The following is a 56,732-nucleotide window of genomic DNA, read 5'->3' as shown; positions in this document are numbered from 1 at the left end:
TGAGCGCCAGATGGAGGACCAGCTGCTGGACAACATGGAGCTGGAGCGTGAGCGCGGCATCACCATCAAGGCTCGCGCAGTAACGCTGGACTACGCCGCCCGCAACGGCGAGCACTATGAATTCAACCTCATCGACACCCCGGGCCATGTGGACTTCGGCTACGAGGTGAGCCGAAGCCTTGCCGCCTGCGAGGGCGCGGTGCTGGTGGTGGACTCCACCCAAGGCGTGGAGGCCCAAACGCTGGCCAACACCTATCTGGCGCTGGAACACGACCTGGAACTGGTGCCCATCCTGAACAAAATCGACCTGCCCAGCTCCGAGCCGGACCGGGTGGCCAAAGAGGTGGAGGACGTGATCGGCCTGCCCTGCATGGACGCCCCCCGTGTGAGCGCCAAGATGGGCATCGGCATCGAGGACGTGCTGGAGAAGGTCATCACCGACATTCCCGCCCCCAAGGGGGACGAGACCGCGCCGCTGAAGGCCCTCATCTTCGACAGCGTCTACGACAGCTACAAGGGCGTCATCGTCTACATCCGGGTGTTCGAGGGCACGGTGAAGCCCGGCGACACGGTGCGGATGATGGCCACCGGCGCGGAGTTCACGCTGGTGGAGGTGGGCCGCATGGGCGCCACCAGCCTGATGCCCTGCGAAAAGCTGGAGGCCGGCGACGTGGGCTATCTCACCGCCAGCATCAAGAACGTGCGGGAGACCCGCGTGGGCGACACTGTGACCCTGGTGGCCAACCCCACCCCCGAACCGCTGCCCGGCTACCGCAAGGTGACGCCGATGGTGTTCTGCGGCATCTACACCGTGGACGGCGCCAAGTATCCCGATTTGAAGGACGCGCTGGAAAAGCTGCAGCTGAATGACGCGGCTTTAAGCTTTGAGCCGGAGACCAGCGCGGCGCTGGGCTTTGGCTTCCGCTGCGGTTTCCTGGGCCTGTTGCACCTGGACATCATCACCCAGCGGCTGGAGCGGGAATTCGATCTGGACCTCATCACCACCGCCCCCAGCGTGGAATACCGTTTCACCCTCACCGACGGCACCGTTCTCACCATTGAGAACCCGTCGGACTACCCCGACCCGGGCCGCATTGCCAAGCAGGAAGAGCCCTATGTGGACGCTCACATCTACACCCCCACCGAGTATGTGGGCAGCCTGATGGACCTGTGCCAGGACCGGCGGGGCACCATGATCGACATGAAGTATCTGGACGCCGAGCGGGTGGACCTGCACTACGAGCTGCCCCTGGGCGAGATCGTCTACGACTTCTTCGACGCCATCAAGAGCCGCAGCCGGGGCTACGCCAGCTACGACTATGAGATGAAGGGCTTCAAGGAGAGCAAGCTGGTCAAACTGGACATGCTGCTCAACGGCGACATGGTGGACGCGCTGAGCATGGTGGTCCACGCGGACAAAGCCTACGCCAAGGGTCGCCGCCTGGCCGAGCGGCTGAAGGAGAACATCCCCCGCCAGATGTTTGAAATTCCCATCCAGGCGGCCATCGGCGGCAAGGTCATCGCCCGCGAGACGGTGAAGGCCATGCGCAAGGACGTGCTGGCCAAGTGCTACGGCGGCGACATCACCCGAAAGAAAAAGCTGCTGGAAAAGCAGAAGGAAGGCAAAAAGAAGATGCGCCAGCTGGGCAGCGTGGAACTGCCCAGCGAGGCATTCACCGCCGTGCTCAAGCTGGACGAGAACTGACACACAAAAAAGGGCCGCCCCATTGGGGCGGCCCTTCTGCTTTTTGAAAATCAGTCCCGGCTGCGGGAGAAGATGCGCAGGATATAAAGGAACAGGTTGATGAAGTCCAGATACAGTTCCAGCGCCGAGAACACCGAGGCTTTTTTCGCCAGCTCCGGGTTGCCGGCGTAGGCGAAGTAGGCGGCTTTGATTTTCTGGGTGTCGTAGGCGGTGTAGCAGGCGAAGAGCACGATGCCCAGGCAGCACAGCAGGATGTTCACCCCGCCAAAGAACATGCCGATGACGCTGACGATCATCATGGCGATGAGGCCGAACATCAGGGGCTTCGCCCAGCCGGACAGGTCCTGCTTGGTGAGGTAGCCGTAGGCGGCCATGATGCCGAAGTAGAGGGCGGTGGCGCCGAAGGCCAGCACCAGATCGAACATCTGGTAAAGATAGAAATAGCAGCTGAACACCGCGCCGTTGAGCGCCGCGTAGAGGAAGAACATGCCCCGGGCGGTGCTCACGCCGATCTTGTGGATGCGGGCGCTCATCATCACCACCACCACGATCTCGGCGATGGCCAGGCCCCAGAACAGCAGCGGATTGCTGAGCAGCAGGATGCCGATGCCGCTGGTGTAGCCCGCCAGCGCCACCAGGAAGGTGACCATCAGGCCGGCGAACATCCAGCCGAAGGTCTTGGCGGTGTACTCCGCCAGCGTCTCGTAGCGGGCATTGGTGCTGAACACACCGTCCGGGCCCTGGCTGGCGTAAAAAGTATTGTTGTCGGGCTCAAAGCCCGGTCCGTATTGTTGATTCATAGGGATATCCCCCTCCTTTGGGCTTATTATATCGCAGAATGCCGCCGGAATTGTAAACAAAATCAAAATAATTTATAATGGCCTGTGAAAGCTTTGTGTAAAGGAGGCGCACGCCGTGGGTTTCGGGCTGTATCTGCACATCCCCTACTGCCTTGCCAAGTGCCGCTACTGCGATTTTTACTCCGCCGGGGCCAGCCGCGCCGTGCCGGAGGAATACATTGACGCCCTCATCGCCCGCATGGCGGCCATGTGCCCCGGGCGGCCGGATACGGTGTACTTCGGCGGCGGCACCCCCAGCCTGCTCTCTCCCGCCCAGGCGGCCCGGCTTCTGAAGGCCGCCGCCCCCCTGCCCGGCGCGGAAATAACGCTGGAGGCAAACCCCGAAACAGTAGACGCGGAAAAACTGGCGGGCTTTCGCGCCGCCGGAGTGAACCGGCTGAGCCTTGGGGTGCAGACAGCGGACGACGAAAGCCTTGCCCGCCTGGGCCGGCCCCACACCGCCGCCCAAAGCCGCGCCGCCCTGGCCGCGGCAAAGGCCGCGGGCTTTGAGAACATCACCGGCGACATCATGCTGGCCCTGCCCCATTATACGCGGGGGGAGTTCGACCGCACCCTTGCCCTGCTGGCGGAGGGCGGCGCCACCCACATCTCGGCCTATCTTTTGAAAATCGAGCCGGGCACCCCCTTTGGGAAAACTCCCCCGCCGGGTCTGCCGGACGAGGACGAGGCGGCGGATTTTTATCTGTATGCCGTGGAACAGCTGGCGACGGCGGGCTACGCCCAGTATGAGATAAGCAACTTCGCCCGCCCCGGCTTTGAGGGGCGGCACAATCTCATTTACTGGGACTGCCGGGACTATCTGGGCCTCGGCCCCGCGGCGGCCAGCTGCATGGAGGGCAAGCGCTTCTCCTTCGGCCGCAGCACGGCGGAATTCCTGGCCGGGGCGGCCCCCATGCAGGAGGGCGAGTGCACCGGGGCGGACTACATCATGCTGCGGCTGCGCCTTGCCGAGGGCCTGCGGCTCTCGCTGTTGAAAGAACGGTACGGCCTTGCCTTTGACGAAGGCCGCCTTGCCTTCATCCGCCGGTGCGTGGCGGCGGGCTACGCCGTGTTTGACGGCGACCGTCTGGCCCTTACCCCCAAGGGGATGCTGGTGCAGAACAGCATCCTCACGGAACTTTTGCCCTGAATAGCAAAAGCGGCAGGCCCCGCCGGGGGCCTGCCGCTTTGTTGTTTTATGGACTTCAGTCCTGCCACTTGTCGCAGAGGGCTTCCACCTGGCTGGCAAAGCGGGCCAGCTCCTTGTTGGTGTGGCCTTCCTTGGCCTTGATGATGTTCAGCAGGCGGTGGCCGGCGTCCAGCAGGCGGCGGAACACCGGGTTCTCCCGCTTCTTGCCGCCGCCCTCCTCCTTGGCGATGCGCTGGGTATTGCCCACCACAAGGCAGCTGCCGGTAAGAAGGTCGTACTCCGCGCCGTTGTAGGGCGCGGCGGCGGCCAGGCCCAGCTCCGCCCGCAGGCGGTTCGCGAAGATGTCGCACACCTCGTCCTCGCCGTGGGTGACAAACACGGTGCGGGGTTTCGTTTCAAAGTTCTTCACCCAGTTCATCAGGCCCTCGTTGTCCGCATGGCCCGACACGCCCGCCAGCACCTGCACCTTGCAGCGCACTTCGATGGTCTCGCCGAAGAGCTTGACCTCCTTCGCGCCTTCCACCAGCGCACGGCCCAGAGTGCCCGGCGACTGGTAGCCCACAAAGAGCACCGTGCTCTCCGGCCGCCAGAGGTTGTGTTTCAGATGGTGGCGGATGCGCCCGGCTTCGCACATGCCGCTGGCGGAAAGGATGACCTTGGGCTCGGAATCAAAGTTGATGGCTTTGGAGTCGTCGCTGCTCAAAGAGAGCTTGAGCCCCCGGAAATTGATGGGGTTCACCCCCTGCATCACCAGGGTACGGGCCTCCTCATCGTAGCACTCGGCCCAGCTGGTCTTGAACACCTGGGTGGCCTCCACGGCCATGGGGCTGTCCACATAGACAGTGAAGTTCTCGTGGCCCTTCACCAGGTTCTGTTCTTTAATTTGGCGCAGGAAATAGAGCATCTCCTGGGTGCGGCCCACGGCGAAGCTGGGGATGACCAGGTTGCCGCCCCGGTCAAAGGTATCCTGCAGAACGGCGGCCAGGGCGGGCACATAGTCCGGCCGGGGGCCGTGGCTGCGGTCGCCGTAGGTGGACTCCATCACCACATAGTCCGCCTCATGGATGGGCTGGGGGTCCCGCAGAAGGGGCTGGCGGGTGTTGCCGATGTCGCCGGAAAAGACGATTTTCCGGGTCTCCTCCCCTTCGGTGACCCACAGCTCGATGGACGCGGAGCCCAAAAGGTGACCCACGTCGGTGAAGCGGGCGCGGACGTTCGGCCCCACCTCCACCGTCTCGCCGTAGTCTACCTCGTGGAACAGGGCCAGGGCGGCCTCCGCGTCCTGCATCGTATAAAGGGGCTGGTACTCCTCGCCGCCGGAGCGCTTGGCCTTGCGGTTGCGCCACTCGGCCTCGAACTCCTGGATATGGGCGGAGTCACGCAGCATGATGCCGCACAGTTCGGCGGTGGCCCCGGTGGTAAAGACCGGGCCTTTATAGCCGTTCTTCACCATCAGGGGGATACGCCCCGAATGGTCGATGTGGGCATGGGTCAGCAGCATGCAGTCCACCTGGCCGGGGGCCAGGGGCAGGGGCTGGTTCTCGTAGATGTCGCGGCCCTGTTCCATGCCGCAGTCCACCATCAGGTTGAAGCCGCCGGTCTGCAGCAGGTAACAGCTGCCGGTGACCTCATGGGCGGCGCCCAGGAACGAAAGTTTCATACGCTTGCTCCCCCTTTCCCTTTGCGGGCGGTTGTATTTGTCTTTATTATACCCCGCCCGCTCCCCGGGGGCAAGGAAAAGCGGCAGACAAAAAACGCACCGTCCCCCTTTCGGGGAACGGTGCGTTTTGTTCAGGAAAAAATTACCGCTCCTTGGAGTCGATCTCGGCGCGGATGGCAGCCAGGAAGGCGTCCACGCTCATGGTGCCGCCCTTCTCCTCCTTGCGGGCGCGGACGGCCACGGTGCCGTCCTCCATCTCCTTGTCGCCCACCACCAGCATGTAGGGGATCTTTTTCAGCTGGGCCTCGCGGATCTTGTAGCCCATCTTCTCGCTGCGGTAGTCGGCCTCCACGCGGATGCCGGCGGCGTTCAGCTTCTTCTCCAGCTCCTTGGCGTACTCGTGCTGGCGGTCGGTGATGGGGATGATCATCGCCTGCACCGGGGCCAGCCAGGTGGGGAAGGCGCCGGCGAAGTGCTCGATGAGGATGCCGATGAAGCGCTCGATGCTGCCGAACACCACGCGGTGGATCATCACCGGGCGGTGCTTCAGGCCGTCCTCGCCGGTGTACTCCAGCTCAAAGCGCTCGGGCAGCTGCATATCCAGCTGGATGGTGCCGCACTGCCAGGTACGGCCGATGGCGTCCACCAGATGGAAGTCCAGCTTCGGGCCGTAGAAGGCGCCGTCGCCCTCGTTCACGGTGTACTCGCGGCCCAGCTCCTCGATGGCGCTGCGCAGGCCGTCGGTGGCACGGGCCCAGTCCTCCTCGCTGCCCATGTGGTCTTCCGGCATGGTGGACAGCTCGATGTGATACTCAAAGCCGAACAGGTTGTAGACCTTGTCGATCAGCTGCACAACGCCCTTGATCTCGTCCTTGATCTGGTCGGGGGTCATGAAGATGTGGGCGTCGTCCTGGGTGAAGCAGCGCACGCGCATCAGGCCGTGCAGCGCGCCGGACAGCTCGTGGCGGTGCACGAGGCCCAGTTCGCCCATGCGCAGGGGCAGGTCACGGTAGCTGCGGGGCTGGGTCTGGTACACCAGCATGCCGCCGGGGCAGTTCATCGGCTTGATGGCAAAATCGGTGTCGTCGATGACGGTGGTGTACATGTTGTTCTTGTAGTGGCCCCAGTGGCCGCTGCGCTCCCACAGGCTGCGGTTGAGCATCATGGGAGTGCTGATCTCCTGGTAGCCGGCCTCACGATGGATCTGACGCCAGAAGTCGATGAGGGTGTTCTTCAGGATCATGCCCTTGGGCAGGAAGAAGGGGAAGCCGGGGCCCTCTTCCAGCAGGGTGAACAGCTCCAGTTCCTTGCCCAGACGGCGATGGTCGCGCTTGGCGGCCTCTTCCATCAGCTTCAGATACTCCTCCAGGCCGCTGGCCTTGGGGAAAGCGATGCCGTAGAGGCGGTCCAGGCTGTCGCGGGAAGCGTCGCCGCGCCAGTAGGCGGCGGCTACCTTGGTCAGCTTCACGGCCTTGATGGCGCCGGTGCTCATCAGGTGGGGGCCGGCGCACAGGTCGGTGAAGTCACCCTGCTTGTAAACGGTGAGCTCCCAGCCCTTCTCGGCGTACTCTTCCAGCAGCTCCAGCTTGTAGGTCTGGCCCGCGAAGATCTCGCGGCCCTCCTCCACGGTGATGACCCGCTTTTCCAGAGGCAGGTCCTCTTTGACGATCTTCTTCATCTCGGCTTCGATGGCCTCAAAGTCGCCGGTGGTCAGGGGCCGGTCGGCCTTGATGTCGTAGTACCAGCCGTTCTCCAGCGCCGGGCCGATGCCGAAGTGGGCGCCGGGGAACAGATGCTGCACCGCCTGGGCCATCACATGGGCCGCGGTGTGCCAGAAAGCGTGCTTGCCGCCCTCGTCCTCAAAGGTGAGGATCTCGAGGGTGCAGTCCTCGTTCAAAGCGGTGCGCAGATCGCACACCTCGCCGTTCACTTTCGCAGCGCAGGCGCTCTTGTAAAGGCCCATGCCGATGCTCTTGGCCACGTCGGCCGCGGACACGCCCGCCTCGAACTGGCGAACGTCCCCTTTCAGTTCCACATTGATCATGTTCTCAAAACCTCCTGTAAACGAAAAAACGCCCCACCCCGTTGCAAAACATACGGGATGAAGCATCGTGCTCCACGGTTCCACCCGAATTGCGCCAAAAAGCGCCACTCGTTTGGGCTGTAACGGGCCCGGCCCGGCGGGGGTTCGCCCCCGCGCTCAGCGGTGGTAGGCATGGCAGGCCGCGCAAAGCCGCTTGCAGCACGCCCGAAAAGGGTGGCGGCTCTCTCTGATGCGCGCCTTCGCCCGCCCGTGTCCGCTTCGACACTTTGCGGGATAAGACTGTGCCCTAATGATATACTTCTTTTGGCCTGCTGTCAATATTTCTTGACAATTTGTAAACTGTTCATTAAAATAATGTAGTAGTATATTTGATGATCTGCCGCTGGGCCCCACGCCTTTTTCGGGCCGGCGCTGTGCGATTTATATGACAGGGCCCCGCAAGGGGCTTTTTGGTATGCTCATTGTCAATTATAAATAAAAGGCCTTGTTTTGCCATTTTTGAAACAGGCAAGCCCAGAACGGCGATTATCTCAGATACCTATTCTATCTTGAGGAGTTGAAACAATTGCCACCCATCATCGCTATCGTGGTGGCGGTCGTTGCAGCTGTCGTTTCCGGGTTTGTCTGTTTTTTTGCGGGTTCGGCCTACCGCCGCAAGACCGCAGAGGCAAAGCTTGGCAGTGCTGAAGAGGAAGCCAAGCGCATCGTGAACGACGCCATCAAGGCCGCCGAACAGAAACGCAAGGAGACCGTGATCGAGGCCAAGGACGAAGCTTTGCGCATGAAGACCGAGGCCGACAAGGAGATCAAAGAGCGCCGCAGCGAGCTGTCCCGCCAGGAGCGCCGCCTCGACCAGAAGGAAGAGGCTCTGGACAAGCGCGTGGCCGCCTTTGAGCAGAAAGAAGAAGAACAGCGCCAGCGCTCGGAGCTGGTGGAGGCCAAGCTGGACGAACTGGAACAGCTCAAGCTCCGCCAGCTGGAAAAGCTGGAGACCATCGCCGGCCTGACCCAGGAGGACGCGAAGCAGCTGCTTTTGAACCGTCTGGACCAGGACCTGACCCACGAGAAGGCCATGCGTGTGGCCGCCTACGAGGCAAACCTGAAGGATCAGTGCGACGCCATGGCCCGGGAGCTGATCGGTCAGGCCATCGCCCGCTGCGCGGCCGACCATTCCAGCGAGGCCACCGTGAGCGTTGTGCCCCTGCCCAACGACGACATGAAGGGCCGCATCATCGGCCGTGAGGGCCGCAACATCCGCGCCCTGGAGACCGCCACCGGCGTGGACCTCATCATCGACGACACCCCCGAGGCTATCACCCTGTCCAGCTTCGACCAGGCCCGCCGCGAGGTGGCCCGCATGACGCTGGAGCGCCTCATCACCGACGGCCGCATCCACCCCGCCCGCATCGAGGAGACGGTGGAGAAGTGCCGCCGCGAGCTGGAACTGAGCATGAAGCGGGAAGGCGAGCGCGCGGTGATGGAGATGGGCCTGCACGGCATCCATCCCGACATCGTGAAGCTGCTGGGCCGGCTGAAATTCCGCACCAGTTTCGGCCAGAACGTGCTGAACCACTCGCTGGAAGTTGCCTACCTCTCCGGCCTGCTGGCCGCCGAGATGGGCGTGAACGTGACCCAGGCCCGCCGCGCCGGCCTGCTGCATGACATCGGCAAGGCGCTGGACCACGAGATCGAAGGCAGCCACATCCAGATCGGTGTGGAGATCGCCCGCAAGTACAAGGAGAACCCGGCTGTCATTCATGCCATCGAGGCCCACCACGGCGACGTGGAACCCAAGACCCCGCTGGCCTTCATCGTGATGGCCGCCGACGCCATCAGCGCCGCCCGCCCGGGCGCCCGCCGCGAGAATCTGGAAAGCTACATCAAACGGCTGGAGAACCTGGAGGAGCTGAGCTGCAGCTTCGAGGGCGTGGAGACCGCCTTTGCCGTGCAGGCTGGCCGCGAGGTCCGCATCATGGTGAAGCCCGACGCGGTGGACGACGACCATCTGGTGCTGCTGGCCCGTGCCATCACCAAGAAGATCGAGGACGAACTGGACTACCCCGGTCAGATCAAGGTGAACGTGATCCGGGAGAGCCGCGCGGTGGAATACGCGAAATAAGCCTTTTGCAGGGCCCCGTTCGGGGGCCCTGTTTTTTTGCGCCCCATGAAAAATCGTACAATAAATTTTTAACAGTTCGCCTTGTTTTTCGTTTAAAAATATTGTATTCTAAAAAAAAGGCGTTTTGCCCGGCGGGCAAAGCGCCTTTGAACATGGAGGTCGCTCTTTATGGAACAGCGTATGCAGAAGGTCTACTCCCGCAGCGGCGCGGTGGCGCTGAAGGTGGCGCAGGGCCACTTTGCCACCAACCACAGCCACATCAACTACTACATTGACATCACCACCCTCAAGACCCGCCTGAGCGACGCCGAGGCGGTGGCCCGGGAGCTGGCTCAGAAATACGTCACCAGCACCGTCATCGACACCATCGTCTGCCTGGACGGCACACAGGTCATCGGCGCCTGCCTTGCCCGGGAACTGACCAAGAGCGGCCTTGCCTCCATCAACGCCCACCAGTCCATCTACGTCATCCGCCCGGAATATAACTCCAACAGCCAGCTGCTCTTCCGCGACAACCTCCAGCCCATGCTCAGCGGCAAGCACGTTCTCATTCTGATGGCCTCGGTGGCCACCGGCAAGACCATCAACAAGAGCGTGGAGTGCGTGCAGTACTACGGCGGCATCGTGCAAGGTGTGGCGGCGGTGTACAGCACCATGAAGTCCATCGATGGGCTGGACATCCAGTCCATCTTCTCGCCCTCCGACCTGCCCGGCTATGCCAGCTACGAGTTCAAGGACTGCCCCTATTGCAAACAGGGCATCAAGCTGGACGCGCTGGTGAACAGCTTTGGTTATTCCAAATTGTAAAAACAAAGTCGAATAATACAGAAAGGACCCGCCGGTTTTTACCCGGCGGGTCCTTTTTTGTTCTTGCTCAGCCCTGGCAGCCCAAATCGTCCCAGTCGCCAAAGTCCTCGGCGCAGGCGATGCGAGTGGCGTCCAGCTTGCCGTCCTCGGTGATGGGCTTTTCGGCCGCGCCCAGGTCCACCGGGTTGGGGTTGGGGCCCACGTCCGGCTTTTTGGCCGCGTGGTAAGGCTCTTCTTCCCCGGAGGGGGCAGTGTCCTCTCCCTCGGTCAGAGGCACCTCCACATAGTCGCCCTCGATGTGGCCGTCGTTGTTGTAATCACGCAGAAGCTTCACGGCAAAGGCCCCGGCGGCAAGGCCTAAGCCGATGGACAAAAAGCGGCGAATGAATCCCATGGTTTCCTCCCTCTATTATGCGCTCTTGCCCTCCGGGCGAAGCGCCTTCTATAAAAGCGATACGGTGTTAGTATACCACGCCGGAGCGTCCCTTTCAACCGAAAAGGGGCGAAGAGAAGAGGCCGGCCCAAACGGCCGGCCTCTCTGTGTGCACAACGCTCCGTCAGCGCAGTTCGTCCAGCACGCGCACCAGTTCCGCGCGGTGCGCGGGGTCGGAGCAGCCGTCGCGGCAAAGCACCTCCAGCATTTCCGCCTCGCTGCCGCCAAACCGCTTTTCGACCAGGTTGTTCAGCTCTACAAGCTGCATCTGGCGGCGGGTCACCAGCGGCGTCACCGTAAAGTCGGTCCCGCTGCGTTCCAGAACGCCTTTGCCGATCAGCCGCTTCAGCACGGTGTAGGTGGTGTTCTTTGCCCAGTCAAACCGCTGGCCGGCGATGGCGGCGATGCGGCTCGCCGTGGTGGGGGCCGTCTCCCACACGATCTCCATCAGATTCCATTCTGCGTCGAACAGCTTTACTGTTTCCACTGTTGATCCGTCCTTTCCGCCCTGCCACAGGCTATTTTTTCTGGCAAGAAGAGGGCAGTATCCCCTTGTTTACTTTACTATATCATACCCCCCGCCCTTTTTCAGCATAAAACTTCCCCGTGGGAATTTTTTCGTAACTTTGCACTTATTGTGCCCGTTTTTCGGGAGCCTCTATGACAATAGTAGACGATTTATGTAGTATATAGAACCATATTTTTATGCAGAGTCAACAAAAACAAAGCGCCCCGCAGGCAAAAATGCCCGCGGGGCGAAAACACTTTATTTGCACGATCGGCGACAGAGCATCAGCTGAAGGTGACGTAATCCTGCTCCAGGGGCTTTGCCGGCTCCACCTCGAGGGCGGTGAGCACCGGGCCCTTGCCGCCGAACAGCGGATGGAACTGCACCCGTACCTTGGCGGTGAGCTTGATCCAGCTGCGCTGGGCCAGCTTTTTGGCGTCGTCGTATTTGCAGGGGAAGCCCACGAACTGGATGTCCTCCACGCAGCAGGTCATGGCAAAGCGCCCGGGCACGAACTGGCCCTGACCCACCCGGGGGGTCTGGCAGACCTGGGCGGTGAAGCGCACGGTCTTGCCGGCGTACTTCTCCGGGTCCTCGGAGGCGTCCAGATACCAGATGCCGAAGTCCTCGTCGCCGATGTCGATGACGTCGGCCTCGATGTCGAAGGGCAGTTCGTCGGGCAGGTCGTCGTACTCCACGCTGCCGTCGGAATACTCATAGGCGATGTCGCACCGGCGGCTGGCCTGACGCACGGCCTTGTGGATGTATTCCCGGTCGTCGGAGGAGCTGACCGCCTCGGCCCGGTTGACCACCAGCAGCTCGCTGGCGCCGAACTTCTCCAGCATCAGCTGGCGCATGTTTTCAAAATAGGTGCGGAAGGTGGTGCCGTCGGCGGTGCAGATGGTCTGGTAGATGAGCCAGTGGGGCGGCAGCGCCTCGCTGAGGGCCGCCAACGGCCACATGCCGTTGTACTCGATGAGCACCCGGCCCGCGCCGCTCTTTTTGGCTTTCTCTTCCAGAACTTCGGGGGTAAGCTCCGCCTGGGACTCGATGGTGTCCACCGTGACGCCGCCGAAGGCAAACTCCTCGGGGCGGTACTCCACCTCGCCCTCCTCGCAGATCAGCAGCAGGGTCTTGTCGCCGCTGTCGAACTTGGGGTCGTTCATGGTCTCCTGGATGAAGGTGGTCTTGCCGCTTTCCAGCTGGCCCAGGAACAGATAGACCGGGATCTCAGTCGCTGCCATTGTGTTCTCTCCTTTACGCCAGATGGAAGATGAGCTCCAGCGCCGGCTCGTTCAGCTTTGCGCCGATGACGCACAGCCGGCCGGTCACGTCGGCGGCGCCGGTGCGCACATCCGCCTCGCCGGGCACATAGTCGAAGTGGATCCACTCGCTCTCGCCGGGCAGGATGCCCTTGGCCCGCAGGATGGTGCCGTATTTGCCGGTGTCCAGGGCGGTCAGGGCGGCCTTCACCTCGTCGGCGGTGAACTTGCGGGCAGTCTCGCGGCCGAAGCTGGAGAACACCTCGTCGGCGTGATGATGGTGATGATCGTGGCCGCAGGAGCAGTGCTCGCCGTGGTCATGGTCGTGATGATGCTCATGGCCGCACTCGCAGTGCTCATCATGCTCATGGTCATGATGATGCTCATGGCCACACTCGCAGTGCTCGTCATGCTCATGGTCGTGATGATGCTCATGGCCGCACTCGCAATGCTCGTCATGGTCGTGGTCGTGATGATGCTCATGGCCGCACTCGCAGTGCTCGTCATGCTCGTGCTCATGGTCATGCTCATGATGATGCTCGTGCTCGTGGGTCTGGGCCAGCAGCTTCGCCACAAAGTCCTGCCCTTCCTCGATGGCGGCCAGGATCTGCGCGCCGGAAAGCTGGGCCCAGTCGGTGGTGATGATGACCGCGTCGGGGTTGACGGTGCGCAGCAGCGCCACCGCATCGGCCACCTTCTGCTCGCTGGCAGAACCGGTGCGGCTGAGGATGACGGCATTGGCGTGGGAGACCTGGTCGTTGTAGAACTCGCCAAAGTTCTTCATGTACATCTTGACCTTGTTCACGTCCGCCACGGTGGCAAAGCAGTTCAGCTTCACCTCCCGCTCGTCGGCCACGGCGGCCACGGCGCGGGTCACGTCGCTGAGCTTGCCCACGCCGGAGGGCTCGATGAGGATGCGGTCGGGGGCGAACTGGTCGATGACCTTTTTCAGCGCCTCGCGGAAATCGCCCACCAGGCTGCAGCAGATGCAGCCGGAGTTCATCTCGGTGATCTCGATGCCGGCGTCCTTCAGAAAACCGCCGTCGATGCCGATCTCGCCGAACTCGTTCTCAATGAGCACCAGCTTCTGGCCGGCGTAGGCCTCGCTGATGAGCTTTTTGATAAGGGTGGTCTTTCCGGCGCCGAGAAAACCGGAAAAAATGTCGATCTTGGTCATGGTTTTACCTCTCTTTTTATCTATCCGGGAAAAGGCCCGCCACGCCGCGAAAAGGGCGCTGCGGGCGTGATTGCTCCAACTTTTATTATACCCGTTTTGTCAACACCCGCACCGGGTGGGGGCTTTGCAACAGAGCTTTAGCGTGCTACAATAGAAGCGGTCGTTTTTGATCGAAGCGCTCTGCGCTGATTGCACTATTTGAGAATCGAGGTTTTGTTTTATGCAGACCACCAACGAAAAGATCGCCCTGCTGCGCGCCGCCATGAAGGCCGCCGGTGCGAACGCCTGCCTGATCCCCTCCTCCGACCCCCACATCAGCGAGTATCTGCCCGCCCACTGGTCCGCCCGGCGCTACTTCTCCGGGTTCACCGGCAGCGTGGGCAATCTGGTAGTCACCGAGACCGCCAGCGCCCTGTGGGTGGACGGCCGCTACTTCGTGCAGGCCGCCCATCAGCTGGAGGGCAGCGAGATCGTGCTGCAGAAGATGGGCGTGGAAGGCGTGCCCACCCTGCTGGAGTACCTGACCGACGCTTTGGGCGAGGGGCAGGTGCTGGCGGTGGACGGCATGGTCACCGCCACCTCCACCATGAAGGAGCTGCAGGAGGCCCTGGCCAAGAAGGGCGCTTCCGTCAAGAGCGTGGACCTGGTGGAGGGCAACTGGCCCGACCGGCCCGCCGTGCCCGCCAGCGAGGCTTTCCTGCTGGACGAGACCTATGCCGGCCGCAGCGCCGCCGAAAAGCTGGGCGACCTGCGGGCCGAACTGGCCAAGCAGGGCGCGGGCGCCATGGTGGTCTGCCGTCTGGACAGCGTGGCCTGGCTGCTGAACCTGCGGGCCTCTGACCTGGACAACACCCCCTTCGCCCTGGCCTACTGCTTTGTCACTCCGGATGACGCCATCCTCTTCATCAACACCGCCCGCCTGCCCGCCGAAGCCGCCGAGGCGCTGGGCCGTCAGGGCGTGCGGGTGACCGACTACGATCATCTGCTGGGCGCGCTCACCGGCTATCACCACGACCAGACGGTTCTGGTGGACGAGGCGGGCACCAACTGGGCGGTGTACTCCGCTCTGGCGGGCAACCCGGTGTTCACCCTGAAGGCGGGCGAGGACCCCATCCAGGCGCTGAAGGGCGTGAAGAACCCGGTGGAAATTGAAAACCTGAAGAACGCCCATCTGCGGGACGGCGTGGCCATGGTGAAGTTCCAGATGTGGCTGGAAGAGAAGATGGCCGCGGGCGAAACTGTGACCGAGGTGGATGTGGACGAAAAGCTGATGGCTCTGCGGGGCGAGCAGGCGCTGAACATCGGCGTCAGCTTCGACACCATCGCCGCCTACGGCGCCAACGCCGCCATGATGCACTACCACGCCACCCCCGGCAACTGCACCACCCTGGCCCCCAAGGGCTTTTTGCTGGTGGACTGCGGCGGCCAGTATCTGGACGGCACCACCGACATCACCCGCACCTACGCTCTGGGCGAGCTGACCGACAATGAGCGCACCTACTACACCTATGTGCTCAAGAGCCACATCGACATGGCCAAGCTCCAGTTCCTGAACACCTGCACCGGCGGCAATCTGGACGTGATCGCCCGCGCTCCGGTGTGGGCCCACGGCATCGACTACCGCTGCGGCACCGGCCACGGCGTGGGCTTTGTGGGCGGCGTTCACGAGGGCCCCCACAACCTGCGCATCACCAACCACACGGTGTTCAAGCCCGGCATGATCGTCACCGACGAGCCCGGCATCTACGAAGAGGGCGAAGTGGGCATCCGCATCGAGAACGAGCTGCTCTGCTGCGAGCGGGTGAAGAACCAGTACGGCCAGTTCCTGGGCTTTGAGCCGGTGACCTACTGCCCCATCGACCTGACCCCCGTGCGGCCCGAGCTGCTGGATGCGGACGAAAAGGAATGGCTGAATGCCTTCCACCAGATGGTGCGGGAGAAGCTGACCCCCCACCTCTCCGCCGCCGAGGCGGCCTGGCTGGCGGAAAAGACCCAGCCTCTGGCGTAAAAAACGCACAAAAAAGTGCTGTCCCTCATGGGGCAGCACTTTTTTTGTCTTTCTTTTTTGTCAGCCTGCGCAGCAGCAGCACCGCCGCCGCAGCCGCCAGCATCCAGCGCACCATACCGGAGCCGTCCGAAAAGCGCCGGGCCAGCAGCGCCCAGCTCTCCCCCGCCGCCGCGCCCAGATGCACCAGCGCGGCGTTCCACACAAGGCTGCCCGCCGTGGTGTAGAGCAGAAAGCGCACCAGGTTCATCCGGGCCATGCCTGCGGGAATGGAGATGAGGCTGCGCAAAATGGGTACGCAGCGGCAGAAAAGCACCGTTTTCGCACCCTTTTTCTCAAACCAGCCGGCGGCCCGGGCGGCGGCTTCGGCGTCAAAGCCCAGCCGTTTGCCCCAGGGCCCCGCCAGCAGCGCGTTCATCCGCTGGCCACCCAGCGCCCGGCCCACCCCGTAGAGGGCCAGCGCCCCCGCCACCGCTCCCAGGGTGGCCCAGACCACCACCCACCACACATCCAGCGCGGTTCGGGTGGTGAGGAAGCCGCCGAAGGTAAGGATGACCTCCGAGGGGATGGGCGGAAAGAGGTTTTCCACCGCGATGAGCAGGGCCATGCCCGGATAGCCGAAGTCCTCCATCACGTTCACGATAAACTGCTCCATGCCGCCGCCCCCTTTGGATACAGTCTATTCGGCCCGGGCGGAAAAATATGAACACAGAAAAGCGGCCGCCCCGGCAAACCCGGAGCGGCCGCTTTTTGCGTTTTTATTCCCGGCTGGTCACTTCGGCCCGGCTTAAGCTCACCAGCACCACCGCCAGCAGCACGCAGGCCGCCAGCACCGACCACTGGCCCAGAGGCCCGGCCAGCACCGCGCTCACCGCCGCGCCGGCGATGAAGGCCACGATGACCTGGTAATACCGCAGGCTGGAGCGCAAAATGCCTCGGTCGCGGGTCTGGAAGTACTGATACAGCAGCTCGGTGCCGCTGCGCAGGTTGCCGGTGCACATGGTGGTGGCGTAGGCCTTGCCGTGCACCCGGCGGAAGCTCTCCACCTGCAAGGCGCAGACGAAGCTCACCGCCCAGTTCACTGCCATATCCCACGCGCCGCCTAAGGGGGCAAAAGCCGCGGCGGCCAGCACACCGATCTCCAGCGCCAGCACCCACTGGCGCCAATGCACCCGGGCAGACGGAGCCGCCTTGCCCCGGCGGCGGATGGCCTCCGCCGCCAGCACACCCAGAAAGAAGGCGAAGATGGGCGGCAGATATTTCACCGCGCCGCCCCAGTCGCCCGCTGCCAGCTTGACGCCCAGCAGCACCATGTTGCCGGTCTCGGCGTTGGCGAACACGCCGCCCCGGCACAGGTAGGTGTAGGCGTCCAGATAGCCGCCCGCCAGCGCCAGCACAAGGCCCACCCGAAGAGCCTCGCTGGTCTGCACCCGCTGTTCGGTCATTTGTTTCTCTCCCCTCTTTTTCCCCTTAAGAGAGCGCCGCACCATTCGCGGCGAACGCCGCCCGGAATGATGCGGGATTACCTCAAAAATGGCCCCCGGTCTCCCGGGGGCCACAGCTTGCTTGCTGGGGGTATGGTTTACCTGGACAGACGCTCGCGCAGGGCGGCCAGCTGCTTGTGCAGCTCGGCGGGAACGCGCTCGCCGATCTCGTTGTAGAGGGCCTCGACGCCGTCGCAGTCCTCCAGCCACAGGTCCTTATCCACGCTCAGCAGGCCCTTGACGGTATCCAGAGTGATGTCGTCCAGGCCGGTGATGTCGATGTCCTCGGCGTTGGGCAGGTAGCCGATGGGGGTCTCCACGGCGTCCACTTCGCCCTTGCAGCGCTTCAGCATCCACATCAGCACACGCATGTTGTCGCCGAAGCCGGGCCAGATGAAGTGGCCTTCGTCATCGGTGCGGAACCAGTTGACATGGAAGATCTTGGGGGCCTTGTCGCCCAGCTTCTCGCCCATCTCGATCCAGTGGCCGAAATAGTCGCCCATGTTGTAGCCGGTGAAGGGACGCATGGCCATGGGATCACGGCGCACGACGCCCACGGCGCCGGCGGCGGCAGCGGTGGTCTCGGAGGCCATGGCGCTGCCCACATACACGCCGTGGTTCCAGTCAAAGCTCTGGAACACCAGCGGAGCGGTCTTGGCGCGGCGGCCGCCGAACACCATGGCGGTGACGGGCACGCCGTTGGGGTTGTTGAACTCCTTGCTCAGGCAGGGGCAGTTCACAGCGGGAGCGGTGAAGCGGCTGTTGGGATGGGCCAGCTTGTTGCCTTCGGCCACCCACTCCTTGCCGTTGACCTTCTTGCCGGTCCACTCCTCGGCGTTCTCGGGGGGATTCTTGTCCAGGCCTTCCCACCACACAGTGTTGTTGTCCAGGTTGTGGGCAACGTTGGTGAAGATGGTGTTCTTCATGGTGGTGTGCAGGGCGTTGGGGTTGGACTTCTCGTTGGTGCCGGGAGCAACGCCGAAGAAGCCGTTCTCGGGGTTGATGGCGTAGAGGCGGCCGTCCTCACCGATGTGCATCCAGGCGATGTCGTCGCCGACGGTCCAGACCTTGTAGCCCTGCTTGGCGTAGACCTCGGGCGGGATCAGCATGGCCAGGTTGGTCTTGCCGCAGGCGGAGGGGAAGGCGGCGGTGATGTACTCCACATGGCCGGTGGGATCCTCGATGCCCAGGATCAGCATATGCTCGGCCATCCAGCCTTCCTTCAGGCCCTGATAGCTGGCGATGCGCAGCGCGAAGCACTTCTTGCCCAGCAGCACGTTGCCGCCGTAGCCGGAGTTGATGGACCAGATGGTGTTCTCTTCGGGGAACTGCACGATGTAGCGGTTCTCCTCTTCCATCTTGGCCTTGGAGTGCAGGCCGCGGACGAAGTCGTTGGAATCGCCCAGCTGATCCAGAGCCTGCTTGCCCATGCGGGTCATGATGTCCATGTTCATGACCACGTAGATGGAGTCGGTCAGCTCAATGCCCACCTTGCTGAAGGGGCTGCCGATGGGGCCCATGCAGTAGGGCAGAACGTACATGGTGCGGCCCTTCATGCAGCCGTCGTACATGGGGATCAGCTTGGCCTTCATCTCGCTGGTTTCCATCCAGTTGTTGATGGGGGCGGCGTCCTCACGCTTCTTGGTGCAGATGTAGGTGCGGCCTTCCACGCGGGCAACGTCGTTCACCGCGGTGTGATGCAGCACACAGCCGGGCAGCAGCTCCTCGTTCAGGGGGACCATCTCACCGGTCTTGAAGCTCTCTTCCCGCAGGGCGGTGAGCTGCTCCTCGCTGCCGTCGATCCACACGACCTTGTCGGGCTTCACCAGGGCGACCATTTCGTCCAGCCAGGTCAGAACATGCTTGTTCGTTGTCATACGCTTTCACCAATCCTCTCATGATGTTCGGGGGCAAACTGCGCTGCGAAAAGGCGGCGCTGAAAAAAGTTTGCCATTTGCACCCATTGTAATCATTATACTTCCGCACCCCAAAAACGGCAATGGATTTTCTGTTAAAAACCCGAAAGTGCAAAAGTTTTCCGTTTCACTTAAAACTTTGACTATTTTTTGACGATTTCCGTTGATTTCACCGAACGAGCACAGGTTTTTGGGTGTAACAGCCGCCCATGGGGCCGGGAATCCGGCGGCAGAGAGCCGCAAGATCCGCGGCGGCGGCGTGGGCGGCGGCCGCCGCCCGGCAGTCATCGTTTTCGCGGGCAAGGCGGGCCAGCGAGGCCCCGGCGGGCTTTTTGCTGCCCCGCAGAAGGGCCAGGCCCCGCTCGTTCGCCGCCAGCACATGGACGTAGGGCGGCAGGGCAGGCAGGGCGGCGGTGTAGCCCAGGGCAGCGTCCAGGGCGTAGCGGCGCAGCCGGGCGTGGGCGTAGCGCTTGGATTTCATCCCGTCGTAAAGTTCCGTCAGGGTCCCGGCGGTGCGCAGGGCGTTTTCCAGCAGATGTTCCAGGCCTTCGGCGGTGCCCCGGGTGCGGGCAAAGGCGGCGGCGTCCGTCCCCCGCAGGCGGGAGAGCATCGCCACGCTCCATGCCCGTTCGTCCAGGTCCTGCCCGGCGGCCTGGGCCTCTTTGTAAAGGGCCAGCGCGGCTTCGGGCACATAGCCCTCCAGCGCCGCCGCGCCCCCCTGCAGCCAGAGGATGCGCAGGCTGGAGGCGCTGGCGAAGCCCTCTGTGCCGGGGCGCGCCTCCCCGTGGGCCGCGCCCTTGCGGGGCAGGGCCCGGGGCGAAATGTGGCTGTTTTGAAGGGCGAGGGCCTTGCAGTACTCCACCCCCAGGTTGTTGTTGGGGCTGGCCAGCACCGCCCCCGCGCCGGGGCAGACTTCCCCGGCGGCGGCGGCCCGGGCGGCGGCAAAGGGCGCGCCCCCCGCGAGGGCACGGGCCAGCGCGGCAGAGAACGCCTCCGAGCGCAGGGCTTCGGCGGTTTTGGCCAGGGCCGCCGTGTCCGGTGTTTCCGCCCCGAACACCAGAGTGTCCAGCGCGGGCAGGGCGCTCAAAACGGTCACCCCGGCGGCGGCAAAGCCCTCGGCGGAAAGGCAGGCATAGGGGTTCGGCAGGCTCAACACCAAATCCGCCCCGCAGGCAAGGGCCGCGGCGGCCCGCACGGCAGGCGGCAGCAGCGCCGCGCCGCCCCGCTGGGTGACGTCTCCGCTCATGCAGACGGTCACCGTTTCGGCGCCCTGGCGGCGCGCCTCGGCGATCTGCCAGGCGTGGCCGGCGTGGAACGGGTCATATTCGGCGATGATCCCGGCGTTTTTCATGGGTTTGGCCCCCTTTTTGCCTTGAAAAGCGGTTTTTCCCATTATATAATAGTGGGTGGACAATGTAAATCCGGGCGGCGAAAGCCGCCAGAAACAGTTTTGGGAGGAAGTATCAATGAAAATCCTGGTTATCAACTGCGGTTCGTCCTCGCTGAAATATCAGCTGATCGACATGACCGACGAGAGCGTGCTGTGCAAGGGCCTGTGCGAGCGCATCGGCATCGAGGGCAGCAAGATCACCCATCAGGCCCACGGCGGCAAGTGGAGCGTGGAGGTCCCCTTCCCCACCCACACCGAGGCCTTCATGAAGGTCGTGGAGATGATGACCACCGGCGAGGGCGCCGTTGTTGCCGACAAGAGCGAGATCGGCGCCATCGGCCACCGCATCGTGCAGGGCGCTGAGTTCTTCACCAAGAGCGAGATCGTCACCGACGCCATCATCGACAAGATCGAGGAGATCGCCCCCCTGGCCCCCGTGCACAACCTGGCCCACGTGCAGGGCCTGCGCAGCGCCAAGAAGGTCTTCGGCGCCGACGTGCCCAACGTTGTGGTCTTCGACACCACCTTCCACCAGACCATGCCTCCCAAGGCTTATATGTACGGCGTGCCCTACGAGATGTACGAGAAGTACGCCATCCGCCGCTACGGCGCCCACGGCACCAGCCACCGCTATGTGAGCATGGCCGCCGCCCAGTTCCTGGGCAAGGACCCCTCCGAGCTGAAGATGGTCACCTGCCATCTGGGCAACGGCAGCAGCATCACCGCCGTGGACGGCGGCAAGTGCGTGGACACCAGCATGGGCCTGACCCCGCTGGCCGGCGTGCTGATGGGCACCCGCTGCGGCGACATCGACCCCAGCGTGGTGACCTACATGGAGCAGAAGCTGGGCATCCACGGCCAGGACATGGCCGACTACCTGAACAAGAAGTGCGGCCTGCTGGGCGTGTCCGGCGTGTCCAGCGACAAGCGCGACGTGGAGGCTGCCTCCGCCGCGGGCAATGAGCGTGCCAAGCTGGCCAGCGATATGCTGAACTACCAGATCAAGAAGTACGTGGGCGCCTACGCCGCCGTGATGGGCGGTCTGGACTGCGTGGTCTTCACCGGCGGCATCGGTGAGAACGACGACTACGTGCGCAGCGAAGTGTGCAAGAACATGGAGTTTTTGGGCATCAAGCTGGACGAGGAGAAGAACAAGCTGCGCGGCCAGGACATCATCGACCTGTCCGCCGCCGACAGCCGCGTGAAGGTGCTGATGGTCTGCACCAACGAAGAGCTGATGATTGCCCGCGACACTCTGGCGCTGGTGACCGCGAAGTAAATCATTTTCCCTGCGTTTCAAGGGCCGCCCCGGTTTGGGGCGGCCCTTTTTTGCTTTCTCCCCTTGACAAAGAGGCCCGGAGGTGCTATGGTTAGTTACATAAGTAATGAACCAATGAACAACGAGCGGAGGTGAACCGGGTGCATGGGAGTTTGAACGACCAGGCGCTGATCTATCTGCAGATCGCCCAGATGCTGGAGGATGACATTCTCCGGGGCGTTTACCGGGAGGAGGAACAGGTGCCCTCCACCAACGAGCTGGCCCGGGAATACAACATCAACCCGGCCACGGCAGCCAAGGGCATCAACCTGCTGGTGGCGGAGGGCGCGCTCTACAAGCGGCGGGGCATCGGCATGTTCGTTGCCCCCGGCGCGACGGCCGCGGTGAAGGAAAAGCGCCGAAAGGCCCTGGGCGAGGAGTATGTGCTGCCTCTTCTGCGGGAGGCGAAGTCCCTGGGCCTTGGCAAAGAAGAACTGCTGGCGATGGTGAAAGAGGCCATCGAACACGAAGGAGGAGAGAAGGCATGACGAGCGGAGTATTGCAGGCGAAGGGCCTGTGCAAATCCTACAAGGACAAACAGGTGCTGAAAAACCTGGACATCACCATCGAGCCGGGCAAGATCTACGGGCTCATCGGGCGCAACGGTGCGGGCAAAACGACGCTGCTGGGCATTCTCACCGCCCAGAACACCCACAACGCGGGCGAAGTGACCTATGACGGCGAGCCGGTGTGGGAGAACCCCAAAGCCCTGGCGGACCTGTGCTTTTCCCGCGAGCTGCAGCCCACCCTGTTCTACGGCCAGAACAACCTGAAAGTGCGCCACTACCTGCAGGCGGGGGCCACCTTCTACCCCCGGTGGGACGAGGAATACGCCCGGCGGCTGATAAAGGAGTTCGGGCTGGAAGAGAAAAAGCGGGTGTGCCAGCTCTCCAAGGGCCAGCTTTCCATGGTGACCATCCTCATCGCCCTGGCCAGCAATGCGCCCGTCACCATTCTGGACGAGCCGGTGGCGGGTCTGGACGTGGTGGCCCGGGAGCGTTTTTACCAGCTTTTGCTGGATGACTACGCCCGCACGAACCGCACCTTCATCATCTCCACCCACATCATTGAGGAGGCGGCGGCGGTGTTTGAGCGGGTGCTCATTCTGGACGACGGCCGCATCATTGAAAACGAGGAGACGGAGGAGCTGGTGGACCAGTTCCGTTATGTGTCCGGCGCCGCCGAGGAAGTGGACCGGGTGTGCGAAGGGATGACGGTGGTGCACCAGCGCACCATGGGCCGCCGCAAGACCGCCGCTGTGCGGGACACTGCCGGCCGCCGGGTCGCCGACCTCGCCGGCGCGGGCGACGTGGACGTTTCGCCTCTGAACCTGCAGAACGTGTTCGTGGCGCTGTGCGGCCACGAGCCGGTGGAATGAGGGAGGTGGCGGCATGACACGCTGTTTCCGGTTCCTTCTGCGCTTTTCGTTGATCAATCTTGGCATCTTCGCCGCCGTGGCGGCGGTCATCGTGGGCGGAGCCTTCGTCACCGACGTGCCCTCGGGGAACACGAACCTTTTTTCCACCTATTTCGACGGCTTCCCTGCCCTGTCGCTGTTCATTCTGTTCATGATGGCCTTTTCCATGACAAGCACCCTCACCCTGGCTCTGAATTTCGGAGCCACCCGCAAAGCCCTGTTCGGCGCGCTGCAGGGGGTGCTGGTGATCTACGCCGTGGGCGGCTGGGTCATCTCGGCCCTCTTTTCCTCCGTGCCGGTGTGGTTCGGCTGGCCCCGGGAGGGGGCGGCAGCGGTGCTGATGCTGAACTCGGGCCCCGCCTTTCTGGCGGCGGGCGCCGCTGCCACGGTATTCGGAGTGCTCAGTGGCGTGATGATGGCCCGCAGCCGCCTTCTCGGGAGCATGGTCCTCATTCTGGCCATGCTGCTCATGATCGTGGGCATTTTCTGGCTGGTCATCACCGGCGGCTCCTTCTCCGGCAGCATGTGGGGCGATTTGCCCTGGCTGCTGCCGCTGGTGCTGGGTCTGGCCGCCGTGGTCGCGGATGTGTTTTTGTATCGCTATCTCAAGGGCTATGTGGTGAGGTGACAACGCCATGTTTAAAAAGTTTTTAAAGATGAACGCCGGCGATTTCTCCCTTTATGCGGCGATCGCGGGCGGGCTGTTCCTGCTGGGCGAGGCAGTCATCCTCTGCGTGATGACCATTGCAAAGCCGGACACCGGCATCTTCCTGGCGGGCATCGTGCTGCCCATCGTGGGGGCGTTCTCCCTGTTTATCATGAGCTTCACCAATTCGACCGTGATGTTCGACACCGCCCTGCGCTTCGGCCGCACCCGGCGGCAGAGCCTGGGGCTGGTGGTCGCGCTGCTGGCCTTGGAAGGGGCCTTCGTCATGGGCCTGGCCGGCCTTTTGGCGCTGGCGGAACGCCTTCTGCTGCCCGGTCTTTGGGCGAAACTGGCCGGGTTTGAGGGCTGGAAGCTGGGTCTGAACATGCCCGTGCCCGAGGGCAGCCAGCCCGTGCAGGCCGCCCTGCTTCAAATCGAGAGCTTTGTGCTGGCCTGGTGGTGGTACCCGCTGCTGTGGGCGGCGGCGCTGGCGCTGGGGCTCTGCTTCGGGGCGCTCATTCAGCGTTTTGGCCCCAAAGGCGCCTGGGCACTTTGGGCCATCTGGATGGGCCTGTGCTTCGGGCCCCAGCTGCTGGGCCAAAACGCCTACCTCATCGGCCAGTGGAGCATCGGCCTGATCGCGGGCGTGGCGGTGCTGGTGGCCGCAGGCCTTGTGTGGGCGGTGTGGTCGCTGCTCCACGCGGTGGTGCGCTGGTAAGGGAGGCAAAAGCATGGTGCATGTGGTCTTTTCCGCCTCCGAAAAAGGCAGTCTGCAGGTAGCGCTGTCCGGCCCGGGGGGCGCGGCGGCGGTGGCCGTCATTGGCGGCACAGGCGGGCCGCTGAGCCGCCTTGCCGCAAAGCGGGAGGCCGCCCGCCAGAAGCAGCAGGCCGCCGGAGCCTTGCCCATGGAAGGTACGCCCGCCGACGTTCTCTGCCTGCCCCTGGCGTTGAGCGTGGGGGACATTTCCGAAGCCGAGCCGGGCGAAAAGCGCCAAAAAGAGCTGGCCGGTCTTTGGGCCATGAGCCCCGCTGAAAACGAGGAATTTGCCGAAAAAATGTTGGAGGAAAGCCGCCACGCGCTGGAAACCCTGCGCCGCCGTGCGGGGAGCGGCGAAACGGTGCGGGTATGGCAAAGCCCCGGGGCAGACGCCGCCTGCGGTATCCGTTTTCTGGCGGCCTGGCTGCGGCCCCTGGGTTTTGACAAGCTGAAGGTAGAGCGGGTGCGGCTGCCGGAATTTGAAGCACGGGCGGACGGCACGGCAGTGCAGTACGACGGCTGGGGCGAAGTGGAGCCCCACCACTGGGCCGCGCTGGCCGACCCGGAGCCTCTGCCCGCCCCGGTGCTGAACGCGCTGGCCGGGGAGTGGGCGATGCTGCAGGCCCGGAACGCCCCTCTGCGGGCGGTGGTGAACGGGCGGGTGGCGAGCGTGCCCGAGGATTTTTACGACGGCTTCGTGCTGGAGGCGCTGCGCGCCCAGCCGGACCAGTTCCGGGAGGCCCAGGCCATCGGGAAACTGCTGGCCACCCTGCGCCCCGGCGTCAGCGACGGCTTTGCCGCAAAGCGCATCGAGGCACTGGTGCAAAAGGGCCTTTTGGAAGAAGTGGAGGACCCGCGGCCGGGCCGCCCGGTCTACGACCGGGTGCTGCGCAAAAAAGGCATATGAAAAAAGGACGTTCGAATGTTCCGAACGTCCTTTTTTGTCAGCAGCCTTTGAGTTTGTAATACACGGCGAAGGCGGCCTTGCTCACCGGCTCCAGCAGGCCCAGCTTCACCAGCACTTTGCGCATCCGGTAGGCAAGGGCCCGGCGGTCGTCCTCGGTGTTGGCCACGTCCATGAACAGGATCTTCTCCGGCGGGAAGTTGTGATCCGCCCAGATGCAGAGCAGATACTCCGAGATGAACCCGCACATACGGGGGGCCAGCACGCCCTGCTCGGCGCCCAGCCGCTCGAACTCCTCCAGCAGCGGGAACATCCAGGCGCTGTAGGCACAGAACACCTCCCGCTTTGCGATGAGCATGTTGCCGAAGCTGGCCCGCCGGCCGTAGGCGAACTTTTCAAAGGAGGGCATATACTCCGGGCAGCGGCGGCGCATCAGTTCCTCCAGCAGGACCATGGGCCGGTTCTGCACCTCTTTCGGCCGGTCGTGGAACAAAATGCCGTTGCAGGCCAGCTTGTAGACGGGTTTTGGCAGGATGATGTCGTAGTGCTCCAGCAGCTTTTCCGCCTCGGCGGCGGTGAGGATCTGGCTCTTCACGTCGGCGGCGTACATGTCGTGCACGAAGTACCGCCGGTAGTGCACAAGGCCCATCGTTTCCGGGCCCGGCAGGTTCTTCCAGGCCCAGTAATGGCCGGTGAGCTCGCAGTACTGGGGGTTCTTTTCGGAGATGTTCTCCCCTTCGTCGTCCCGCTGAAAGCCCAGGTCCTGCGCCGCCAGCGCCGCGCCCACCTGCACCGGCAGATAGCCCTCCAGCGCGGGCGGGTCAAAAGCCTTGTGGGCCGCGATCAAAATCGCCGTTTCGCCCATGGCGTGTCCTCCTTTTTGCCCGGCGTGCGGGCGGTGTGCTTTGGGCTTATTGTACCACAGCCCGCCGGGGCTTTGCAACGCCGCGCCCCCGCCCCCGTTTTGTTGCAATAAACGTGCTTTTTTGCTATACTCTAATCTGTATAAGTATGGCCCGGGCGGCCAAACAAAAACAGCGGAGGGAATGCCCGTGAAAGTAATGTGGATCCTGGATTTTCTGTCCCCCGCCTTTGCCCGGCGGCTGGGCCTTTCGGCGCAGGCCAGCGGAAGCTGGGCCGGCAGCCTGCAGGCGGCGCTGCCCGCCGGGGCCATGGACCTGACGATATGCTGCTTTTCCCCTGCCCTCACCGCGCCCTGCCGTGAGGAGATCGACGGCACCCGCTACATCGGCCTGCCCGCTGCCGACCGGGCGGCGCTGGCCGAGACGCTGGCGGCCCAGCAGCCGGACCTCATCCAACTGTTCGGCACCGAGAACGACCACGCCCCCTGGGTACTGGAACTGTTCGACCCGGAGAAGGTGCTGGTGTACATCCAGGGCCTGGCCGGGCCTTGCGGCGAGCACATGGCCGACGGCCTGCCGCCCCGTTTTCTGCGCCGCCAGCCGCTGAAAGAGGCGCTGGCAAAGCGCACCGGCGGTCTGACCGTGCGGGGCCACTGCCAGCGTTTTCTGGACCGGGGCGTGCGGGAGCGTGCGGTGCTTGCCAAAGCGCGGCACATTCTGGGCCGCACCGACTGGGACAAGGCCTACTGCGCCCGCTATGCCCCCGGCGCCGAATACCATCATCTGCCGGAAATTATGCGCTCCGAGTTCTACGCCGGCGGCTGGCAGCGGCAAAATGCCCAGCCCCACCGCCTGTTCGTGAGCCAGGGCAACGTGCCCCTGAAGGGGCTGCACCGGGCCATCGAAGCGCTGCCCGCGCTGGCGCAGCGCTGGCCGGACGTCCAGCTCTATGTGGCGGGCTGGCCCCCGCCGGACAAAGGCCCCCTGTTGCGGCCCTTTATTCACTGGCTGGCGGAGTACCCCGGTTATCTGGACGGCCTTGCCCGCCGGCTGAAGGTCAGCGACCGCATCCACTACACCGGCGTTTTGAGCGCCGAGGGAATGCGCCAGCAGTTTTTGCTGGCGGAGACCTATCTGCTGTGCTCCAGCGTTGAAAACAGCCCCAACTCCCTGGGCGAAGCCATGCTCACCGGGGTGCCCTGCGCCGCCGCGGCGGTGGGAGGCGTGCCCAGCATGATGAGCGAAAAAGAAGGCGAGCTGTTCGACCCCGACGCCCCCGGCGCGCTGGCCGATGCGGTGGCCGCCCTCTGGGCCGACCCGGCCAAGGCGGAGGAAAAGGCCGCCGCCGCCCGCACCCGGGCGCTGGCCGTCCATGACCCGAAGGCCGTGGCCGACGCCCTGCTGGAACTTTACCGCCGCCTTTGCCCCGGCGGCTGATTCAACGAAAAGGAAGTGGACCCCATGGCCCCGTTGGTGACCGTTGTCATCACCACCTACAATCAGGAACACTACATCCGTCAGGCCATCGACAGCGTGCTGGACCAGAAAACGGATTTTGACTTTGAAATTTATATCACCGAGGACTGCGGCACCGACGGCACCCGCGCCATTCTTCAGGAGTATGCCGCCAAATACCCCGGGCGCATCCGGCTGAACCTGCGGGACAAAAACGTGGGCATCAGCCGCAACTGGTACGAGGGGCTTTGCGCCGCAAAGGGCGAGTTCGTCTGCACGCTGGAAGGGGACGACTGGTGGCGGGACGAATCAAAGCTGCAAAAGCAGGCGGATTTCCTCCGCGCCCACCCGGAGTATCTGGCGGTGAGCCACACCCTGCTGCTCACCGACGACACCGGCCGCACCTGGGGCACCCTGCCCGACGATAAGCGCATCCTGAACGCCGACGCCACCATGTCCCTTTTCCTGCGTGGGGTCACCTACTCCTGCACCGCCTGCATGGTGCGCAACATCTTCCGCACCCCCGACCCCGCCCGGGAGGCCTATGTCACCGCCAACCGCAGCATCGCGGATTTCGCGTTGTGCATGCTGTATCTGGACGGCGGGCGGGTGTTCGTGATGGACGAGGCCATGAGCGCCTACCGGGTGTCCGGCGGCGACGCGGCCCACCAGAACTACAACACCCGGGCCAGCGCCGTGAAGAAATACGCCGATTTCCTGGACGTGGTGCTGGCCAGCAAAGCCTACTTCGGCAGCCGCTATCCCTTCACCCGCTGCCTTCTGGCGGGCACCTTCTACCCCCTCATCGACCGGGTCAAATACGGCGGCCTCGGCCCCTTCCTGAAAGAGATGGGCCGCCTGCCCGCCGCCGCGAAGCTGGCCCTGCCCTTCTATTTCGCCGGCCGGTGCTGCGGCCTTGTGTGGAACAAATTTTTCGGCAAAAAGGAGGCCCGGTCATGAGCGAAGTGCTGCTGAGCGTCATCGTGCCGGTGTACAACGCCGCCGCCACGCTGGAACACTGCGCGGCCAGCGTTCTCGGCCAGGCCCCCGCGGCCACCGAGCTGATTTTGGTGGACGACGGCTCCGCCGATTCCTCCCCCGCCCTGTGCGATGAATTGGCGGCAAAGGACGCCCGCGTGCGGGTCATCCACCAGAAAAACGGTGGGGCCTCCGCCGCCCGCAACGCCGGCCTTGCCGCCGCCACCGGGCGCTACGTCCAGTTCGTGGACGCGGACGACTGGGTGAACCCCGGGCTGTACGACGCGGCCCTGCCGCCGTTGGAAGCGGGGGCGGACGTCTGCTTTTTCGGGGTGGACACCCTTTTGGGCGAGGTGAACGAGACGCTGCCCGCCGGGCGGATGGACTCGCTGGCACAGCTTGCCGGGAACTTCGCCTACTATCTGGTGGACACCGGCCTGTTCGCCGCGCTCTACAACAAGATTTTCCGCCGCGCCGCCCTTGACGGCGTGCGTTTTGACGAGGCGCTGAAGGTCAACGAGGATCTGCTCTTCTGCCTTTCAGCGCTGGAACACTGCGGCCCGGCCTACTTTATCCCCGCGGCCTATTACGTTTGCGACAACCGGGCGGAGGGCAGCCTCTCCCGCCGGCTGCGCACCGATCTGCTGGACGCGGAGGAGTACACCCGCCCGGCGGTGGCGGCTTTTCTGGCCCGTTTCGGCGCGTCGGAAGAGGAGACCCGCCAGGTGCTTTTGAAGCGCCAGGGAGGCGTTGCCGCCGCCCAATGCGCCATGCTGCTGGGGCGCAAGGGGACGCTGCCCTTCGGCCAGTGCCGCCGCCTGTTCGCCCGTCTGCTGGCGCCCGCCCACTGCCGCGACGCGGTGGCTGACTGGGTGCAGCGCTGCTACACCGGCCCCGCCCGCCTTGTCTACGGGGTGTGCGTGCGGCTGCGCCTTGCCGGGGCGCTGGCCCTTGTGCGTACTTTACGCGCCGGGAGCTGAATTTCTTCAAGGAGGCTTATTTTACAACATGCCCGCTGTCATCAGCTGCGTGATGCCCGTCCACAACGCCGAAAAATATCTTTCGGCGGCGGTGGAGAGCGTTCTGGCGCAGAACTACCCCTATTTTGAATTGATCTTGGTGGACGACGGCTCCACCGACGGCTCTTCCGCCCTTTGCGGCGAATTTTCCCTCAAGGACGACCGGGTGAAGCTGCTGAGCCAGCCCAACCGGGGCGCCGCTGCCGCCCGCAACGCCGGCCTTGCCGCCGCCACCGGGCGCTACCTCACCTTCGTGGACGCGGACGATATTCTGAAACCCGGCGCCTTTTCTGCCATTGCCCGGTCCGCCGCCTCCTCCCCCGACCTTGTCAGCTACGGCTTTGAGTGGCGGGAGGGTGAAAAGAGCACCCCGGCGGTCTACCCCGCTTTCCAGTGCGGCCTTGAGGGCTTCTGGGAGCACTTTGTGGGCTACTACCAGGCGAACCAGTTCTTCTCGCTGTGCAACAAGGCCTACAAACTGGAGGCGGTGCGCCAGGCGGGACTTTCCTTTGACGAGGGCCTGCGCACCGGAGAGGACATCGCCTTCAACTTCGCCTTCTGGCCCCACATCGGCCAGATGGTGCATCTGGGGGAGAGTTTTTACGAATACTGGGTGCATCCTTCCACCCTGACCCACGCCGCCACGCTGGACAATCTGGTCACCAGCCAGCGGGTGCTGGATCAGATGGAGGCCTTTGTCACCGCCGCCGGCCGCCCGGAGCTGGCCACGCCCCTCATCGACAGCCAGCGCCCCCACGACGCGGTGAGTTTTTACACCCTGCTTTTGGACCGCACCAAGGCCTACCCGCTGGAAAAGCGGAAGGCGGCGCTGACGGCCCTGTTTGAAAATGAGGTCTGGTACCCCGCGCTGCTCAAAGGGCTCGCGGGCATCCCCGGCCTTTACGGCACCTATCTCCGCCTTGCGGCCCGCCGCAAAAGCCCTGCCCTTGCCTGCCTGCCCCTGCGGCTGCGGGGCGCGAAATAACCCGTTTCAGGAGGCGTTTTCATGCCCACCATCAGCATCATCACCACCGTCTACGACGCGAAAGACTACCTGCCCGTCACCGTGAAGAGCATCCTCGCCCAGACCTTCACCGACTTTGAGCTCATTCTGGTGGAGGACGGAAGCCCCAACGGCTGCGGCGAGCTGTGCGACGAACTGGCAAAGACCGACGGGCGCATCCGCGTTGTCCACAAGCCCAACGGCGGCCCTGCCAGCGCCGCCAACGCGGGTCTGGACGCGGCGACGGGCCGCTACATCAGCTATGTGGACTCCGACGATCTGCTGGAGCCGGACTTTCTGGAGACCCTCTACAACATGGTGCAGGAGAGCGGCTGCCCGCTGGCGGCCTGCGGCGCGGAGTGCATCGACGAGGAGGGCAACCGCCTGGGCCGTGGCGTGACCGCGGCCGAGGACCTGCTGGGCGAAGGGGACGCGCTGAACCAGTTCTACGACGTTCTGCGGGACGGCGGCATGTACTGCATGGTCACCTGGAACAAGCTCTACGACGCCCGGCTTTTCGAGGGCGTGCGCCACGACGAGACCATGTTCTTCGGCGACGACGCCAACATCATGGACAAAATTTACGACGGCCGGCGCATCGTGGCCACCAACAAACCGCTGTACCTCTACCGGGTGCGCACCGGCAACATGACCAGCGCCGCTTTCTCGGTGAAAAAGCTGGACGATTTGCGTCTGTACGGCTCCTGGGTGGACTTCTTCGCCAAAAGAGGCGACCGGGCGGACCTGTACCGCCGGGCGGTGGCCCGCTACTGGCAGGTGTTCTATCTCTTCTACGTCCACGCCCGCAAGGCCGGGCCCCTCTCGCCGGAGCTGAAGGCGGGCTTTGCAAAGCACAAGAAAAAGCTGAACGGGCTGCTTTCCGCCATTCTGAACTGCCCCTATGTGCCCGCCGGGGAAAAGCTGCGGGCGGTGCTGTTCGTTTTAAGCCCCGAAGGCTGCTACCGGCTGGCGGCGGCCCGAGGCGCGCTGCACAAGGAGAAGGAGGCGGGCGAATGAGCGAAGCAAAGCGCCCGGCCATCAGCGTCATCGTGCCGGTCTATAAGGTAGAGGACTGCCTGCCCGCCTGCGCCGAGAGCCTGCTGAGCCAAACCTTCACCGACTTTGAGCTGATTTTTGTGGACGACGGCAGCCCCGACGGCTGCGGCGCCCTCTGCGACGGCTATGCCGCCCGGGACAGCCGGGTGAAGGTCATCCACCGGCAGAACGGCGGCCTTTCCGCCGCCCGCAATTCCGGGCTGGACATTGCCCAGGGCGAAGCCATCGCCTTTGTGGACTCCGACGATCTGGTGGCGGCGGACTATCTGGAAAAGCTGCACGCCGCTCTGGAAGAGTCCGGCGCGGACATGGCCCTCTGCGCCGTGGAAGACGTGGACGAGGCGGGCGCGCCGCTGAAGGAGCGGGTGCTCACCGTGCCGGAAGAGGCGGGAGTGTTCGGCGGCCGGGAGCTGCTGGCCAAATTCTTCGGCCCCGCCTCCACCTGCTACACCGTGGCCTGGAACAAACTCTACCGCCGGGAATTGTGGCAAGACCTGCGCTACCCCGAAGGGCGCATCCACGAGGACGACGCGGTGGCCCACCTGCTGTTCTGGCAGGCGGAAAAGGTCGTTTGCATTTCCGACGTGCTCTATTTCTACCGGCTGCGCCAGGGCAGCATCTGCCGCACCGGGCTGCGCCCCTCCGCCTTTGACGGAGTGGACGCGGCGGCGGCCCGCTGCCGCTTTTTCACCGCCCACGACCGCCCCGATCTGGCGGCGCTGGCCCTGCCGGGAGCCTGGCGGCGGTATCTGGCCCTCTGCGCCCAGTGCGAGGAGACCACCCTCACCTGGCCGCTGGCCGCCCGCTGGCAGGAGGCCCAGGCCCAGATGGCCACCCTGCTACCCCTTTTGAACGCCTGCCCCGGCCTTTCCGTCCGGGAGAAATTGAGCTGCCGCCGGTGGGCCAGACGGGCGCTGCCCCTGCCCCCCAAAAACGGCAAGATGCGGGTGGCGCTGCTGCTGCCCCCCGGCCTGCCGGTGCCCGCCGTGAAAGGCGGCGCGGTGGAGACCCTGGCGGAGCATCTGGCCCGCCAGAACGCCTGGTTCAAAGAGATGGAACTGGCGGTGCTCTGCCAGTGGGACGAGACGGCCGCCAGCGAGTCCGCCTGCTTTGCGGACACATTGTTTTATTATCAGACGCCCCCGGTGCAGACCCTCGGCCACCGGCTGAAGGTGCGTTTTTCCGCCCTTTTGGGCAAGCCCATCCACTGGAACCGCTGGTACGCGGCGTCTCTGCCCTTTTTGAAGCGGCTGGACGCCGACTGGTACCTGGGCGAGGGCGGCGACCTCACCGGCTGGCGGCAGGCCAGCCGGGCCTTGGGCCGGGGCCGCTTTGCCGCCCACCTGCACGGAGAAACGGCGGGCAGCGCCGCTCTGGACGAAATTTACAGCCGCGCTTTGTGCATCAGCGAATTTGTGCGCGGCAAATGGCTGGAAGGCAGCGGCGAAGGATCCGAAAGCGCCGCCCTTTTGCCCAACTGCGCCGACCTTGACCTCTTCTGCCCCGAAGGGCAGGAAGGCGAAGCCGCGGCTTTGCGGGAGAAGTTCGGTTTTAGCCCCACGGATTTCGTGGTGCTGTTCTGCGGGCGTACCTGCCCGGAAAAGGGCGTGCATCAGCTGCTGGCGGCGATGGCGGGCATCCCCGACGCCAGTGTGAAGCTGCTGGTGGCGGGCAGCCCCTTCTTCGGGGCGCAGGAGCGCTCAGACTACGCCGACGGGCTGCAGAAACAGGCCGAGGCGCTGGGCCAGCGGGTGAAGTTCGCCGGCTTTGTGCCGAACCCCCAGCTGCCCGCCTATTACCGCATGGCAAACACCGCCTGTTTCCCCGCCCTGTGGCAGGAGCCGGCGGGTATCACCGCCATCGAGGCCATGGCCTGCGGCTGCCCGGTCATCGCCACCGATTCCGGCGGCCTGCCGGAGTATCTGGCGGGCAGCGGAGCGGTCATCCTGCCCCGGAGCGAAAGGTTTGAAAACGAGCGGCTCGTGCCCGTGCCGGACGCGCCGCCGCTGGAAAAGACCATCGCAGAAGCCATTCTGGCCCTGAAAGCCGACCCCGCCCGGGCCGCCGCCATGGCGAAAGCCGGCCGCGAAGCCGCCGGGCGCTACGCCCCCGCAAGCTATTACCGCACCCTTCTGGCCGCGCTGAAGGGTTGGAAAAACCGTTGAGGAGTGAGACGTCATGGCCCCGAAAGTGACCATTGTGATCCCCGTCTACAAAGTTGAACAGTATCTGCCCGCCTGCATCGAGAGTGTGCGGGCCCAGACCTTCACCGACTGGGAATGCATCCTGGTGGACGACGGCAGCCCCGATGGCTGCGGCGCCATCTGCGACGAGGCCGCCCGCCAGGACGAGCGGTTCCGGGTGGTGCACCGGGAGAATGGGGGTCTGAGCCGGGCGCGGAACTCAGGCATGGAGGTGGCCCGGGGCGAGTATTATGTTTTCCTTGATTCAGATGATGCCATCCATCCCCGGTTGCTGGAACTTGTGCTGAAGGAGCAGGCCCACCGCCCGAATTCTCTGATCACCTGGACCTTCACCGAGAACCAGTCGGACTGGGCAAATCTTGTTATTCCCGACGTCATTCCCGCCACTGTCTATGGCCAAAGAGATCTTTTGCGCTATTTTGCCAACCGCACACTGTTCAACTCCGCCACCAATAAGCTGTATCCTCGTGAGACCATTCTGCAACATAATCTCTGGTTTGATCCCAGCGCAGGATACGTTGAAGACTACGTTTTTTTTACTGCGTTTTGGAAAGTCCTTTTTGCGTCCAGCTCTGACAAAAACATTTGTCAGCTCAATCTTCCGCTGTATTACTACAATCGAAGCAACACCGACAGCATTACCCACACCACCGGCGCGTCCTACACACGGGATTTTTCAAGTTATTGCACGCAGCAGCTGGAACTTTATGCGCAAGCAAGAGACATTTTCGGTTCCTTTGAGAACTACCCGCCCAAGGACGTTCTCACTGTGTCGAACGCCGCATTGAACAGCATCGCCTACGGGCTTTGCAATCTTCCCCATCCTCACCGGGAGATCGTTGCTTTATGGCGTGTTCCGGAATTGACCGATATCCTTCGGTGGCATCGTCGCTACCATGTACATAATGTCTACTTGCTTTTTCTGCAGCTCCGCTGGGCGGGTGGCGTAAAATGGTGGTTTCGGATGCACGAAATGCGCCCCGATTTGTATTCTCTGGTCTACTGCCTGGGTTACCGAAAGATTTTACGTTCCTGACTGACCGCCTTCAAGATTTCAGAAAGGAAGGATTTCCTTGCTTACAAAAGTCAGTATCATCGTGCCGGTGTATAACTGCGAAAAATTTCTGCCCGCCTGCATTGAGAGCATCGCGGCGCAGACCTGCCCGGACTTTGAATGCATTTTAGTGGACGACGGATCGTCAGACGGCTCAGGAGCCGTCTGCGACGGGATATCCCGTCGGGACCCGCGGTTCCGGACGATCCACAAACCCAACGGAGGCGTGTGCAGTGCCCGCAACGCGGGTCTTGATGCGGCCAGGGGTGAATTCGTTCTCTTCTGCGACCAGGATGACCGCATCCATCCCGAGACCATCGCCACCGCCCTCGCCCACCATGAGCGCGCGCCGGAGGATCTGGTCATGTGGCTGTACACCAGAGATCCGGGCGAATTTTCCGCGCCGCTGCCCGAGGGTGAAACGCTTTTTTCTCAAAAGCAGTTCGGTACCCTTTACTGCACCTTCATGCTTCCGCCGGTGTGGAACAAACTGTTCGAGCGCAATGTTCTGGAAGGCCCCGCTCCCCTGCGGTTTGACACCTCGGTGCACAACGGGCACGAGGATCTTCCCTTTGTGTACGATTACCTTGCCCGGCTTGCCAAACTGCGGCCCGGTTTTGCCGTGCACCTGCTTCGCGCTCCGCTCTACTATTGGAGCGATGAAAACGACATGAGCGTCTCCAAAAAGGACGTGCATTACGAGCGGTATTTCGAGGTGGAACTTGATCTGTTCACCCGGTTCTCCCGTGACTGCACAGCGCTTTACCACTGTACGCCGCAGGACATGGCTGCGTTCTATCAGCATGCCCTTCACACTCTGGCTTACGGGCTTTTGTTTGAAAGCGGCGTCAGAGGGCGCAAACTGCTTCATATGCCCGGGGTCGCCGAGCTGCTGGACGGATTGAAAGCGGGGCGCTCTTTCAGCCCCTTTTATCTGCCCTTTCGATGGCACAGCCCCGCCCTTGCCCGCTTCCTCATCCGGGCCGAGCAGGAGGGGCGGCGTTCCTACGAGAGAGCCTATTGGCTTTTCTACTACCTGCTTGGCGGAAACTGGTGCCGGTGACCTTTTTCAGGGCCGCGCGCCGTCCGCCGCACCGCCGCAAAGGAGTGTTTTATGGTTCCTTTCGTCAGCATCATCGTTCCCGTATACAACGCCGGGAAGTATCTGCACCGCTGTCTGGACAGCATCGCCGCCCAGTCTTTTCCGGATTTTGAGTGCATCCTGATCGACGACGGCTCCACCGACGACAGTGCCGCCATCTGCGATGAATACGCCGCAAAAGACGGCCGCTTCCGGGCGATCCATCAGACCAACGCCGGCGCTTCCGCCGCCCGCAACACCGGGCTGGACGCCGCCCGCGCGCCCTGGCTGCTGTTTGTGGATTCCGATGACGCCATTGCCCCCTGCACCCTTGAACTGGTCCGGGAGGTGCAGCAGAAAAACCCGCAGGATCTCGTCTTCTTTTCCGCGGCGTTTACCTTTGAGTCCCTCGCTAAAACGCCGGATTGCAGCGCCCTCCGCACCTACCCCGTCCGGGACATCGGCCGATTCTGTGCGGACGCGCCTTTCCCCACCCCATGGGGCAAGCTGCTGCGCCGGGATCTGGTGGAGCGGGCGCAGCTGCGGTTTGACACATCGCTGCGCTGTTATGAGGACCGGCCCTTCATGAACGAATACCTGCGCCTCTTCGTATCCGATGCTCCCGGCGGGCAGCTGCTGTTCATCACGCTCCCGCTGTATTATTACGAAGTCGGCAACATGGCCAGCTTGAGCAAGAACACCAACAATCAGCTCCAGCCGGCTCACTACCAGATGTTCGACCGTTTTCTCCAGGACTGCCTGCATTTGTATCACGCACAGCCCGCGCAACTGCAGCTGCCCGTGATGGAATACCTGAACACCGTTTTGTACGGCCTTTTCTGCACGCCGCCGGCGCAGCGAAAAAAAAGCGCGGCTCTTTTTTACCAGAGCCCGGAATACGCCCGGCTGATGGCCTTTTTCAAGGAAAACCGCCTGTTTGAATGCCGGTATCTTCCGCTGCGGCTCCGCTGGACCTGGCTGGCCATGGCGCTGGACCAGAACCGCCTGACCGAGCGGCGGTGGTTTTACTGGAAGTTCCACTGGCTGTGCATGCACACGCTGTATCTGCGCTGGAAGCCCCTTCAACAGTGAGCGCAAACGCCGCAAAGGGTTTTCTTGTGCCGTGCTTTATGGTATATTATAGGTTGCACCTGTTTTTCCCGCCTCTCTTTCCGGCAAGAAAAGGAGATGATTTCTCTGCCCGCAGTGAGCATCATAATCCCTGTCTTTCGGGCCGAGCGCTTCCTTGCGCGGTGCCTCCGCAGCGTGGCGGCGCAGACCTTCACCGACTGGGAATGCCTTCTGATCGACGACGGAAGCCCCGATCAGAGCGTCCGTATCTGCCGGGAATTCGCGGCGGGTGACGACCGGTTCATCCTCTTTCAGCAGGAGAATCAGGGCCCGGGCGCAGCGCGCAACGCCGGGCTGCGCATTGCGCGGGGCGAATTTGTTCTTTTTCTGGACAGCGACGACCTCTGGCCGCCGTATTTCCTGCAGACGGTGCTGGGGGTCCAGGCCGAACATCCCAACGGGCTGATCGTGTGGTCCTATACCAACGATCCGGCGCGCTTTTCTCCCGCTGCCCCCGAGATCACACCGTCCTTTTTCCCGAAAGATCAGATCGGCCAGCTGCTTGTGGACGGATACCTTTATTATGTATGGAACAAACTGTTCCGGCTGGACCTGATCCGCTCGGCGGGCCTTGCCTTCAAAACGGACCTGCACTACGGCGAGGACCTCACATTCTGCATGGAATACATCCAGCAGTGGTCGCTGCTGCCGGCCCATGAGGAGGCCGTGTTCTGCCCCACGGCTCTGTATTATTACGAGACGGGGAACGAGGCGAGCATCACGTCTTTGTACAAGCCCTGCTATTGCGAGGACGAGATCCGCCTGGTCGGCCGTCTGCTGCGCTGGTTCACCGAGGACTTTCCCCTGCAGGGGCCCCCGCGGGACGCGCTTTTCATTCAGATGCTGCAAACCGTTGCCGGCGGGCTTTCGGTGGATCTTGCGCAGCCGGACGGGTACGCTCTTGCGCGCCGCCATCTGGCCTGCCCCACCGTTCAGGAACTGCTCCGGCAGGCCGCATCCCTTGATTGCTATACGCCGTTTCTCTTTCCCATGCGCCGCGGCTGGGTCCGGTTCAGCGGGCTGCTGGGGCGCTGGAAACTGGCGGATTCCCGCTGGTATCACCGGGTCTATTGGGCCGGCTATCGTCTGAACGCTCTGCGCACAGGGCGAAAAAGCCGCGTCATTCTGTAAATACAAAAAGCGATCTTCATCTTAAGGAGGTTTTCCCTTGGAGCAAAATCAACAGCAGTGGACCACCGTCATCAAACCCCGCACCGGATGGTTCGACATCGACTTCAAGGAACTGTGGCAGTACCGTGATCTGGTGACCATGTTCGTCAAGCGCAGTTTCACTACCATGTATAAGCAGACCATTCTGGGCCCCGCCTGGATCCTCATCAACCCCCTCATCACCACCGTCATTTTCACGGTGGTGTTCGGCGGCATCGCCGGTCTGGCGGAGGAAGGCGTGCCCAGCTTCCTGTTCTACATGGCGGGCAACGCCATCTGGTCTTTCTTCTCCGCCTGCATCTCCGGCACCGCCAACACCTTCGTGTCCAACGCGGGCCTGTTCGGCAAGGTGTACTTCCCCCGCCTGACCATGCCCGTTTCTCAGGTGCTCATCTCGCTGGTGAACCTGGGCATCCAGATGCTGATGTTCTTCATCTTCTGGGTCTGGTTCTACTTCTTCGGCCAGGAATACGGCACCGTGCAGATGAACCTGTGGGTGCTGGCTCTGCCCGTTGTGCTGCTGCTGGTAACGATCCTGGGCCTGGGCGTGGGCATCATCGTCTCAAGCCTCACCACCAAATACCGCGACCTGGCCATCGTTGTTGGCTTCGGCGTGCAGCTGTGGATGTACGCCACGCCCGTGGTCTACTCCATGAACGAGCTGACGGCCAACAGCCCCCGCCTTGCAACGCTCATCCGCCTGAATCCCATGACCGAGCCGGTGCTGGTGTTCCGCTATGCCCTCCTGGGCTGCGGCCAGATCAGCCCGGGCTGGCTGATCTACAGCGCCGTTTTCAGCCTTGTGATGCTGGCTATCGGCGTGGTGCTGTTCAGCCGGGTGGAAAAGACCTTTATGGACACTGTGTGACGCGGGAGGTACAAGAACAATGACAATGCAGACGAATACCGAACGCGAACCGGTAATCCAGATCACCGGGCTGAAAAAACAGTACCGCCTGGGCCAGATCGGCGGCGGCACCCTCACCGCCGACCTGCAGAGCTGGTGGGCCCGGGTGCGGGGCAAAGAGGACCCCAACCTGCCCATCGGCACCGACACCCGCCTGTTCGGCCAGACCTTCATGGCGCTGAACGGCGTGGATCTGACGGTGTATAAGGGCGAGGCCCTGGGCATCATCGGCCGCAACGGCGCGGGCAAGTCCACCCTTTTGAAGCTGCTCAGCCGCATCACCGCCCCCACCGAGGGCGAGATCAAGTTCAAGGGCCGCATCGCCAGCATGCTGGAGGTGGGCACCGGCTTCAACGGCGAGATGACCGGCCGGGAAAACATTTACATGAACGGCTCCATTCTGGGCATGACCAAGGCCGAAGTGGACGCAAAGCTGGACCAGATCATCGAATTCTCCGAGTGCGGCGAGTTCATCGACACGCCGGTGAAGCGCTACTCCAGCGGCATGTTCGTGAAGCTGGCCTTCGCGGTGGCCGCCCATCTGGACTCCGAGATCATGGTGATGGACGAAGTTCTGGCCGTGGGCGACATGAAGTTCCAGCAGAAGTGCCTGGGCAAGATGAGCGACGTGGCCGGCCAGGAGGGCCGCACGGTGCTCTACGTCAGTCACAACATGAGCACCATCCGCCAGCTGTGCACCCGCTGCATCGTGCTGGACAAGGGCCGCGTCATCTTTGACGGCAACGTGGAGGACGCCATCGCCATCTACATGGAGACCACCGACGTGAACGTGGTCCACTACGACCTGACCAACACCGGCCGCATGACCTCCAGCGCGGGCAAGCGCCTGCGGGTGGAGACGCTGGACTTTGTGGACAAGGAGAGCAGCGTGTTTGCCGCGGGCGAGCCGCTGCGGGTGCGCATCCGCTGGCGGGCGAATCAGAAGTTCGACGCGGTGAACATGAAGCTGAACATCCATTACCGGGATTCCAGCCCCGTGGGCATCACCCACCCCGTCACGCTGGGCGCTGCCGAGCCGGGCGTGCTCTACGAGACCACCTTCACCTTCGACACTTCCATCCTCAGCGAGGGCCAGTATTTCTTCTATCTGGACGTGTTCGAGCGGGAACTGGCGGGCGCCATCTGTCTGGACAAGCCCAACCAGGAATTCGCCTTTGAGATCACTAACACCGACCGCACCCTGCCCGAGTGGGCCGCCGGCTGGGGCCACATCCATTTCCCGCCGGTGAAGGTAGTGGCCATGGAGGAAGCGGCCGAATGAAGCCGGATCTGTATATCTGCCACACCCCCTATCAGGTGCTGGTGGAAGTGTGCCGGGCCTTTCGTGCTCCCTGCCCGCCCGAGATGGTGCTGAGCGCCTGCGTGCCCAGGGCCGATGTGCTGGCCCGGCGGCTTGAGGCCACCGGCCTGTTCGCCGGTGTGCGCATCTTTGACGAAGAACGATGCGGAAACGCCTTTCAGAACGGCTTTTTGCGCACCCTGCTCTTCCAGCGGCTGGCCGGGCGGCGAAATGTGGAGAAATACTACGGTTTTTCTCTGGACGGCGCGAAGTACCGGGATATTTATATCCACAACGACTGGAGCGTGCTGGGCCGGTATCTGCAGGACAAAGGGCTGCCCTACATCCTCTGCGAGGATACCTTTGCCAGCACCTGCGCGGACGGCGGCCATCAGCTGATCGTGCAGCAGCGGGCGCTGCCCCGTTTTGCCCTGCGCCGGGCCTTCGGCTACGGCTACCTCTACTGGGGCGACTGGAAAAAGGTGAAGTCCATCGAGGCCGAGAGCCTCACGGGCGCCACTGTGCCTTTTCCCAAAGAGCGGTTGACCGAGTGCAGCCACAAAGCGGCCTTCGCCGCCCTCACCCGGGAGCAAAAGGCGCTGCTGTGCGGCCTGTTCCTCACCGCGCCCCTGCCGGCAGACTGCGCCGGGGCGGTGCTGCTCCTGACGCGGGATTTCGTCAGCGAGCATCTTACGGACGAAACCACCCAGCGGCGGATGTACAAAGCTGTGGCGGAACAATACTGCGCCGGCGGGCCGCTGTTCGTCAAGGCTCATCCCCGGGACACCTCGGACTACGCCGCGCTGTTCCCCGACGCGGTTGTGCTGGACCGGACGATGCCCAGCGAGGTGCTGAATTTCGCCCTGCCCTTCCGCTTTGCGCGGGCTGTCACGGTGGAATCCACCGTTCTGAAGGCCTTTGAGGCCGCCGATGAAAAGGTCTCCCTCACTCTGGACGAGGCGCTGGCCTTGCCCGGAGTTTAAAGTTTGTGCCCCTTTATGAAAGAACAGAGGGCCCCGATTCGTTTTGATACCGGGGCGGAAAAGAGGTTTTTTCCATGAAAATTCTCGGCGTTATCCCCGCCCGCTATCAGTCCAGCCGTCTGCCGGGCAAACCTCTGGCGGACATTCTGGGCAAGCCCATGGTGTGGTGGGTCTACCAGGCGGCGAAACAAAGTCCCCTGCTGGACGATCTGGTGGTGGCCACCGACGACGAGCGCATCCTGGCGGTGTGCAACGAGTACGGCATGAACGCGGTGATGACCCGCGCCGACCACGACACTCCCACCGCCCGCATCCAGGAGGTGAGCTGCCTCATCGAGGCCGACCTCTACCTTCAGATCATGGGCGACGAACCCCTCATCGACCCGAAGGCTTTTGAGCTCATCCTGCCGAAAGAATTACCCGCCGACCCTTACTATGTGGCGGGCGTGACCAACCGCATGGAGCATCCTGCGGACGTGATCGACTTCTCCAACCAGAAGGTAGTGTGCAACGCGAAGCGGGAGATCCTGCTCATCAGCCGCAGCCCCATCCCCTACCCCAAGGGAACGGCGGACTTTGAGTACGAGAAGATCACCGGCATCCAGCTGTTCAGCAAAAAGGCGCTGGATTTCTACGCCGCCACCCCGAAGAGCGCTCTGGAAAAGGCCGAGGAAAACGACCTGATGCGCTTCATCGAGAACGGCCACACCGTGCATGCGGTGCTCTCCCCCTACAAGACCGTATCGGTGGACACGCCCAAAGACGTGGACATCGTGTGTGATATCCTCCGCCGGCGGGAAAGCCGCTGACCGCGCCTCCGGCTTTTGCGGGCCGGGGCGCATATTTGACTTTTTGGCGCTTTGCGGCGCGCCCGGAGCCTCCTTTGGGAGGCAGAAAGGGAAAATTTTATGCCTAACATCCGTTTGCTCGACTGCACCCTGCGGGACGGGGGCTATGTGAACGACTGGAAATTCGGCTTTGAGAACATCCGCGACATCGTGTCCAGCCTTGTAAACGCCGGCACCGACATCGTTGAGGTGGGCTTTCTGCGCAATCTTGAGCCGGATATGGAGCAGAGCCGCTGGAACACGGTGGCCGAGCTGAAAAAGGTGCTGCCCGCCGACCGGAAAAACACCATGTTCTCCGGTATGGCGCTGCACAATTTCTACGACATCGACAAGCTGGAGCCCTGGGACGGCACCGGCATCGACCTCATCCGGGTGACCTTCCACGACTACGACATCGACGCCGGCCTCGAGTTCTGCCGCAAGGCTCAGGACAAGGGCTATAAGATCAGCTGCAACCCCATCAACATCATGGGCTACTCCGACGCGGGCGTTCTGTGGCTGTGCGAGCAGGTGAACAAGCTGCATCCCTTCGCTTTCTCCATCGTGGACACCTTCGGCAGCATGCAGATGCAGGACCTGGAGCGCATCGTGCGTCTGGTGGACAACAACCTGGCCAAGGACATCGCCCTGGGCCTGCACCTCCACGAGAATCTGGCCCAGAGCTTCAGCCTGGCCCAGCGTTTTCTGGACATGCACCTGGTGGGCCGCGACGTCACGGTAGACGCCAGCCTTCTGGGCATGGGCCGCACCCCGGGCAACCTGTGCATCGAGCTGATCGCCGACTATCTGAACCAGAATTTCGGCAAGAATTACGACATCGACCGCATGCTGGACGCCATCCAGCAGCACATCCTGCCCATTAAGGAAAAGAGCCCCTGGGGCTACTCTCCGGCCTATTTCCTGTCGGCCAAATACAATCTTCACCGCAACTACGCCGAGCATTTCCTGGACAAGGGCGATTTGTCCAACCGGGACATCAACCATCTGCTCAGCCGCATCGTTCCGGAGAAAAAGACCGCCTTTGACGCGGCCTACGCCGACGAATTGTACGCCGCTTACAAAGACAACCGCATCGACGACTCCGCCGACCGCGCTCGGCTGGCCGAAGCGCTGGCCGGCCGCAAGGTGCTGTGCCTTGCCCCCGGCGGCACCCTGAACACCCACCGCAAAGAGGTGGAGGAGTTCATCGGCCGTGAAAAGCCGGTGGTCATCGCGGCGAACTTTGTGCCGGAGGACCTCAAGGCGGACTACGCCTTCTTCTCCAGCGGCAAGCGCTTTGACCCGCTGGCGGCCCTGCCCTGCCCGGTGCTCTGCACCTCCAATCTGGAGGGCGAGGCGGACTACCGGCTGGACTACAACAGCCTGGCCGGCGCCTTCACCATGGGCGCCAACAGCCTCATCATGCTGCTGCGGCTGCTGGAGCAGCTGGGCGTGAAGGAAGTGGCTCTGGCGGGCGCGGACGGCTATGAGCCGGGCAGCGAGAACTACTGCGACCCCCGCATGAAGAACCACACACCCCGCGGCGCGGACTACAACCGGGCCATGACCGCGGCCATCGGCGGCTGCGGCCTCGAGGTGACCTTTGTCACCCCCAGCCACTACCGGAAAGGATAAACCATGGACGACATTCGACTGCTGGTGCTGGACGTGGACGGCACCCTCACCGACGGCGGGCTGTACCTGGACTCCACCGGTAACGAGACCAAGAAGTTCTCGGTGAAGGACGGCGCAGGCCTGGCCCTTGCCCGGGCGGCGGGCATCAAAGTGATGATCCTCACCGGCCGCGAGAGTGTGCCGGTGCGCCGCCGCGCCGAGGAGCTGCACCTGGACTGGTGCGTGCAGAACTGCAAGGACAAAGCCGCCTATCTGGCCGCTTTTCTGAAAGAGGAGCGCTACACCCGGCAGCAGGTGGCCTACGCCGGCGACGACTGGAACGACCTGGCCGCCATGGAACTGGCGGGCTTTGTGGCCTGCCCCGCCGACGCGGAGGAAATGGTGCGCCGCCGGGCAGATTATGTCAGCCCCCGCAAGGGGGGCGAGGGCGCAGTGCGGGACGCTGTGGTCCACATTTTGCGCCATCAGGGCCGGTTTGAGGCTCTGGTGGAGCAGGTATACGGCGCCAAGGGCTGAACGCCCGCCCCACAAAAAAGCCGGGAGGCAACGGAATGCAGAAAGTTCTGAAATTTTGCAAGGATCACAAACGGGTGCTCACCGGCGTTCTGCTGGCCTTTTTTCTCTTTGCGGTGTTCGCCGCCGTCTGGCTGACCCACATCCGGGGCCAGGGCGAAAAGAGCAGCAGCTGGGCCATCAACGACCAGTTCCACAGCTTCGTTACCATCGAAGAGCGCATGGAACAGCGCTTTTCCTGCGACCGGGACCTGCTGGCGGTAAGCCTTGTGCTGGCCGCTGAGGACGAGGACACGCCCCCCGAAGGGGAACTGGAGCTCATCCTTTCCGACAGCGTCACCGGCGAGGAGCTGGCCCGCTCCACCGGCGACATGCGCTACATCTACAACGGCTGGGAAGCCTACTACACCACCCTGGGGCTGGACCGCTTTGTGGAGAATCCCGGCGAAGTGGTGGAGTACACCCTGACCCTCATTCCCCACTACACCGGCGAGGGCCGGCTGTGCGTGGGCTACGAGGAGGGTGGTATGCCCGCCGGCGTGTCCCTGACGGTGGACGGCGAGGAAGTGGACGGCACCGTTGCCCTGCTGGGCACCCAGGCCCGGGTGGGCGGCTTTCTGACCAAGTTCTACTGGGTGTTTGCCGCGGGCTGCATTGCCGCGGCGGCGCTGCTCTACTGGCTCTACAGCCGGGGCGCCGCGCTGCACCGCATGGTGTTCTGCGCCGTGCTGCTGCTGGGCTTTATCTTCAACGTGCTGCTACCGCCCTACGCCGCGCCGGACGAAAAGTACCACATCAACCAGAGCTTCACTCTGGCCAGCACCATCTATAACCCCGACCTTCCGGTGGCCCAGAGCCACATCCGCGACACCCTGCGCCGCCCGTCGGACCAGGACGTGCTGCTTCAGGTGGACCAGACCACCGTTTTCACCTGGCAGCACATCGTCAAGGTGCTGGGCCGGGCCAACACCGACCCCACCGGCGACACCCAGGATTTCCCCGAGTATCAGGTGGACAGCAGCTACACCCTTTACTGGATCAGCGGCCTGGCCGTGCTGGTGGGCTTCTGGCTGCATCTGAGCTTTGCCGCCACCCTGTTTCTGGGCCGGCTGGCGAATCTACTCTTCTTTGCTTTCCTCTCTGCCTGGGCGGTCAAGCGCACGCCGGTGGCAAAACCGGTGTTCGCCGTGGCGGCAATGCTGCCCATGACGCTGCATCTGGCGGCCTCCTACAGCCGGGACTCCAACCTTCTGGCACTGTGCTTCTTCTTCGCCGCGCTGCTGCTGGATCTGGCCTTCGGCCCCCGGGAGCGCATCGGTTGGAAACAGCTGGTGCTGCCCGTCCTGCTGGCGGTCATCATCGCCCCCAGCAAGGTGGTCTACCTGCCGCTGGCGGCGCTCATCCTGCTCATTCCCCGGGTGCGTCTGGGCCGGTTCTCCCTCTGGATCAAGGGCGGTTTCCTGGCGCTGTGCGTCGCGGCCTTCCTGATGAACTCCGGCGCGGCCTATCTGCTCGCCGGCTTCACCCACTCCGGCGGCGACGCGGCCGCCGGCGCGGTGAGCAGCGTCGTTCAGGAGCAAACCGCTCCCGAGGAAACTGCCCCGGAGGCCCCGGCGCAAGAGATGTCCTCTCCCTCTGGCGCCGACAGCATGTCCACCGAGGCGGACATGATCTGCTACACCCTGCCCTACATCCTCTCCCACCCGCTGGACACCTTTGAGCTGTGCGTGCGCTCGGTGGTGGAGCAGGGCGATCATTATCTGAGCACCATCGTGGGCGGCACCCTGGGCTATTTCGGGCTGGACAAGCCTTTGGACCTGGCCTGGGGCTGGGTCATCCTGCTCTACTGCCTGCTGGGCTTGGCCTGGCTGTGCCCCGACGAGGGGGCCGTGCCCCCGTACGCCCGCTGGGGCGCGCTGCTCATTGCCCTGTGCTGCTGCGGGCTGGCAGTGCTGGGCTGCATCTCCTGGACGCCCACCTACTACGAGACCATCTACGGCTTCCAGGGCCGTTATTTCCTGCCGGTGTTGCCGCTGCTTTTGCTGGTGCAGCCGAAAGCGCTGCGCCTTGCCGGCGACTGCCGCCGGGGCATCGTTTTTGCGGCGGTGCTGGCGGACATCGGCGTGCTGTTGAACGTTTTCCTTGCCGTGGTGGCACGATAAAACCGATTCGAGGACTTTTTTATGGTTGATTTCAAAGCCGTTCCGGTCATCATTCCCAGCCTGGAGCCGGACGAGCGTCTGCCCGGGCTGCTGGCGGATATGAAAGAAGCCGGCATCGAGAACATCGTGCTGGTGGACGATGGCAGCGGGCCGGAATACACCCCTGTTTTTGAGCAGGCACAGCGGCAGTTCGGCTGCACCGTGCTGCGCCATGCGGTGAATCTGGGCAAAGGGCGGGCACTCAAGACCGCCTTCAACCACTGCCTGAACACCTGGCCGGACGCGCCGGGCGCCATCACCGCCGACTCCGACGGGCAGCACTCCGCCGCGGACATCCTCCGCTTCATGGAGGAGATGACCGCCCACCCGGACAGCCTGCTGCTGGGCTGCCGCGATTTTGACGACCCGGGCGTGCCCTTCAACAGCCGCTGGGGCAACAAGATCACCTGCTTCATGTTCAAGGCGCTGTGCGGCGTGTCGGTGAACGACACCCAGACCGGCCTGCGGGGCGTGCCCACCGCCTTCATGCGGCGGCTGATGCGCGTGCCCGGGGAGCGGTTCGAGTTCGAGAGCAACATGCTCATCGAAACAAGGGACCGGGTGGCCATCCGGGAACTGCCCATCCAGACCATCTACGACTCCAAAGAGAACCACACCTCCCACTTCCATCCCCTGCGGGATTCGGCGCGTATCTACGCCATTTTCGGGCGGTTCCTCTTTGCCAGCGTGTCGGCCAGCGTGCTGGATCTGGCGCTGTTCAGCCTCTTTTTGCTGCTGATGGGGCTGCTTATCCCCTCTGCCAACGGCATCGGGCGCATCCTGGTGGTGTTTGTCTGCACCGCTCTGGCGCGGCTGCTCTCCGCCAGCTACAACTACTACATCAACCACCGGGTGGTGTTCCACAGCCAAGCCGACCACCGGCGGGCAGCCACCCGTTATTTCCTGCTGGCCGTGGCCCAGATGCTGGTCAGCGCCGGGCTGGTGAGCCTGTTCACCTCCCTGCTGTGCCCTCCGGGCGGCTGGGAGATCCTCATTAAGGCGCTGGTGGATATGGTCCTGTTTTTCCTCAGCTTTCAGATCCAGCGGGAATTCGTCTACAAGAAAAAGGCCTGACGGCCCAAAAGGAGGCGGGCGGCGGTGACCATCTGCTTTTTCTCGGCCCAGTACCTGCCCACCGTGGGCGGGGTGGAGCGTTACACCTACAATCTGGCCCGCCGCGTCATCGCCGCGGGCCACAAGGCGTTGGTGGTCACCAGCGCCCTGCCCGGCCTGCCCGACCATGAGACCGACGCCGAGGGCATCGAGATCATCCGGCTGCCGGTGTGGCCGCTGATGGGCGGGCGCTTTCCCGTGCTGCGCCCCGGGCGGGACTTTGCCCGGCTGGAAAAGCTGCTCTGGGATCGCAAAATCGACTTCTGCCTCATCAACACCCGGTTCTACGTCAGCAGCCTCTACGCCGCCCGCGAGGCGGCAAAGCGGCACATCCCGGCCATTGTGGTGGACCACTCCACCGGCCACCTGCCCATGAACAGCGCCCTTCTGAACACGGCGGGCGCGGCTTACGAGCATTTCGCCGCGGCGGTGCTCAAAGCTTACCACATGCGGTTTTACGGCGTGAGCCGGGCGGTCTGCCGCTGGCTGGAGCACTTCGGCATCAAGGCCGAGGGCCAGCTGTACAACGCGGTGGACCCCGCCGAGGTGCGCGCTCTGGCCCAAGCCCCCGACGCCATCGACTGGCGCAAAGAGCTGGGCCTTGCCCCCGACGCGCCGCTGGCGGCCTTTGTGGGGCGCATCATCCCCGAAAAGGGCGTGGCGGAACTGATTGAAGCCTTCACCGCGGCGGCCGTGCCCGGCGCGGCGCTGGCAGTGGCGGGCGACGGTCCGCTGCTGGCCACTTTGCGGAAAGACTGCCCGCCGGGGGTATATCTGCTGGGGGCGGTGGCCTACCCGAAGGCCATGCAGCTGCTGGCCCAGAGCCAGGTCTACTGCCTGCCCACCTACTACGCCGAGGGATTCCCCACCACCTTTTTGGAGGCGGCGGCCTGCGGCTGCCCCATCGTGACCACCCGCACCGGCGGCAGCGATGAGCTGCTGGCCGACGAGACCTACGGCATCCAGCTGGATTCGGCGGACGCCGACCCTCTGGCAGCGGCGCTGGGGCGGGCACTCACCGACGAGGACTGGCGGCGCACCGCCGCAGCCAAGACCGCCGCGCGGCTGGAAGAGCATTTCACCTGGGACGCGGTGTGCGACCGGCTTCTGAAGCTGACCGCCGCCCAAAACTGACAGAAAGCGAACGGGAAAGTATGGCAAAATTATTGATCGTGATCCCCGCATACAACGAAGAGGCCAGCATCGTGCAGGTGGTGGAAGACCTCATCGAGCACTATCCCCAGTACGATTACGTGATCGTGAACGACGGCAGCCGCGACCACACCGCCGCCCTGTGCCGCCGGAACGACTTCCATCTGATCGACCTGCCGGTGAATCTGGGCCTGGCAGGGGCGTTTCAGACCGGCCTGCGCTACGCCGCCGAGAATGGCTACGACTGCGCGCTGCAGTTCGACGCCGACGGCCAGCACCTTCCCCGCTACATCGCCCCCATGCTGGAACTGCTGGAGGGCGGAGCGGACATCGTCATCGGCAGCCGTTTCGTCACGGTGAAAAAGCCCAAGAGCCTGCGGATGGCGGGCAGCTACCTCATCAGCTGGGCCATCCGGCTGACCACCGGCAAAGCCATCTGCGACCCCACCAGCGGCATGCGGATGTTCAACCGCAAGATGCTGGAGGAATTCGCCTCGAACCTGAACTACGCCCCCGAACCGGACACCATTAGCTACCTTATCAAAAACGGCGCCGTGGTGAAGGAGTTGCAGGTGGAGATGGGCGAGCGCACCGCCGGCACCAGTTACCTGAACTTTGCCCGCTCGGTGGAATACATGATCAAGATGGGCCTTTCCATCCTGCTCATCCAGTGGTTCCGCAAGCGGGACACTCTCACCCCCTACACCGAAAGGAGCCTGTGACATGCTGGACTATCCCCTCTCCCTGCGGCTGCTGCTGGTTCTGGGCAGCCTGCTCACGGTGGTGTTTGTGCTGGGCCGCATCCGCCGGGCCAAGATCCAGATCGAGGACAGCATCTTCTGGTTCGTCTTTTCCGGGCTGCTACTACTGTTGAGCATCTTCCCGGAACTGGCTTACTGGACGGCAAGCACGCTGGGCGTGCAGGCCCCCATCAACGTGGTGTATCTTGCCATCATCTTTTTGCTCATCCTCAAGGTGTTCTTCATGAGCCTGCGCATCAGCCAGATGGACTCCAAGATGAAAATCCTGGCCCAGAAGGTGGCTTTGAACGAGGAAAAGATCGAGCGCACCCACCAGGACCGCTGAGGCCTATTTGTCAAACAGGCCGGGCTGTGGTATAATAAATAGAAAATATCCTGCGGCGTTTTTGCGGCGCCGCGTTACGACGGAAACGGAGGGTCCACAAAATCATGGCATTCACCCCGAAACTTACCTACAAGGGCCGCCCGCTGGTGCGCTGCGGCAACGAAATTTATTACGGAAGCCTGTCTGACCCCTATGTGGTGTTCATGCAGGTGCTCACCACCAAAGAGGAGAACGGCATCACCGTGGCCGACAAGCTGCACGTGATTTTGATGAGCACCGACTCCACCAAGCCCCTGCCCGAGCGGGTGGTGAAGCAGAGCTCCAAGACCGGCCTGTACACCGCGCTGGAAGTGGGCGGCATGTGGCTGGAGCGGGCGCTGAAGGAAGCCCCCGCTGCTAAACAGTAAAACCGCATCAAAAAGGCCCCGGACCGAATGGTCCGGGGCCTTTTTCCTCTTTGCTCAATAGCGCACTTCGCCGTCGTGGGCCAACAGGTTGACGCTTTCCACGCCGGGCAGCGCCGCACAGGCGCTCACCAGCTGCGCCCCGTCGCCGGTGCGCAGTTCCAAAATCAAGTCCAGCCCGTGGGCGCTCACATTGCGGCTCTTCACCCGCGCGCCCTTTGCGTAGTGGTTCAGCAGCTCGTTCAGCGCCGGGTCGATGCCCGTGTCGGTGCTGTTCACCACCAGCAGATAGGGCGGTTTTGCCGCCGGCACCAGATCCAGCAGGAAAATCAGCGCCGTGACCGCCAAACTCACCACCACCGCGATCTCGAACAGGCGCGCGCCGCAGATGATGCCCACGCCGATGCTCCAGAACAGATAGAGCAGGTCCATGGGATCCTTCACCGCGTTGCGGAAACGCACGATGGACAGCGCGCCCACCATGCCCAGGCTGATGACGATGCTGCTCTGCATCGCCAGCACGATGCCGGCGGTGACGATGGGCATCAGCGCCAGAGTCTTGTTGAAGTCCCGGTTGTAGAAGGCGCTGCGGCTGGCCAACCGGTAGATGGCGTAGATGTACAGCGCCATCACCCCGGTGATGCCCAGGCACACCACGATGGCCGCGGTGCCGATGTCGCTCTGGGCAAAGCCCTCCAGAACGCTTTTTTTGATCACGTCGCTAAAACTCATATTCCCTGGCCCTTTCCGCCAGCGGCCCGGGCAGGGCCAGCCGGCTCAAGTAATATTTTGAGAACGCGGTCTGCCGGAGCCTCCCCAGCTCCAGCGCCTGCGCCACATAGTCCGGCAGAAATTCGTCGAACTTGACCTCCAGAACATGCACCCCCGGCGGCAGGATGGGCGTGAGGGGCACGCGGGGCTCCAGAAACGCCCCCAGACTGTTGGAAGCGCCGATGTTGCGGTCAAAGGTGATGCGCACGTTTCCCGAGCGGTTCACAAAGGCGGTGCGCTCGTATTCCACAATCACCCGGGGCGCCATGCCTCTGGATGCCATGGCAACGCTCAGCAGGTTTTGGGGCGCCGGCGTCTCGGCACCGATGGCCGGACGCCGGCCGGCCATGATGCCCCGGCATTCCCCGTCGGTCACAAAACAGCTGGATTTGTGGGTCTTGCCGTGAAGTTTTTCCTTGATCTCCAGCCGGATGCGGGAAGGATCGGCGTTGTAAAGGCGCAGACGGTATTTTTTCCGGTCGTCCACGCCGGCCTCGTTTTCCCGCAGGCAGCTGTTGCTCATATCGTCAAAATACAGGCTGCGGATGGCGTAGGCGCTGCCCTTTTGGTGGCTGTCCGAAGGCAGCAGCGCTTTCAGCCTCGCACCCAGCACCACCAGGTCGGCGTCGGTGACCAGATATTTCCACTCATTTCTGTAGTACATCGAACCCCTCCCGGTCGGCGGGGGTGAAGTCCGCCAGATACTCGTCCAGAAAGTCAAGACGGCTCTCCATGAACGTCAGAGTCTCTTCCAGCGTCAGCGACCGATGCTCCGAAAGGCCCTGGTAGGCATCGGTCTCGCCCCACAGACCGTAGTCCCGGGACCAGGCGCCGCTGGCGGTGAGCACTTCTGTCTCGGCCCGGAACATCTCCTCCAGATGATCCAGGCGGAACACTGTCTGCCGCAGCTCTTTCCACCGCTCGGCCACCATCTGCCGGGTGCGTTCGGGGTCGGCGGCATAGAGCGCGTCCAGCTCCAGATCCGGCAGGGCAAGGGCGGCAAGGTCCCGCTGCAGGTAACTGTCAAAGGCATCGCCGAAGGAGTAGTTCATGTCCCAGGGCAGCCGGTAGAAGCGGCCGTCCTCGGCGCGCCAGATCAGATACTGGTTCTGGATGAGGTTGTCCACCCCGCAGATGAACTGTTTGAACAGCGCCATGTCGATGAGGTTGTCCACGTCTGCCGTGGCTTCAATGGTCTGCCAGTCGGCACCCTCGGTGTGCAGGGTGTTCACATAGCTGCGCAGCGGCTCCCAGAGCCCTTCTGCGCCGATGTTGGGCCAGACGATCTCCACCCGGTTCAGCCACTCGGTGGTCTGTTCTTCCTCCAACTGGTCGATGGTGGCATCGTCGATCCTGCTGGCCTGGCGCCACTTGTACATCACGTCCTGAGCGGAGAGCTCCATGCTCTTGCGGCTCACCGACCGGCACAGCCCGTAGACGCCCAGATATGTATCGTCCAGATACAGCTCCACATATTCCATCTCGGCGCCGGCCGGGTCGTGGGGCGAAACGGCCGCCAGTTCGTTCCACAGGTCGGTGGCCACTTTATCCCGGACGCGGGTGCAGTCGGTGGAGAAGTTCACCAGCACCCAGCCGTTCTCCTCACCCAGGCCCAGCAGGTCCAGGTTTTCGTCCTGCAATTTTTCGTCCAGAAGATTCAGCCGGTAGGATTTCTTTTTGGCAAAAAGGCTGGCGTTCCCCCGCCAGTGCCACTCGGCGCCGCTGGACTGGATCTGCACCCGGGTGTTGCCCTCGGGCCAGAAGAGGGTCATGGAGCCGTAGTTGTAGGCCAGCGGCAGGTTGGCCATGGTCTGCCCCACCACTGCCGGGTCCAGCTGGATGGGCTCGCTGGTCTCGGTGTGGAGCACCAGCACCGGCAGGCCGGACAGATAGACCTCCAGCCGGCACCAGCGCTTTCCGTCGCTCACATAAACGCTCAGCCGCCGGCCCTCGGCCATGGTTTCCTGCCAGCCGTCCGCCCATTGGTCCGCAGGCAGATACACGCTGCCCCAGGTGGATGAAAGGCGTCCGGTGGCCTCGCCGTCCAGCGGCTGGGACAAACAGTAGGCCCGCTGCTGGGTGTCGTAGGGCAGCACCTGGCCGTTCCAGTGGAGCACACAGCCGTCGGAAGAAACTTCGGGCAGGGCGGTGATGGCGGCAAGCTCCTCGCTGTCCACCAGTTTTGCGCCCAGCAGGCTGACGGACGCCTGGTAACCCCGCACGGCGGCAATCACAGCCAGCGCCGCAACGCACGCCACAAGGATCAGCGCCCGCAGTATCCTTTTCAAGCTCCTTCGCCCCATTTCCCGCAAAACCGGCATTTTTCTCAAATCCGCGGATTATTTTATCACATGTGCATACAGGTGTAAAGCCGCCCGCTCAGGCCTCCGCCACCGCTACCAAGTACTTGAAGATCTGCAGCTTGTTCTCTTCGTAGAGGCCCATTTCCTCGTAGAGGTTTTTGTAATAGGCGAACAGGCTGGCTTTCACCGACAGGATCTTGAAGGTGTTGCGCAGCGTCACCTGGGTGGAGACAAGGCTCTGGGGGTTTTTCACATAGTAATACACCGGTTCGTCCAGCGCGTAGAAACGGGCGGCGTAGCGGATGTATTCCAGGTTGAACAGCAGGTCCTCACTCCAGCACAGTTCCTCGCTGCACTGGATGTCGTGGCTCTGCACCATGTCCCGCCGGTAGAGTTTGTTCCACATCACGCCGTAGTAGAAGCTGGCGGGTTCCTTCATCAGCCCCTTGGCGAAGGCATGCTTATCGTAGAAGCCCTTGTCCAGAAAACCGAACTGCTGGATGGTCTGGTAGCTGTCCTCCTCTTTGGCGAAAAGGGGTTTTGTCTTTTCCACCCGGTAATAGGGGGCGATGACCAGGTCGGTCTGGTTGGCCTCGGCGGCCTCCACCAGCAGGCGGGTGGCGTCGGGGGCAAGGTAGTCGTCGCTGTCGGCAAACTGGAGATACTTGCCCTTTGCCATGTCCATGGCAAGGTTGCGTGTGGCCGACACGCCGCTGTTGGCCTTGTCGATGAGCAGGATGCGTTTGTCCACCCGGGCGTACATCTCGCAGACGTGCAGGCTCACATCCTTGGAGCCGTCGTTGACGATAATGATCTCCAGGTTCTGATAGGTCTGCCGCCGGATGCTCTCGATGCAACGGGCGATGTGTTCGCCGGCGTTGTAGACCGGCACGATCACGCTTACCAGGGGCTGTTCCACAAAAGACTCCTCCTTCTCACAAAACAGGCGTCAGTTCGTTTCTTCCTCCGGCCCCAGCAGGGCTGCGGCCGCCATCAGCAGCAAAAATGGAGTAAAGTTGAATGCGTAGCGGGCTTTTGTCTCCCACAGGCTCAGAAACAGGATGAGGCCGGTGACGCTCACCCCCGTCAGGGTCAGCAGCCCGGGGACGGGACGCCGGGCCCGGCGCACCGCGCACACCAGCACCAGCAGCTGCATCATGTACAGATAGGCCTGGCAGTAATACACCATCGGCATATAGCCCGGCTGGCCCTCCAGAATGAACTTGTGGGTCCAGTTGGCCCGCTGGGGGGTGGCCAGGAACTCCTCGGCGTTGTAAAGGCCGTCGCCCCAGGTGATGGCTGCCTTGCGGGTGACGAACTCCGCCAGTTCCAGCGGGGTATAGGAAGCGTAGTTGGCCGCGATGCGCGCGTTCAGAAGCTCCTTGCGCTCGGCGATGGTGTCCACCGTCATGGCGGCCTCGTAGTCCGCCTGAGAGTAGTTGCCGTCGTCGTGGCTGCCGTAGCAGAACCACAACTGGATGGGCAGGGTCAGGGCCTCCTCTTCGGCCCAGTCGATGAGCCAGGCCCGCTGCCAGAGACGGTAGCCGCCGGCCAGCAGGCCAAAAGCCGCCAGCATCGCGCCGCAGGCCGCCAGCGCCCGCCGGGGCTTTGTCTGCAGGAAGAACTGGATGACCAACGCCACAGCCATCACCGCCACGCTGCCCTTGACCGCGTAGCCCACGAAGGCCGCCGCCCCGGCGCCCGCCGCGAAGAGCAACCGCCAGCGGGGCCGCGTCTCGCGCCTCCAGGCGTCAAAGGCCAGCAGCGCCAACAGGCCGAAAGGCATGGAGAGGGTGTCGGAATAAAAACAGGGGCTGTAGAGCCAGAAAGGCGCGAAGGCCGCGCAAAGCAGGAACACCAGCGCCACCGCACCGTTGGTTTTGAACACCCGCCGGGCCAGCAGGCAGCACAGGGCCACCGAGGCCAGCAGCGCCAGCACGTTCAGCGCAATGCCCGGGGCCACCCCCATGAGGGAAGAGTCCGGCACAAAACCGAACAGCCCCGCCAGCCAGTACCAGCCGCCCAGCACCAGCGCCAGGCCCAGATTGTTGTTGCAGATGATGTAGTAGCCGCTCCACACCCCGAAGCGTCCGTCGTCCAGCAGGTCTGTGAGGCTGCGCAGTACCACCTCCTGGTCCATGATGGGCACCTCCGCCAGCAGCCAGGCCATAGCCGAGAAGGCGGCGGCATAGAGGGCAAAGACGGTAAAAAAGAGGATGCGCCAGCGCTTTGGCGAAAGGCTGTTCAGCCGGGGCAGCACCCATTTGGAGAGGGCCCACACCCCCGCCGCCAGCGCCGCGCCCACCGCCAGAGCCGCCGGGCCGTTGTGCTGCCAGCGCACCACGCTGTTCAGAAGGATCCAGCCCCGGACGAGGCAGAAGCCCGCCCAAAACAGCCGGTCCAGTGTTTTCTGCACTGCGCATCGCCCCCTTTCCGTATTTTATGTATTATAAAGTATTATAGCATACCCACCGGCAAAGAAAAAGCCAGCCGCCGGTTTTCCGGCGGCTGGCTGGATGGAAGATTCTGGGTCAGGACACCTGCAACAGGCCCTCGGAACCGTCGTCGCAGAACAGCTCCTCCCGGGGCACGAAGTAGATAAACTCGCTGCCGCTGTAGGTCAGCACACCCCGCTGGCCGGGGAACAGCTGCCGGGCCAGATGCTCCGGCACGGTGAGGGCGATCTCCTGCCCGCGGGCCACAAAGGTCACAGGCACCCGGTCCGCACCGGCAGCCGCCACCCGCTTCACCGTGGCCATCAGGCTGATCTCGCCTTTCGAGGGGCGGCGGAATCTGCGCCCCCACACCGCGATCAGACAAAGTGCCGCAAGGGCCATCACCAGGCCCGGAATGATCCACATCCACCGCATTGTACACCCCTCCTTGGGTCAAATCATTATGTATGTTGAGAACCAGTGGTTCTGTCCGCTTGTATCTATTAGACGTTTGACCTGCCCGTTTTATTTCACAATTTTATGAAAT

General features: G+C 63.2%; 51 protein-coding genes (1 of these 51 running past the window's edge). 33 read left to right on the top strand and 18 right to left on the bottom strand.

The features are described 5' to 3' along the window. Window positions 1-1,705, top strand: the 3' portion of a protein-coding gene (gene lepA / locus ACMNAY_RS05195; protein ID WP_418718647.1) for a translation elongation factor 4. The gene continues 101 nt to the left of window position 1, outside the view; 1,705 of the gene's 1,806 nt are visible here — the last part of the coding sequence; its start codon lies off the left edge, out of view; the stop codon is at window positions 1,703-1,705. 50 nt (window positions 1,706-1,755) lie between these two features. On the opposite strand, the gene ACMNAY_RS05190 is transcribed toward lepA, so the two are convergent. Continuing rightward, a complete protein-coding gene (locus ACMNAY_RS05190; RefSeq protein ID WP_394975615.1) occupies window positions 1,756-2,505 on the bottom strand; it encodes a Bax inhibitor-1/YccA family protein in 750 nt (249 codons plus the stop codon). A 115-nt stretch (window positions 2,506-2,620) separates the two neighbouring features. Between ACMNAY_RS05190 and hemW the strand changes: the two genes are divergently transcribed. Continuing rightward, window positions 2,621-3,694: a radical SAM family heme chaperone HemW gene (hemW, locus tag ACMNAY_RS05185; RefSeq protein ID WP_418718646.1), complete on the top strand. Its 1,074-nt coding sequence runs from the start codon at window positions 2,621-2,623 to the stop codon at window positions 3,692-3,694. Window positions 3,695-3,749: 55 nt separating this feature from the next. Here the strand turns inward: hemW and ACMNAY_RS05180 are convergent, their stop codons facing one another. Continuing rightward, window positions 3,750-5,354, bottom strand: a complete 1,605-nt coding sequence (locus ACMNAY_RS05180; protein WP_418718645.1) for an MBL fold metallo-hydrolase RNA specificity domain-containing protein — start codon at window positions 5,352-5,354, stop codon at window positions 3,750-3,752. Window positions 5,355-5,496: 142 nt separating this feature from the next. Then, window positions 5,497-7,398: a threonine--tRNA ligase gene (gene thrS / locus ACMNAY_RS05175; RefSeq protein WP_394975609.1), complete on the bottom strand. Its 1,902-nt coding sequence runs from the start codon at window positions 7,396-7,398 to the stop codon at window positions 5,497-5,499. Between the two features lie 565 nt (window positions 7,399-7,963). Between thrS and rny the strand changes: the two genes are divergently transcribed. Both rny and ACMNAY_RS05165 read left to right on the top strand, forming a co-directional pair. Further along, on the top strand, window positions 7,964-9,517 hold the full coding sequence (rny, locus tag ACMNAY_RS05170) for a ribonuclease Y (protein WP_394968431.1): 1,554 nt from the start codon (window positions 7,964-7,966) through the stop codon (window positions 9,515-9,517). Window positions 9,518-9,685: 168 nt separating this feature from the next. Continuing rightward, window positions 9,686-10,324, top strand: a complete 639-nt coding sequence (locus ACMNAY_RS05165; protein WP_418718644.1) for an orotate phosphoribosyltransferase — start codon at window positions 9,686-9,688, stop codon at window positions 10,322-10,324. Between the two features lie 67 nt (window positions 10,325-10,391). Here the strand turns inward: ACMNAY_RS05165 and ACMNAY_RS05160 are convergent, their stop codons facing one another. The 4 genes from ACMNAY_RS05160 to ACMNAY_RS05145 form a co-directional block, all read right to left on the bottom strand. Further along, window positions 10,392-10,718 carry a hypothetical protein gene (locus ACMNAY_RS05160; protein WP_418718643.1) on the bottom strand — a complete coding sequence of 109 codons (327 nt, stop codon included), beginning with the start codon at window positions 10,716-10,718 and terminating at the stop codon, window positions 10,392-10,394. 163 nt (window positions 10,719-10,881) lie between these two features. Further along, window positions 10,882-11,244: a BlaI/MecI/CopY family transcriptional regulator gene (locus ACMNAY_RS05155; protein ID WP_394968434.1), complete on the bottom strand. Its 363-nt coding sequence runs from the start codon at window positions 11,242-11,244 to the stop codon at window positions 10,882-10,884. 305 nt (window positions 11,245-11,549) lie between these two features. Beyond that, entirely contained in the window at window positions 11,550-12,509 is a 960-nt protein-coding gene (locus ACMNAY_RS05150) for an outer membrane insertion C- signal (RefSeq protein ID WP_418718642.1), read from the bottom strand. 13 nt (window positions 12,510-12,522) lie between these two features. Next, window positions 12,523-13,704, bottom strand: coding sequence for a CobW family GTP-binding protein (locus ACMNAY_RS05145; RefSeq protein WP_418718641.1), 1,182 nt, complete (start codon window positions 13,702-13,704; stop codon window positions 12,523-12,525). Window positions 13,705-13,924: 220 nt separating this feature from the next. Between ACMNAY_RS05145 and ACMNAY_RS05140 the strand changes: the two genes are divergently transcribed. After that, a complete protein-coding gene (locus tag ACMNAY_RS05140; RefSeq protein WP_418718640.1) occupies window positions 13,925-15,712 on the top strand; it encodes an aminopeptidase P family N-terminal domain-containing protein in 1,788 nt (595 codons plus the stop codon). A 25-nt stretch (window positions 15,713-15,737) separates the two neighbouring features. Here ACMNAY_RS05140 and ACMNAY_RS05135 read toward each other — a convergent pair whose 3' ends face one another. From ACMNAY_RS05135 to ACMNAY_RS05120, 4 genes are all read right to left on the bottom strand, one after another. Then, window positions 15,738-16,364 carry a DedA family protein gene (locus ACMNAY_RS05135; RefSeq protein ID WP_418718639.1) on the bottom strand — a complete coding sequence of 209 codons (627 nt, stop codon included), beginning with the start codon at window positions 16,362-16,364 and terminating at the stop codon, window positions 15,738-15,740. A gap of 103 nt (window positions 16,365-16,467) precedes the next feature. After that, window positions 16,468-17,154 (bottom strand): YoaK family protein, encoded by a 687-nt coding sequence (locus tag ACMNAY_RS05130; protein ID WP_394968439.1) that lies wholly within the window; start codon window positions 17,152-17,154, stop codon window positions 16,468-16,470. 137 nt (window positions 17,155-17,291) lie between these two features. Then, window positions 17,292-19,070, bottom strand: coding sequence for a phosphoenolpyruvate carboxykinase (GTP) (locus ACMNAY_RS05125; RefSeq protein ID WP_418718638.1), 1,779 nt, complete (start codon window positions 19,068-19,070; stop codon window positions 17,292-17,294). A gap of 208 nt (window positions 19,071-19,278) precedes the next feature. Then, window positions 19,279-20,460: a nucleotidyltransferase family protein gene (locus tag ACMNAY_RS05120; protein ID WP_418718637.1), complete on the bottom strand. Its 1,182-nt coding sequence runs from the start codon at window positions 20,458-20,460 to the stop codon at window positions 19,279-19,281. 115 nt (window positions 20,461-20,575) lie between these two features. On the opposite strand from ACMNAY_RS05120, the gene ACMNAY_RS05115 reads away from it, so the two are divergent. The 6 genes from ACMNAY_RS05115 (at window position 20,576) to ACMNAY_RS05090 (ending at window position 25,544) form a co-directional block, all read left to right on the top strand. Further along, window positions 20,576-21,778, top strand: a complete 1,203-nt coding sequence (locus tag ACMNAY_RS05115) for an acetate/propionate family kinase (RefSeq protein WP_394975594.1) — start codon at window positions 20,576-20,578, stop codon at window positions 21,776-21,778. 140 nt (window positions 21,779-21,918) lie between these two features. Further along, window positions 21,919-22,305 (top strand): GntR family transcriptional regulator, encoded by a 387-nt coding sequence (locus ACMNAY_RS05110; RefSeq protein ID WP_418718636.1) that lies wholly within the window; start codon window positions 21,919-21,921, stop codon window positions 22,303-22,305. Next, window positions 22,302-23,195 (top strand): ATP-binding cassette domain-containing protein, encoded by an 894-nt coding sequence (locus tag ACMNAY_RS05105; protein ID WP_418718635.1) that lies wholly within the window; start codon window positions 22,302-22,304, stop codon window positions 23,193-23,195. Before ACMNAY_RS05110 ends, ACMNAY_RS05105 begins: the two co-directional genes overlap by 4 nt. A gap of 13 nt (window positions 23,196-23,208) precedes the next feature. Then, on the top strand, window positions 23,209-23,862 hold the full coding sequence (locus ACMNAY_RS05100) for a hypothetical protein (RefSeq protein ID WP_394966938.1): 654 nt from the start codon (window positions 23,209-23,211) through the stop codon (window positions 23,860-23,862). A 7-nt stretch (window positions 23,863-23,869) separates the two neighbouring features. Beyond that, entirely contained in the window at window positions 23,870-24,598 is a 729-nt protein-coding gene (locus tag ACMNAY_RS05095) for a hypothetical protein (RefSeq protein ID WP_394975590.1), read from the top strand. Between the two features lie 13 nt (window positions 24,599-24,611). After that, window positions 24,612-25,544, top strand: a complete 933-nt coding sequence (locus ACMNAY_RS05090) for a DUF3658 domain-containing protein (protein WP_418718634.1) — start codon at window positions 24,612-24,614, stop codon at window positions 25,542-25,544. A gap of 37 nt (window positions 25,545-25,581) precedes the next feature. Here ACMNAY_RS05090 and ACMNAY_RS05085 read toward each other — a convergent pair whose 3' ends face one another. Further along, window positions 25,582-26,406: a DUF4422 domain-containing protein gene (locus tag ACMNAY_RS05085; RefSeq protein ID WP_418718633.1), complete on the bottom strand. Its 825-nt coding sequence runs from the start codon at window positions 26,404-26,406 to the stop codon at window positions 25,582-25,584. Window positions 26,407-26,602: 196 nt separating this feature from the next. Between ACMNAY_RS05085 and ACMNAY_RS05080 the strand changes: the two genes are divergently transcribed. The 22 genes from ACMNAY_RS05080 (at window position 26,603) to ACMNAY_RS04975 (ending at window position 50,679) form a co-directional block, all read left to right on the top strand. Further along, window positions 26,603-27,841, top strand: coding sequence for a glycosyltransferase family 4 protein (locus ACMNAY_RS05080; RefSeq protein WP_418718678.1), 1,239 nt, complete (start codon window positions 26,603-26,605; stop codon window positions 27,839-27,841). A gap of 24 nt (window positions 27,842-27,865) precedes the next feature. Then, the gene (locus ACMNAY_RS05075) at window positions 27,866-28,819 is read left to right on the top strand and encodes a glycosyltransferase family 2 protein (protein ID WP_418718632.1); all 954 of its coding nucleotides are present in this window, start codon (window positions 27,866-27,868) and stop codon (window positions 28,817-28,819) included. Then, window positions 28,816-29,817 carry a glycosyltransferase family 2 protein gene (locus ACMNAY_RS05070; protein WP_418718631.1) on the top strand — a complete coding sequence of 334 codons (1,002 nt, stop codon included), beginning with the start codon at window positions 28,816-28,818 and terminating at the stop codon, window positions 29,815-29,817. The genes ACMNAY_RS05075 and ACMNAY_RS05070 overlap by 4 nt, the downstream gene beginning before the upstream one ends. Before the next feature lie 28 nt (window positions 29,818-29,845). Next, window positions 29,846-30,841, top strand: coding sequence for a glycosyltransferase family 2 protein (locus ACMNAY_RS05065; protein ID WP_418718630.1), 996 nt, complete (start codon window positions 29,846-29,848; stop codon window positions 30,839-30,841). Between the two features lie 21 nt (window positions 30,842-30,862). Further along, the gene (locus tag ACMNAY_RS05060) at window positions 30,863-31,876 is read left to right on the top strand and encodes a glycosyltransferase family 2 protein (protein WP_418718629.1); all 1,014 of its coding nucleotides are present in this window, start codon (window positions 30,863-30,865) and stop codon (window positions 31,874-31,876) included. Further along, on the top strand, window positions 31,873-34,080 hold the full coding sequence (locus tag ACMNAY_RS05055) for a glycosyltransferase (RefSeq protein WP_418718628.1): 2,208 nt from the start codon (window positions 31,873-31,875) through the stop codon (window positions 34,078-34,080). The genes ACMNAY_RS05060 and ACMNAY_RS05055 overlap by 4 nt, the downstream gene beginning before the upstream one ends. A 13-nt stretch (window positions 34,081-34,093) precedes the next feature. Continuing rightward, the gene (locus ACMNAY_RS05050) at window positions 34,094-35,155 is read left to right on the top strand and encodes a glycosyltransferase family 2 protein (protein WP_418718627.1); all 1,062 of its coding nucleotides are present in this window, start codon (window positions 34,094-34,096) and stop codon (window positions 35,153-35,155) included. Between the two features lie 37 nt (window positions 35,156-35,192). Then, entirely contained in the window at window positions 35,193-36,236 is a 1,044-nt protein-coding gene (locus ACMNAY_RS05045) for a glycosyltransferase family 2 protein (protein WP_418718626.1), read from the top strand. 51 nt (window positions 36,237-36,287) lie between these two features. Then, window positions 36,288-37,346, top strand: a complete 1,059-nt coding sequence (locus ACMNAY_RS05040; protein ID WP_418718625.1) for a glycosyltransferase family 2 protein — start codon at window positions 36,288-36,290, stop codon at window positions 37,344-37,346. A 96-nt stretch (window positions 37,347-37,442) separates the two neighbouring features. Next, window positions 37,443-38,516: a glycosyltransferase family 2 protein gene (locus ACMNAY_RS05035; RefSeq protein WP_418718624.1), complete on the top strand. Its 1,074-nt coding sequence runs from the start codon at window positions 37,443-37,445 to the stop codon at window positions 38,514-38,516. 37 nt (window positions 38,517-38,553) lie between these two features. After that, window positions 38,554-39,423, top strand: coding sequence for an ABC transporter permease (locus ACMNAY_RS05030; protein ID WP_418718623.1), 870 nt, complete (start codon window positions 38,554-38,556; stop codon window positions 39,421-39,423). A 25-nt stretch (window positions 39,424-39,448) separates the two neighbouring features. Next, the gene (locus ACMNAY_RS05025) at window positions 39,449-40,744 is read left to right on the top strand and encodes a polysaccharide ABC transporter ATP-binding protein (RefSeq protein WP_418718622.1); all 1,296 of its coding nucleotides are present in this window, start codon (window positions 39,449-39,451) and stop codon (window positions 40,742-40,744) included. Next, window positions 40,741-41,745, top strand: coding sequence for a glycosyltransferase family 52 (locus ACMNAY_RS05020; protein WP_418718621.1), 1,005 nt, complete (start codon window positions 40,741-40,743; stop codon window positions 41,743-41,745). Before ACMNAY_RS05025 ends, ACMNAY_RS05020 begins: the two co-directional genes overlap by 4 nt. Window positions 41,746-41,819: 74 nt before the next feature. Next, a complete protein-coding gene (locus ACMNAY_RS05015) occupies window positions 41,820-42,554 on the top strand; it encodes a 3-deoxy-manno-octulosonate cytidylyltransferase (protein WP_418718620.1) in 735 nt (244 codons plus the stop codon). A 99-nt stretch (window positions 42,555-42,653) separates the two neighbouring features. Beyond that, entirely contained in the window at window positions 42,654-44,207 is a 1,554-nt protein-coding gene (locus ACMNAY_RS05010) for an aldolase catalytic domain-containing protein (RefSeq protein WP_418718619.1), read from the top strand. Between the two features lie 3 nt (window positions 44,208-44,210). Then, window positions 44,211-44,723, top strand: coding sequence for a KdsC family phosphatase (locus tag ACMNAY_RS05005; protein WP_418718618.1), 513 nt, complete (start codon window positions 44,211-44,213; stop codon window positions 44,721-44,723). Window positions 44,724-44,758: 35 nt separating this feature from the next. Further along, a complete protein-coding gene (locus ACMNAY_RS05000) occupies window positions 44,759-46,882 on the top strand; it encodes a DUF2142 domain-containing protein (RefSeq protein ID WP_418718617.1) in 2,124 nt (707 codons plus the stop codon). 21 nt (window positions 46,883-46,903) lie between these two features. Continuing rightward, the gene (locus ACMNAY_RS04995) at window positions 46,904-47,995 is read left to right on the top strand and encodes a glycosyltransferase (protein WP_418718616.1); all 1,092 of its coding nucleotides are present in this window, start codon (window positions 46,904-46,906) and stop codon (window positions 47,993-47,995) included. A 24-nt stretch (window positions 47,996-48,019) separates the two neighbouring features. Further along, entirely contained in the window at window positions 48,020-49,168 is a 1,149-nt protein-coding gene (locus ACMNAY_RS04990; RefSeq protein WP_418718615.1) for a glycosyltransferase family 4 protein, read from the top strand. A gap of 20 nt (window positions 49,169-49,188) precedes the next feature. Continuing rightward, complete coding sequence (locus tag ACMNAY_RS04985; protein ID WP_418718614.1) at window positions 49,189-49,908, top strand: glycosyltransferase family 2 protein; 720 nt, start codon at window positions 49,189-49,191, stop codon at window positions 49,906-49,908. A 1-nt stretch (window position 49,909) separates the two neighbouring features. Then, window positions 49,910-50,272, top strand: coding sequence for a DUF2304 domain-containing protein (locus ACMNAY_RS04980; protein ID WP_418718613.1), 363 nt, complete (start codon window positions 49,910-49,912; stop codon window positions 50,270-50,272). A gap of 104 nt (window positions 50,273-50,376) precedes the next feature. After that, on the top strand, window positions 50,377-50,679 hold the full coding sequence (locus tag ACMNAY_RS04975; protein WP_418718612.1) for a hypothetical protein: 303 nt from the start codon (window positions 50,377-50,379) through the stop codon (window positions 50,677-50,679). A gap of 54 nt (window positions 50,680-50,733) precedes the next feature. Here ACMNAY_RS04975 and ACMNAY_RS04970 read toward each other — a convergent pair whose 3' ends face one another. The 6 genes from ACMNAY_RS04970 to ACMNAY_RS04945 all read right to left on the bottom strand — a co-directional run bounded on the left by ACMNAY_RS04970 (window position 50,734) and on the right by ACMNAY_RS04945 (window position 56,620). After that, window positions 50,734-51,408 (bottom strand): DUF4956 domain-containing protein, encoded by a 675-nt coding sequence (locus tag ACMNAY_RS04970; RefSeq protein ID WP_418718611.1) that lies wholly within the window; start codon window positions 51,406-51,408, stop codon window positions 50,734-50,736. Continuing rightward, the gene (locus ACMNAY_RS04965; RefSeq protein WP_418718610.1) at window positions 51,398-52,111 is read right to left on the bottom strand and encodes a polyphosphate polymerase domain-containing protein; all 714 of its coding nucleotides are present in this window, start codon (window positions 52,109-52,111) and stop codon (window positions 51,398-51,400) included. The genes ACMNAY_RS04970 and ACMNAY_RS04965 overlap by 11 nt, the downstream gene beginning before the upstream one ends. Next, window positions 52,095-53,735, bottom strand: a complete 1,641-nt coding sequence (locus ACMNAY_RS04960; RefSeq protein ID WP_418718609.1) for a CotH kinase family protein — start codon at window positions 53,733-53,735, stop codon at window positions 52,095-52,097. Before ACMNAY_RS04960 ends, ACMNAY_RS04965 begins: the two co-directional genes overlap by 17 nt. 91 nt (window positions 53,736-53,826) lie before the next feature. Beyond that, window positions 53,827-54,669 (bottom strand): glycosyltransferase family 2 protein, encoded by an 843-nt coding sequence (locus ACMNAY_RS04955; protein WP_418718608.1) that lies wholly within the window; start codon window positions 54,667-54,669, stop codon window positions 53,827-53,829. Between the two features lie 30 nt (window positions 54,670-54,699). Further along, window positions 54,700-56,166 (bottom strand): hypothetical protein, encoded by a 1,467-nt coding sequence (locus tag ACMNAY_RS04950; RefSeq protein ID WP_418718607.1) that lies wholly within the window; start codon window positions 56,164-56,166, stop codon window positions 54,700-54,702. Between the two features lie 115 nt (window positions 56,167-56,281). Then, window positions 56,282-56,620, bottom strand: a complete 339-nt coding sequence (locus tag ACMNAY_RS04945) for a hypothetical protein (protein ID WP_418718606.1) — start codon at window positions 56,618-56,620, stop codon at window positions 56,282-56,284. Window positions 56,621-56,732: the final 112 nt, after the last annotated feature.

The sequence above is a fragment of the Candidatus Allofournierella merdipullorum genome (assembly GCF_048426865.1).
Taxonomy (GTDB): Bacteria; Bacillota; Clostridia; order Oscillospirales; family Ruminococcaceae; genus Allofournierella_A; species Allofournierella_A merdipullorum.
The sequence above is the reverse complement of the archived record's forward strand: the minus strand, read 5'-3'. Positions and strand labels throughout refer to the sequence as shown.

Excerpts from the sequence above, each read along its gene's own strand:
- ACMNAY_RS05190 (WP_394975615.1), bottom strand. The coding sequence starts at position 2,505 with ATGAATCAACAATACGGACCGGGCTTTGAGCCCGACAACAATACTTTT.
- ACMNAY_RS05180 (WP_418718645.1), bottom strand. The coding sequence starts at position 5,354 with ATGAAACTTTCGTTCCTGGGCGCCGCCCATGAGGTCACCGGCAGCTGT.
- thrS (WP_394975609.1), bottom strand. The coding sequence starts at position 7,398 with ATGATCAATGTGGAACTGAAAGGGGACGTTCGCCAGTTCGAGGCGGGC.
- ACMNAY_RS05165 (WP_418718644.1), top strand. The coding sequence starts at position 9,686 with ATGGAACAGCGTATGCAGAAGGTCTACTCCCGCAGCGGCGCGGTGGCG.
- ACMNAY_RS05160 (WP_418718643.1), bottom strand. The coding sequence starts at position 10,718 with ATGGGATTCATTCGCCGCTTTTTGTCCATCGGCTTAGGCCTTGCCGCC.
- ACMNAY_RS05150 (WP_418718642.1), bottom strand. The coding sequence starts at position 12,509 with ATGGCAGCGACTGAGATCCCGGTCTATCTGTTCCTGGGCCAGCTGGAA.
- ACMNAY_RS05145 (WP_418718641.1), bottom strand. The coding sequence starts at position 13,704 with ATGACCAAGATCGACATTTTTTCCGGTTTTCTCGGCGCCGGAAAGACC.
- ACMNAY_RS05140 (WP_418718640.1), top strand. The coding sequence starts at position 13,925 with ATGCAGACCACCAACGAAAAGATCGCCCTGCTGCGCGCCGCCATGAAG.
- ACMNAY_RS05135 (WP_418718639.1), bottom strand. The coding sequence starts at position 16,364 with ATGGAGCAGTTTATCGTGAACGTGATGGAGGACTTCGGCTATCCGGGC.
- ACMNAY_RS05130 (WP_394968439.1), bottom strand. The coding sequence starts at position 17,154 with ATGACCGAACAGCGGGTGCAGACCAGCGAGGCTCTTCGGGTGGGCCTT.
- ACMNAY_RS05125 (WP_418718638.1), bottom strand. The coding sequence starts at position 19,070 with ATGACAACGAACAAGCATGTTCTGACCTGGCTGGACGAAATGGTCGCC.
- ACMNAY_RS05120 (WP_418718637.1), bottom strand. The coding sequence starts at position 20,460 with ATGAAAAACGCCGGGATCATCGCCGAATATGACCCGTTCCACGCCGGC.
- ACMNAY_RS05115 (WP_394975594.1), top strand. The coding sequence starts at position 20,576 with ATGAAAATCCTGGTTATCAACTGCGGTTCGTCCTCGCTGAAATATCAG.
- ACMNAY_RS05105 (WP_418718635.1), top strand. The coding sequence starts at position 22,302 with ATGACGAGCGGAGTATTGCAGGCGAAGGGCCTGTGCAAATCCTACAAG.
- ACMNAY_RS05100 (WP_394966938.1), top strand. The coding sequence starts at position 23,209 with ATGACACGCTGTTTCCGGTTCCTTCTGCGCTTTTCGTTGATCAATCTT.
- ACMNAY_RS05095 (WP_394975590.1), top strand. The coding sequence starts at position 23,870 with ATGTTTAAAAAGTTTTTAAAGATGAACGCCGGCGATTTCTCCCTTTAT.
- ACMNAY_RS05090 (WP_418718634.1), top strand. The coding sequence starts at position 24,612 with ATGGTGCATGTGGTCTTTTCCGCCTCCGAAAAAGGCAGTCTGCAGGTA.
- ACMNAY_RS05085 (WP_418718633.1), bottom strand. The coding sequence starts at position 26,406 with ATGGGCGAAACGGCGATTTTGATCGCGGCCCACAAGGCTTTTGACCCG.
- ACMNAY_RS05080 (WP_418718678.1), top strand. The coding sequence starts at position 26,603 with ATGTGGATCCTGGATTTTCTGTCCCCCGCCTTTGCCCGGCGGCTGGGC.
- ACMNAY_RS05075 (WP_418718632.1), top strand. The coding sequence starts at position 27,866 with ATGGCCCCGTTGGTGACCGTTGTCATCACCACCTACAATCAGGAACAC.
- ACMNAY_RS05070 (WP_418718631.1), top strand. The coding sequence starts at position 28,816 with ATGAGCGAAGTGCTGCTGAGCGTCATCGTGCCGGTGTACAACGCCGCC.
- ACMNAY_RS05065 (WP_418718630.1), top strand. The coding sequence starts at position 29,846 with ATGCCCGCTGTCATCAGCTGCGTGATGCCCGTCCACAACGCCGAAAAA.
- ACMNAY_RS05060 (WP_418718629.1), top strand. The coding sequence starts at position 30,863 with ATGCCCACCATCAGCATCATCACCACCGTCTACGACGCGAAAGACTAC.
- ACMNAY_RS05055 (WP_418718628.1), top strand. The coding sequence starts at position 31,873 with ATGAGCGAAGCAAAGCGCCCGGCCATCAGCGTCATCGTGCCGGTCTAT.
- ACMNAY_RS05050 (WP_418718627.1), top strand. The coding sequence starts at position 34,094 with ATGGCCCCGAAAGTGACCATTGTGATCCCCGTCTACAAAGTTGAACAG.
- ACMNAY_RS05040 (WP_418718625.1), top strand. The coding sequence starts at position 36,288 with ATGGTTCCTTTCGTCAGCATCATCGTTCCCGTATACAACGCCGGGAAG.
- ACMNAY_RS05035 (WP_418718624.1), top strand. The coding sequence starts at position 37,443 with ATGATTTCTCTGCCCGCAGTGAGCATCATAATCCCTGTCTTTCGGGCC.
- ACMNAY_RS05025 (WP_418718622.1), top strand. The coding sequence starts at position 39,449 with ATGCAGACGAATACCGAACGCGAACCGGTAATCCAGATCACCGGGCTG.
- ACMNAY_RS05020 (WP_418718621.1), top strand. The coding sequence starts at position 40,741 with ATGAAGCCGGATCTGTATATCTGCCACACCCCCTATCAGGTGCTGGTG.
- ACMNAY_RS05015 (WP_418718620.1), top strand. The coding sequence starts at position 41,820 with ATGAAAATTCTCGGCGTTATCCCCGCCCGCTATCAGTCCAGCCGTCTG.
- ACMNAY_RS05010 (WP_418718619.1), top strand. The coding sequence starts at position 42,654 with ATGCCTAACATCCGTTTGCTCGACTGCACCCTGCGGGACGGGGGCTAT.
- ACMNAY_RS05005 (WP_418718618.1), top strand. The coding sequence starts at position 44,211 with ATGGACGACATTCGACTGCTGGTGCTGGACGTGGACGGCACCCTCACC.
- ACMNAY_RS05000 (WP_418718617.1), top strand. The coding sequence starts at position 44,759 with ATGCAGAAAGTTCTGAAATTTTGCAAGGATCACAAACGGGTGCTCACC.
- ACMNAY_RS04995 (WP_418718616.1), top strand. The coding sequence starts at position 46,904 with ATGGTTGATTTCAAAGCCGTTCCGGTCATCATTCCCAGCCTGGAGCCG.
- ACMNAY_RS04985 (WP_418718614.1), top strand. The coding sequence starts at position 49,189 with ATGGCAAAATTATTGATCGTGATCCCCGCATACAACGAAGAGGCCAGC.
- ACMNAY_RS04980 (WP_418718613.1), top strand. The coding sequence starts at position 49,910 with ATGCTGGACTATCCCCTCTCCCTGCGGCTGCTGCTGGTTCTGGGCAGC.
- ACMNAY_RS04975 (WP_418718612.1), top strand. The coding sequence starts at position 50,377 with ATGGCATTCACCCCGAAACTTACCTACAAGGGCCGCCCGCTGGTGCGC.
- ACMNAY_RS04970 (WP_418718611.1), bottom strand. The coding sequence starts at position 51,408 with ATGAGTTTTAGCGACGTGATCAAAAAAAGCGTTCTGGAGGGCTTTGCC.
- ACMNAY_RS04965 (WP_418718610.1), bottom strand. The coding sequence starts at position 52,111 with ATGTACTACAGAAATGAGTGGAAATATCTGGTCACCGACGCCGACCTG.
- ACMNAY_RS04945 (WP_418718606.1), bottom strand. The coding sequence starts at position 56,620 with ATGCGGTGGATGTGGATCATTCCGGGCCTGGTGATGGCCCTTGCGGCA.